At 37.5% G+C, this 57671-nt stretch carries 50 protein-coding genes (2 of these 50 only partly in view); 30 read left to right on the plus strand and 20 right to left on the minus strand.

Annotated elements, in window-relative coordinates:
• Positions 1-818, plus strand: partial view of a peptidylprolyl isomerase gene (locus tag LB076_RS06225; protein ID WP_070786692.1) — the 3' portion only. Its footprint begins 115 nt before the window's first position; the window shows 818 of its 933 coding nt (coding positions 116-933); the start codon falls outside the window, past its left edge; its stop codon occupies positions 816-818.
• A gap of 70 nt (positions 819-888) precedes the next feature.
• Here the strand turns inward: LB076_RS06225 and LB076_RS06230 are convergent, their stop codons facing one another.
• A complete protein-coding gene (locus LB076_RS06230) occupies positions 889-1446 on the minus strand; it encodes a thioredoxin family protein (RefSeq protein ID WP_070786693.1) in 558 nt (185 codons plus the stop codon).
• Between the two features lie 107 nt (positions 1447-1553).
• Here LB076_RS06230 and LB076_RS06235 point away from each other — a divergent pair, with 107 nt between their 5' ends.
• Positions 1554-1895 (plus strand): tRNA-binding protein, encoded by a 342-nt coding sequence (locus LB076_RS06235; protein ID WP_070786694.1) that lies wholly within the window; start codon positions 1554-1556, stop codon positions 1893-1895.
• A 26-nt stretch (positions 1896-1921) separates the two neighbouring features.
• Here the strand turns inward: LB076_RS06235 and LB076_RS06240 are convergent, their stop codons facing one another.
• The 5 genes from LB076_RS06240 to LB076_RS06260 form a co-directional block, all read right to left on the minus strand.
• Positions 1922-2743: a sulfurtransferase gene (locus LB076_RS06240; protein ID WP_070786695.1), complete on the minus strand. Its 822-nt coding sequence runs from the start codon at positions 2741-2743 to the stop codon at positions 1922-1924.
• Between the two features lie 12 nt (positions 2744-2755).
• Positions 2756-5269 (minus strand): cation-translocating P-type ATPase, encoded by a 2514-nt coding sequence (locus LB076_RS06245; protein ID WP_070786696.1) that lies wholly within the window; start codon positions 5267-5269, stop codon positions 2756-2758.
• A gap of 198 nt (positions 5270-5467) precedes the next feature.
• On the minus strand, positions 5468-6373 hold the full coding sequence (locus LB076_RS06250; protein WP_070786697.1) for a mechanosensitive ion channel family protein: 906 nt from the start codon (positions 6371-6373) through the stop codon (positions 5468-5470).
• Positions 6374-6477: 104 nt separating this feature from the next.
• A complete protein-coding gene (locus LB076_RS06255) occupies positions 6478-6861 on the minus strand; it encodes a PUR family DNA/RNA-binding protein (protein WP_070786698.1) in 384 nt (127 codons plus the stop codon).
• Between the two features lie 71 nt (positions 6862-6932).
• A complete protein-coding gene (locus LB076_RS06260) occupies positions 6933-8693 on the minus strand; it encodes an ABC transporter ATP-binding protein (RefSeq protein WP_070786699.1) in 1761 nt (586 codons plus the stop codon).
• A gap of 203 nt (positions 8694-8896) precedes the next feature.
• Here LB076_RS06260 and LB076_RS06265 point away from each other — a divergent pair, with 203 nt between their 5' ends.
• The 3 genes from LB076_RS06265 (at position 8897) to yajC (ending at position 11421) form a co-directional block, all read left to right on the plus strand.
• Positions 8897-10003 (plus strand): Glu/Leu/Phe/Val family dehydrogenase, encoded by a 1107-nt coding sequence (locus LB076_RS06265; RefSeq protein ID WP_070786700.1) that lies wholly within the window; start codon positions 8897-8899, stop codon positions 10001-10003.
• A 203-nt stretch (positions 10004-10206) separates the two neighbouring features.
• The gene (nusB, locus tag LB076_RS06270) at positions 10207-11118 is read left to right on the plus strand and encodes a transcription antitermination factor NusB (protein ID WP_070786809.1); all 912 of its coding nucleotides are present in this window, start codon (positions 10207-10209) and stop codon (positions 11116-11118) included.
• A gap of 30 nt (positions 11119-11148) precedes the next feature.
• On the plus strand, positions 11149-11421 hold the full coding sequence (gene yajC, locus LB076_RS06275; RefSeq protein ID WP_070786701.1) for a preprotein translocase subunit YajC: 273 nt from the start codon (positions 11149-11151) through the stop codon (positions 11419-11421).
• Positions 11422-11513: 92 nt separating this feature from the next.
• Here yajC and LB076_RS13835 read toward each other — a convergent pair whose 3' ends face one another.
• On the minus strand, positions 11514-11723 hold the full coding sequence (locus LB076_RS13835; RefSeq protein ID WP_157776670.1) for a hypothetical protein: 210 nt from the start codon (positions 11721-11723) through the stop codon (positions 11514-11516).
• A 19-nt stretch (positions 11724-11742) separates the two neighbouring features.
• Between LB076_RS13835 and LB076_RS13840 the strand changes: the two genes are divergently transcribed.
• Entirely contained in the window at positions 11743-12015 is a 273-nt protein-coding gene (locus LB076_RS13840) for a hypothetical protein (protein WP_157776671.1), read from the plus strand.
• A gap of 228 nt (positions 12016-12243) precedes the next feature.
• Here LB076_RS13840 and pepT read toward each other — a convergent pair whose 3' ends face one another.
• Positions 12244-13521 carry a peptidase T gene (pepT, locus tag LB076_RS06285; RefSeq protein ID WP_070786703.1) on the minus strand — a complete coding sequence of 426 codons (1278 nt, stop codon included), beginning with the start codon at positions 13519-13521 and terminating at the stop codon, positions 12244-12246.
• A gap of 242 nt (positions 13522-13763) precedes the next feature.
• Between pepT and LB076_RS06290 the strand changes: the two genes are divergently transcribed.
• From LB076_RS06290 to guaB, 3 genes are all read left to right on the plus strand, one after another.
• Positions 13764-14786, plus strand: coding sequence for a quinone-dependent dihydroorotate dehydrogenase (locus tag LB076_RS06290; protein WP_070786704.1), 1023 nt, complete (start codon positions 13764-13766; stop codon positions 14784-14786).
• Positions 14787-15000: 214 nt separating this feature from the next.
• Entirely contained in the window at positions 15001-15864 is an 864-nt protein-coding gene (locus LB076_RS06295) for a hydroxymethylglutaryl-CoA lyase (protein ID WP_070786705.1), read from the plus strand.
• A gap of 237 nt (positions 15865-16101) precedes the next feature.
• A complete protein-coding gene (gene guaB / locus LB076_RS06300; RefSeq protein ID WP_070786810.1) occupies positions 16102-17574 on the plus strand; it encodes an IMP dehydrogenase in 1473 nt (490 codons plus the stop codon).
• A 93-nt stretch (positions 17575-17667) separates the two neighbouring features.
• Here guaB and LB076_RS06305 read toward each other — a convergent pair whose 3' ends face one another.
• A complete protein-coding gene (locus tag LB076_RS06305; protein ID WP_070786811.1) occupies positions 17668-19908 on the minus strand; it encodes a cation:proton antiporter domain-containing protein in 2241 nt (746 codons plus the stop codon).
• Between the two features lie 312 nt (positions 19909-20220).
• On the minus strand, positions 20221-21567 hold the full coding sequence (gene purB / locus LB076_RS06310) for an adenylosuccinate lyase (RefSeq protein WP_070786706.1): 1347 nt from the start codon (positions 21565-21567) through the stop codon (positions 20221-20223).
• A 286-nt stretch (positions 21568-21853) separates the two neighbouring features.
• On the opposite strand from purB, the gene LB076_RS06315 reads away from it, so the two are divergent.
• Positions 21854-22516 (plus strand): TrmH family RNA methyltransferase, encoded by a 663-nt coding sequence (locus LB076_RS06315; protein ID WP_070786707.1) that lies wholly within the window; start codon positions 21854-21856, stop codon positions 22514-22516.
• 77 nt (positions 22517-22593) lie between these two features.
• Here LB076_RS06315 and LB076_RS14035 read toward each other — a convergent pair whose 3' ends face one another.
• The 8 genes from LB076_RS14035 to LB076_RS06355 all read right to left on the minus strand — a co-directional run bounded on the left by LB076_RS14035 (position 22594) and on the right by LB076_RS06355 (position 35887).
• The gene (locus tag LB076_RS14035; protein ID WP_070786708.1) at positions 22594-23943 is read right to left on the minus strand and encodes an endonuclease; all 1350 of its coding nucleotides are present in this window, start codon (positions 23941-23943) and stop codon (positions 22594-22596) included.
• 77 nt (positions 23944-24020) lie between these two features.
• A complete protein-coding gene (locus LB076_RS06325; RefSeq protein WP_070786709.1) occupies positions 24021-25139 on the minus strand; it encodes a hypothetical protein in 1119 nt (372 codons plus the stop codon).
• A gap of 11 nt (positions 25140-25150) precedes the next feature.
• A complete protein-coding gene (locus LB076_RS06330; RefSeq protein WP_070786710.1) occupies positions 25151-27694 on the minus strand; it encodes a TonB-dependent receptor in 2544 nt (847 codons plus the stop codon).
• A 555-nt stretch (positions 27695-28249) separates the two neighbouring features.
• Positions 28250-30499, minus strand: coding sequence for a catalase/peroxidase HPI (gene katG, locus LB076_RS06335; RefSeq protein WP_083319338.1), 2250 nt, complete (start codon positions 30497-30499; stop codon positions 28250-28252).
• A 300-nt stretch (positions 30500-30799) separates the two neighbouring features.
• Entirely contained in the window at positions 30800-34144 is a 3345-nt protein-coding gene (gene secA / locus LB076_RS06340; RefSeq protein ID WP_070786711.1) for a preprotein translocase subunit SecA, read from the minus strand.
• 86 nt (positions 34145-34230) lie between these two features.
• Entirely contained in the window at positions 34231-34452 is a 222-nt protein-coding gene (locus LB076_RS06345) for a DUF2795 domain-containing protein (protein ID WP_007138072.1), read from the minus strand.
• 163 nt (positions 34453-34615) lie between these two features.
• The gene (locus LB076_RS06350; RefSeq protein ID WP_070786712.1) at positions 34616-35185 is read right to left on the minus strand and encodes a cob(I)yrinic acid a,c-diamide adenosyltransferase; all 570 of its coding nucleotides are present in this window, start codon (positions 35183-35185) and stop codon (positions 34616-34618) included.
• A gap of 15 nt (positions 35186-35200) precedes the next feature.
• Complete coding sequence (locus tag LB076_RS06355; RefSeq protein ID WP_070786713.1) at positions 35201-35887, minus strand: ABC transporter ATP-binding protein; 687 nt, start codon at positions 35885-35887, stop codon at positions 35201-35203.
• A 314-nt stretch (positions 35888-36201) separates the two neighbouring features.
• Here LB076_RS06355 and LB076_RS06360 point away from each other — a divergent pair, with 314 nt between their 5' ends.
• The gene (locus LB076_RS06360; RefSeq protein ID WP_070786714.1) at positions 36202-36852 is read left to right on the plus strand and encodes a hypothetical protein; all 651 of its coding nucleotides are present in this window, start codon (positions 36202-36204) and stop codon (positions 36850-36852) included.
• 64 nt (positions 36853-36916) lie between these two features.
• Here LB076_RS06360 and LB076_RS06365 read toward each other — a convergent pair whose 3' ends face one another.
• Positions 36917-37693, minus strand: coding sequence for an O-methyltransferase (locus tag LB076_RS06365; RefSeq protein WP_070786715.1), 777 nt, complete (start codon positions 37691-37693; stop codon positions 36917-36919).
• 191 nt (positions 37694-37884) lie between these two features.
• Between LB076_RS06365 and LB076_RS06370 the strand changes: the two genes are divergently transcribed.
• Both LB076_RS06370 and LB076_RS06375 read left to right on the plus strand, forming a co-directional pair.
• Positions 37885-39432: an SDR family oxidoreductase gene (locus LB076_RS06370; RefSeq protein ID WP_070786716.1), complete on the plus strand. Its 1548-nt coding sequence runs from the start codon at positions 37885-37887 to the stop codon at positions 39430-39432.
• A gap of 157 nt (positions 39433-39589) precedes the next feature.
• Complete coding sequence (locus LB076_RS06375) at positions 39590-42193, plus strand: DUF6923 family protein (RefSeq protein ID WP_070786813.1); 2604 nt, start codon at positions 39590-39592, stop codon at positions 42191-42193.
• Positions 42194-42268: 75 nt separating this feature from the next.
• Here the strand turns inward: LB076_RS06375 and LB076_RS06380 are convergent, their stop codons facing one another.
• Positions 42269-44131 carry an ABC-F family ATP-binding cassette domain-containing protein gene (locus LB076_RS06380; protein WP_070786814.1) on the minus strand — a complete coding sequence of 621 codons (1863 nt, stop codon included), beginning with the start codon at positions 44129-44131 and terminating at the stop codon, positions 42269-42271.
• A 252-nt stretch (positions 44132-44383) separates the two neighbouring features.
• Between LB076_RS06380 and LB076_RS06385 the strand changes: the two genes are divergently transcribed.
• From LB076_RS06385 to LB076_RS06475, 17 genes are all read left to right on the plus strand, one after another.
• Positions 44384-45550 (plus strand): glycosyltransferase family 2 protein, encoded by a 1167-nt coding sequence (locus LB076_RS06385; protein ID WP_070786717.1) that lies wholly within the window; start codon positions 44384-44386, stop codon positions 45548-45550.
• A gap of 84 nt (positions 45551-45634) precedes the next feature.
• Positions 45635-46936 carry a dihydrolipoamide acetyltransferase family protein gene (locus LB076_RS06390; protein ID WP_070786718.1) on the plus strand — a complete coding sequence of 434 codons (1302 nt, stop codon included), beginning with the start codon at positions 45635-45637 and terminating at the stop codon, positions 46934-46936.
• 155 nt (positions 46937-47091) lie between these two features.
• On the plus strand, positions 47092-47862 hold the full coding sequence (locus LB076_RS06395; protein WP_070786719.1) for a 3'-5' exonuclease: 771 nt from the start codon (positions 47092-47094) through the stop codon (positions 47860-47862).
• Between the two features lie 46 nt (positions 47863-47908).
• Complete coding sequence (locus LB076_RS06400; RefSeq protein WP_070786720.1) at positions 47909-48520, plus strand: fumarylacetoacetate hydrolase family protein; 612 nt, start codon at positions 47909-47911, stop codon at positions 48518-48520.
• On the plus strand, positions 48520-48870 hold the full coding sequence (locus LB076_RS06405; protein WP_070786721.1) for an Hpt domain-containing protein: 351 nt from the start codon (positions 48520-48522) through the stop codon (positions 48868-48870). Before LB076_RS06400 ends, LB076_RS06405 begins: the two co-directional genes overlap by 1 nt.
• Positions 48871-48986: 116 nt before the next feature.
• Positions 48987-50240 (plus strand): CinA family nicotinamide mononucleotide deamidase-related protein, encoded by a 1254-nt coding sequence (locus tag LB076_RS06410; RefSeq protein ID WP_070786722.1) that lies wholly within the window; start codon positions 48987-48989, stop codon positions 50238-50240.
• 71 nt (positions 50241-50311) lie between these two features.
• On the plus strand, positions 50312-50548 hold the full coding sequence (gene rpmB / locus LB076_RS06415; protein WP_026708183.1) for a 50S ribosomal protein L28: 237 nt from the start codon (positions 50312-50314) through the stop codon (positions 50546-50548).
• Between the two features lie 28 nt (positions 50549-50576).
• Entirely contained in the window at positions 50577-50759 is a 183-nt protein-coding gene (rpmG, locus tag LB076_RS06420) for a 50S ribosomal protein L33 (RefSeq protein ID WP_026708184.1), read from the plus strand.
• A 73-nt stretch (positions 50760-50832) separates the two neighbouring features.
• Positions 50833-50985: a DUF4295 domain-containing protein gene (locus LB076_RS06425; protein WP_070786723.1), complete on the plus strand. Its 153-nt coding sequence runs from the start codon at positions 50833-50835 to the stop codon at positions 50983-50985.
• A 128-nt stretch (positions 50986-51113) separates the two neighbouring features.
• Positions 51114-52067: a signal recognition particle-docking protein FtsY gene (gene ftsY / locus LB076_RS06430; protein WP_070786724.1), complete on the plus strand. Its 954-nt coding sequence runs from the start codon at positions 51114-51116 to the stop codon at positions 52065-52067.
• Between the two features lie 214 nt (positions 52068-52281).
• Positions 52282-53382, plus strand: coding sequence for a sensor histidine kinase (locus tag LB076_RS06440; protein ID WP_070786726.1), 1101 nt, complete (start codon positions 52282-52284; stop codon positions 53380-53382).
• On the plus strand, positions 53382-54719 hold the full coding sequence (locus LB076_RS06445) for a sigma-54-dependent transcriptional regulator (protein WP_070786727.1): 1338 nt from the start codon (positions 53382-53384) through the stop codon (positions 54717-54719). Before LB076_RS06440 ends, LB076_RS06445 begins: the two co-directional genes overlap by 1 nt.
• Positions 54720-54923: 204 nt before the next feature.
• Positions 54924-55130 carry a hypothetical protein gene (locus LB076_RS06450; RefSeq protein WP_070786728.1) on the plus strand — a complete coding sequence of 69 codons (207 nt, stop codon included), beginning with the start codon at positions 54924-54926 and terminating at the stop codon, positions 55128-55130.
• Positions 55131-55136: 6 nt separating this feature from the next.
• Positions 55137-56417, plus strand: coding sequence for a Glu/Leu/Phe/Val family dehydrogenase (locus tag LB076_RS06455; protein ID WP_070786729.1), 1281 nt, complete (start codon positions 55137-55139; stop codon positions 56415-56417).
• A gap of 84 nt (positions 56418-56501) precedes the next feature.
• The gene (locus tag LB076_RS06460) at positions 56502-56918 is read left to right on the plus strand and encodes a GreA/GreB family elongation factor (RefSeq protein WP_070786730.1); all 417 of its coding nucleotides are present in this window, start codon (positions 56502-56504) and stop codon (positions 56916-56918) included.
• Positions 56915-57331: a hypothetical protein gene (locus LB076_RS06465; protein WP_070786731.1), complete on the plus strand. Its 417-nt coding sequence runs from the start codon at positions 56915-56917 to the stop codon at positions 57329-57331. The genes LB076_RS06460 and LB076_RS06465 overlap by 4 nt, the downstream gene beginning before the upstream one ends.
• A 333-nt stretch (positions 57332-57664) precedes the next feature.
• Positions 57665-57671: the 5' end (the start) of a lipocalin family protein gene (locus tag LB076_RS06475; protein ID WP_070786733.1), read on the plus strand. It continues 434 nt past the right edge of the window; the window shows 7 of its 441 coding nt (coding positions 1-7); it begins with the start codon at positions 57665-57667; its stop codon lies off the right edge, out of view.

Consider the following 57671-nt stretch of genomic DNA (forward strand, 5'->3'; position numbering starts at 1 on the left):
ACATGGAAAACAAAGTAAAACCACAAGGCACCAAATACTACGATGGATTAAAATTCCATAGAGTAATTCCAGATTTTATGATCCAAGGCGGTTGCCCACAAGGTACCGGAACAGGAGATGCAGGCTACAAATTTGACGACGAATTCCACCCAAGTCTAAAGCATGACAAACCAGGCGTACTAGCAATGGCAAACGCAGGACCAGGCACCAACGGCTCCCAATTTTACATCACACACGTTCCAACCTCTTGGTTAGACGGCAAACACACCGTTTTTGGACAAGTAGTAGAAGGACAAGACGTAGTAGACGCCGTAGCGCAAGGAGACAGTCTAGACACCCTAGAGATTCTTAGAGTAGGCGAAGAGGCACAAAACTGGAACGCAATAGAAGCCTTTATTACCTTCAAAGGAGCACGTAACAAAAGAGATGCCGCATTAAAGGCCGAAGCCGAAGCTGCCATGGAAAAACTAGCTGCAGGCTTTGAAAAAACAGAAAGCGGACTACGGTACCAATTTATCCAAAGAGGTGAAGGCAAACAAGCCGTTGCTGGAAAAACCGTTGCAGTTCATTATGAAGGATCTTTAGAAAACGGAAAAGTTTTTGATTCCTCATACCCAAGAAAAAAACCAATTGAATTCAAATTAGGGCAAGGACAAGTAATTGAAGGATGGGACGAAGGTATTGCTTTACTAAAAGTAGGAGACAAAGCCCGTTTTGTGATTCCTTCGGATTTAGGTTACGGATCCCGTGGAGCAGGTGGTGCCATACCACCAAACGCAACACTAATTTTTGACGTAGAACTAATGGACGTTAAATAAAACAACGCCCCTTTTTACATAGGCAGTTACCGCCTCCTAAAACCAAAGCGAAAGCTTTGGTTTTTTTGTTCTATTTCCATTTAATACCACAACCCATACTTGGTTTTTGATCCGGATTAATGGTTCGGTTATAAAATATTCCGTCAATAGCCCCGCGCAGATCACTACCACTCAAAGGAATGCCGTTGCCAGGACGACTCCCGTCCAATTGTCCACGGTATACCAGTTTATCTTGATTATCAAACAAATAAAAATCCGGAGTGCAAGCCGCTTGGTATGCACGAGCTACCTCTTGAGTTGGATCGTATAGATACGGAAACTCAAAATTATTCTCAAAAGCAAACTCCGTCATCCGTTGTGGAGCATCCTGCGGATATGCCTGCACATCGTTGCTAGAAATAGCCAAAATACCTAGCCCCTGAATGCGATAATCGTTGGCAATCATCACAATCTCGTCCACAACATGTATTACGTACGGACAATGATTGCAAATAAAAACCACTAAGGTTGCTTTTTCTCCTTTTAAATCTGCATACGAAAAGAAATCCGAGTCAGAGTTGGTATCCTTTAAGTAAAAGTCAGGCGCTTTTGTTCCAAGAGCAAGCATAGTAGAGTACGTTTTAGACATGGTAGGTTGCAGATTAAGTTAGCCTGAAAGTTACTAAAAAAAGAAGCGTTATTGGCCCGAAAAGATTATTTTTGATTTATAAAAACAGTATAACAAACCCATTAACAATGGAAAATAATTTAACTTGGCAAGAATTTCAAAAAATCCAAATGTGCGTTGGCACCATTCTAAGGGTTCAAGATTTTCCAGAAGCCAGAAAACCCGCCTACCAGCTGACCATTGATTTTGGACCCACAATCGGAATTCTAAAAACCTCGGCGCAAATCACCAAACGTTATAGCAAAGAAGATTTAGAAAAACGTCAAATTGTAGCTGTTGTAAATTTTCCTAAAAAGCAAATAGGAAAGTTTAGGAGCGAATGTTTGGTTCTAGGAGCTGTAGGCTCCCAAGGAGACGTGGTGTTATTAGCTCCCGATGTTAAAATTGAAAACGGTTTGCGTATTGGATAAATTCGTTTTTTATTTATCAATGTAGGCTAATTACTTTTGTGATTCTTTTTTTGTCCCCATTCTGTCCACGAGCCGTCGTAAATGGCTTTAGAATTGGTGTTTCCAATTATTTCATAAGCAAGATAATTAATACAGGCTGTTACTCCAGAGCCACAACTAAAGAGTAACGGTTTTTCTTGATCTGGCAGCACGGCAGCGAGTTTTTCTTTCGATAAAAAAATGCCGTTTTCTAATAACTCAGTGTATGGAATGTTTAATGCTCCCGGAATATGTCCGCTGCGCAATCCAGCTCTTGGCTCTTCTGTTTCGCCATAAAAACGATCACTAGAACGCGCATCAATTAATAGAGCTGTTTTTGAGTCAATGTTATTTAGTATTTGCTCCTTACTTTTTACCATTTCTGAGTTAAAATTGGATTCAAAATCACCAATTTCATAATCGTTTTTTACTATTTTCTCTACCGGAAGATTTTCTTTCGTCCAAGCGGGAAGTCCGCCATTAAGAACCCAGACGTTTTGATGGCCCATAATTTGAAAAAGCCACCACGCTCTGGGACTAGAATAAATGCCGAGCTTATCGTAGATTACAATTTTACTAGTGGAATTAATTCCTAGTTTTCGCGCTGCTTTTGCGAAAGCTTCTGGGCTAGGAAGTGTATTAGGAAGTGGATTTGTAATTTCGCTAAAATCATTTTTTATATCAAAAAAGCGAGCGCCTTTAATTTGAATGTCTAGAAGTTCAGTAATAACTTTTGTTTGGTTTACTTGTTGGCTTGCATCAAGTATAATTAGGTCTTTATCAAGATAGTTTTCTTTAAGCCAGTGTATTGATACGATAGTGTTTTTCATGATTTATTTGCTTTAAAGAATTGTTTTGCTGCGTTTGTATGCCTTCCAGATTTCAATCCAAAGTACGCAAACGCTACTCACGGCAACACAAATTAAAAGCTCTAAAACAGTCAAGGGCACTACCTCAAAAAAACGAGCAACAGGAGCAAGGTACACAATTATGCCTAGCATAACTAAGGTGATGCCGTTGACAAATACCATCATGTTGTTTTTGTTTTTTAACGAAGTAAATACCGAATAATAAAACGAACGATTAACTAAAGATAAAATAATATTAGAAAAAACTAAGGTAGTAAATACCATTGTTCTGGTAAGATTCTCAGATCCTCCATTTTGGACTGTCCATTGGTACACAAATAGAATTCCAACTGTGATGGTAATTCCTTGAACGATACTAAGGAGCATTTCTTTTAGGGATAAAAAAGTACTACCCAGCTGGCGTGGCATCTGAAGCATACTGTTCTTTTCGGCAGGTTCGTTTTCGTAAACAATAGAACACATGGGACCCATAACCAACTCTAAAAAGATTACATGTACTGGAGTAAAAATATCTGGATAAATCCAACCCAGAAATAATGGCAGCGATACCGTTAGAATAATAGGGATGTGTATCGAAACAATATATTGGATGGCTTTTTTAAGATTGGTATAAATCCTTCTACCGGCTGCAACTGCTACAATCATTTTGGATAAATCATCCGTTACTAATATTAAATCTGCAGCGGTTTTGGCAATTTCAGTTCCTTTTTTTCCCATAGCAATTCCAATGTGAGAGGCTTTAAGTGCTGGCCCATCATTTACGCCATCTCCTACCATGGCAACTATTTGATGGTCTTTTTTGAGCATGTTTACCACAGATAATTTTGCTTCAGGAAACATTCGGGTCATTAGGGTGCTGTTGTGTATGGCTTTTAATTTTTCGGTTTCGTTCATGGCCATAATTGTTTGGCCTTCTAGAATGGTATCGGATTTTTTAATACCAGCCATTGTAGCAATAGCTTTGGTGGTGGCGCTATTGTCTCCTGTGATTACTTTGACCTGAATTCCGGCATCGTAAAATTGCTGGATCACTTGGGTGATGTTTTCTTTTGGAGGGTCATAAAAAACGACTAAACCTATAAAATCAAAGGGCAATTGTTGTTGGTTATCCGGAAAATTATCTTTGGAGTATGCAGATTGTGCCACAGCAAGAATGCGGTATCCTTTGGCGGCTAAAGCATCCATAGTTTGGTTAATCTGGCTCTTTTGGAGTGCATTTAGACCGCATACTTTAAGGATAGTCTCGGCACTACCCTTGGCAGCAATAATCCGTTTTCCTGCCAAATTTTGGAAAACATGCGTCATCATGGGCGGTTTTCCTTCTAAGGGATATTCATGAAACATGCTAAAGTCTCTTCGGAGATCCTCTCTAGTTGTTTTTTGATATTCGTGGTGTAGGGTAATTTCCATAGGGTCAAAAGGCACTGGCTCACTCGCCCACATTGCGGTGGTAATCACAGCTTGTGCTTCGGGCTTGTTCCAGTTTTGTTTTTCGTACAATTCTCCGGTACTAAAAGCATAAACCGACTGCAAGCTCATTTTGTTTTGGGTCAGGGTGCCCGTTTTGTCGGTACAGATAACGGTTGCGCTTCCTAGTGTTTCTACGGTTCTTATTTTTTTGACAATAACTCCTTCTTTCATTAATCGCCAAGAGCCCAATGCCATAAAGGTGGTAAAAGCTACCGGAATTTCTTCTGGAAGAATAGACATGGCAAGAGTTAATCCTTTTAATAAACTGGTTAAAAGGTCTCTTGTTTTCCAGAAATAAACGCCCCAAACGAGTATAAAAATTACAATTCCGACAATAGCCATTGCTTTTACAAATTTTTCTATTTGTAGTTGCAATGGTGTAGGTTGTTCTTGGATATTTAATAACGATGTGCCTAATTTTCCTATCTCGGTGGCATTGCCAATTTTGGTTACTCGATATACTGCTAGTCCCGATGCAACTAAGGTACCGCTGTAAACAGTTTTTATTTCGGTTTTTTCGGATTTAAAAACCGAATAGGCTTCGCCGGTTAATGAAGATTCATTCACCGAAAAATCATTGCTATGTATAATTTCTCCATCGGCATTAATGGTATTGCCTTCTTCGGCAATTACAATATCGGTAACTACAATTTCTCGGGTAGGAATTGGTACTACAACCCCGTTTCTTAAAACAGTGCTTAAGGGTTCGTTGAGTTTTTCTAATGCTTCTAGTGCTTTACGGCTCCTATTGTCTTGGAAAAAAGAAATTCCAGATACTGCAACAATTGCCGCAAGCATAAAGTAGGCTTCGTTATTTTGACCCAAAACAAAATAGATTATTGCTACTGCAATCAATAAAAGTAGCATGGGTTCTTGGAGCATTTCTAAAAGGCTAACCCACCATTTGTACGTTTTCTTATGGGACTGTTCGTTGCTGCCATAACGTGCTCTTGAGGCCAAAACTTGGCTATCGGTTAGGCCTTGGATGTTCTGTGGGATATTAATTTCTTTGGGCATAATAGTAGGGTGATGGATTTGGAAGTTATAAAGATAAGCACGTAGCTACAAAAACTAGAGAGCACTAAGATAACTTATAGTTATTTTAAACGGAAGAAGGGTTGTTTTAAATGCAAAGCACAGAACGGATATAAAAGTAAAAATTAACCGCCAAAAATCCAGCTATTTTGCCGGTTTAAAAGTTGTTTTAAGTAATAATTAAATAGTGGATGGGTCTTTTTCAAGTTCTGTTGTATTTTCTCTTAGGTGATGGAGTACTATTTGTGGAAACGGAATTTCAATGCCTTCTTCATCAAAGGCAACTTTGAGTCTCTTGCGTAATTCTCCGGCTACTTCCCACTGTTTACTGGGTAGGGTTTCGCCTAATATTTTTAGCATGATGGCCGAATCGGCAAAGTCATTTACGCGTAAAAATTGGGGCGCAGCTATAATAGTTTCTTTCCACAAAGCATCCTCGGCCAGGGTGTTTCCTACCTGATTTATGACACGGATTACGTGTTCTAAATTGGTATTGTAGCTTACTCCCATATCGATATTTATACGAGAGAAATCTTTAGAGAGGTTGGATACTTTTTTAATCTCTCCGTGAGGGATGTGGTGTACTGTTCCGTCTAGATCCCGCAAAGTTGTTTTTCTTAGACTAATGTCTTGAACGGTTCCGCTGGCATTGTCAAAACTAACGATGTCTCCTATGCGGTATTGGTTTTCTAGAATGATAAACAAACCACTAATAATGTCTCGGATGAGGTACTGGCCTCCAAAACCAAATGCAAGCCCCACGATACCCGCAGCGGCTAATATAGGAGCAATTTCGATCCCAAATTCTTGCAGCACCATTAAGCTAGTAACTAGTAGTATAGCTATTTTGGAAGTAGTTGTAAATATTTGGATTAGGGTTTCTTCTCTTTTTTCTTCTGCCTCTGGAGAGGCGTTTTTGTCTGGTCTTACGGCAATTTTGACTGCTTTTTGGATAAACCCAATCCCTATTTTGTTGAGTATTAGTGCAGCTATTATAATAAAGATAACCTTAATTCCATTGGTTAAAAACCAATCGAGTAGTAGGGCGCCATATTTTTCGAGATATTTTTCAAAAAAGTTTTTCATGGAATAAAAATTTAGAATGCTATTATATGCAAAAAGCCCTAAAAATCAGGAGATTTTTGGGACTTTTGGCTTTAATAAAAATAGAAATTGAATTTAATTTATAATTAAATGTCGTCAAAGCTTATGTCTGTAAAACTAGAAAGGTTAGGTACTGGTTCTTCCAAAGCTACTTTTTCAGTATGGTATTCTTTTTTAAAATCTTTTTGATGTCTCTCAGAGATTACCTCTTCGCCTTTGTGGTTTAAAACATACGTGGTTAAATCCTGCAACATTTCAGAAAAAGCAGCAAAATCTTCTTTGTAGAGGTAAATTTTGTGTTTCTTGAAATGGAAAGAGCCGTCTTCTTCTGTAAATTTTTTGCTTTCCGTAATCGTAATGTAGTAGTCGTCCGCTTTTGTTGCTCTTACATCAAAGAAATAGGTTCTTCTTCCAGCACGTAAAACTTTAGAAAAAATTTCTTCTTTTTCTAACATGTCATTTTCTCTCATAATCCGTTCTCTCAATTAATGGTTGTTAAATAGTAATCAAAAATCCTAAAAAATTATCTATTAAACAACAATTAAAGCAATTCTTTTTCGGAAAGTTGTTTTAAATATAAGGAGGCATAATAGCCTTCTTGATTTAGTAATTGATTATGAGTTCCTTGTTGGATTATTTTGCCGTCTTCGAGAATGATTATTTTGTCGGCGTTTTTTGCCGAAGATATACGATGGCTTACAATTACGGTTGTTTTGTTTTTGCAAACCTCAAATAAGTGGTTTAAGATGCTTTCTTCTGTTTCGGTATCTACGGCAGAGAGGCAATCATCCAGAAGCAAAATAGGAGGGTTTTTGATTAGTGCTCTAGCTATAGAGACCCGTTGTTTTTGTCCTCCCGAAAGAGTAATACCTCTCTCGCCCAATATGGTGTCGTATTGTTTTTGAAACCCCATTATGTTATCGTGTACCACTGCATTTTTGGCAGCAGCCACCACCTCTTGGTCTGTTGCATTTTCTTTACCAAATTTGATGTTATTTTTTATAGAATCCGAAAAAAGAAAAGCGTCTTGTGGTACTATCCCGATACTGTTTCTTAAATCATACAAATTTAAGGTATTTATGGCTTTTTGGTCAATTAGGATCGTACCGCTACTCACGTCATACAAACGGGATATTAAGGACAGAATGGTTGATTTTCCAGAGCCGGTTTTTCCTAAAATAGCGAGTGTTTCGCCTTTGTTTACCGTAAAAGAAATGTTTTTTAGGGCTTGGATATTGGTATCTTTGTAGGTATAGCTTACGTTTTCAAAAGCAATGGCACCCGCAATAAGGGATTGGTTTGGGTTGTTGTTTTGTATCTCGGGTTCTATTTTTAAAAATTCATTCAGACGTTTTTGAGAAGCCTCAGCCTCTTGCACCATTGAAGAAACCCATCCCAAAGAAGCCACTGGCCAGGTGAGCATGTTGACATAAAGTATAAATTCGGCAATGGTACCAATGCTTTTGATGGTGCCATCCATATACATCAAACCACCAAAATAAATAACCACTAAATTACTAATCCCAATCAAAGCCAGCATCAATGGCCCAAAAAGAGATTGCATTTTGGCTAGATTTAAACTCTTGTTTTTGCTCTCAATAGCCAGATTAGCCATAGTGTCTTGGTGCTTTTTTTCTAACGAATAAGCTTTGATGACCCGAATCCCTGAAAAAATCTCCTGGGAGAAACTAGAAACTTTAGAGAGGTATTGTTGGAATATAGTGCTCCGTTTATTGATCTCGGTGCTTAGCTTAAAAATTCCAAAAGATAATAACGGCAAAGGCAGTAAGGTGTATGCCGTCAAACGGGGCGAAACATTGTACATATAAATAATAACAATTGCAAAACGAATGATCGTATTGATGCTGTACATAACCGCCGGACCTACATACATACGCACTTTAGAGACATCTTCGCTAATGCGATTCATTAGATCTCCAGTACGATTTTGTTTATAAAAATTTTGACTCAAATTTTCATACTGTCTAAAAACTTCGTTTTTTAAATCAAATTCAATATATCGGGACATTACTATTAGGGTTTGTCGCATCAAGAAAGTCAAAAAACCAGCAATAATTGTAGTGGCAATAATCAATAAAACATTGGATACCAGTGCATCTTTAATCCACCCTGAAGCCGCTGTTTTATCTTTAGAAAAAACCTCAATAGCCTTAAAGGATTGGCTAATTAATTTTGGGGTAAAAAGCATAAATATTTGCGCAATTACGGTAAATAGAATGCCTAACAAAAAACGGTATTTGTATTTTATAAAGTATTTGTTTAAATAACTTAATTCTTTCATTTTTTTATAATATTCTTTGTTAAAAAAGACTTGTTTTGGACAGAATGATTGTTAAAAATAAAATTATATTCTATAAAAGTGTTTTATTTTTTTTACGAAAAACATCAAATTACGCAAAATAAATACTAGATATGTAAATTTTGTGTAAATTTGACGTATCTTTTTGATAAATTCACAATTATATCACTATTAAAATTATTAGTATGGAAGCAGGTTTCACAACCGGAAAGGAACTTCAAAAAAGGGATCCTGTTTTTGGACAACTATCCTTTGATGATCACGAACAAATTGTATTTTGCAACGACAAAGATACAGGTTTAAAAGCAATTATTGGTATTCATAATTCAGTTATGGGCCCTGCCTTAGGAGGAACCCGCATGTTTGATTACGCCAATGAATGGGAAGCTTTAAACGATGTATTGCGTTTGTCACGAGGCATGACATACAAGGCTGCTATTACCGGATTAAATATTGGTGGCGGTAAAGCCGTAATTATGGGCGACGCCAAAACAAAAAAAACGCCCGAATTGATGCGTAAGTTTGGAGAATTTGTGCACGGATTAAGCGGTCGTTATATCACCGCCGAAGACGTAGGAATGGAAACCAAAGATATGGATCTAGTACGAGACGTAACGCCTTATGTTACCGGCATATCCGAAGAAAGAGGTGGATCCGGAAACCCTTCTCCCGTAACTGCTCTTGGGGTTTATATGGGTATGAAAGCAGCTGCAAAATACCAATTTGGATCCGACTCCCTTGCCGGAAAAAAAATACTAGTACAAGGAGTAGGGCATGTAGGCGAAACCTTAGTAGAGTATTTAACCAAAGAAGGTGCGGTGGTTTTTTTGGCAGATATCAACCACGAAAAACTAGCTCAAGTAAGTCAAAAATACCAAGCTAGTATATATACCGGAGAAGATCTCTACACCGCAGATGTAGATATTTATGCACCCTGTGCCATGGGAGCCACCATCAACGATGCTACAGTGCACAAAATACAAGCAAAAGTAATTGCAGGAGCTGCCAACAACCAATTGGCAAACGAAAACATTCATGGAGCCATTCTGCAAGAAAGAGGCATTCTATACGCTCCAGATTTTTTAATTAATGCCGGAGGAATAATTAATGTTTATGCAGAACTAGCCCATTATGGTAAAGCAGAAATTACTAGCAAAACCCAAAACATTTACGATACCACATTAGAGATCTTGAATTATGCCACTGCAAATGGTATCACACCCCATCATGCAGCCTTAAGAATTGCACAAAACCGTATTGACGAAAGAAAAATAGCCAACAGCAAAAAATAAATCGTTAGACCCAGCCTTGCCGTAACTCCGTGTTGCATTTTTTAGGACTAGCAAACCTACTTAAAAAAAAGCCACACGGATTACTTTTTTAAAATAAGCAAATATATATTTTATTATAAAAAAGGAAATACTTAGTTTTGCACCCTAATTTAATTAAAAGTTCTTACAAGGTGGTAAATAGAAGACACATTCGCGTTAAAGTAATGCAATCCATTTATGCGATGCATCAAAACGGTTCGGATAACTTAGAGAAAGAAGAAAAATTTCTTTTTTACAGTATCGATAATATTCAAGATTTATACCTTACCATGATTTCTTCCTTACTAGAAATCTGTAAAAAAGAGGCAGAGTTTTTACACAAATCAAGTCTAAAGCATCTTGCAACTCCCGAAGAACGCAAGCCTAACGAAAAATTTATCAAGAATAGTATTTTTCAAATTCTTGCCGAAAACAATTCGTTAAGCATTGCTCTAGAAACCAGAAAAATTGATGCCTGGACCCTTCATGAAGACTACATTTCGTTGTTGTTAAATGCAATAAAAGCCAGTTCTTTTTATACGCAATACATGGCCAAGTCAACTACTTCTTTTGAAGAAGACAGACAACTTATTGTGGATCTGTTTGCCGAAGTAATTGCTCCCAACGAAAAGCTGTATGAGTTTTTAGAAGACGATAAACTAACCTGGATTGATGATATTCCTTTAGTAAATACACAAATCCTAAAACAGTTAAAAGCCTTCCAGCCAATAATGGACGATGATTTTGCGGTTCCTAAGGTCTATAAAGACAGTGATGACAAAGCCTTTGTTAAAGATTTGTTCCGAAAAACAATTTTAAATGAATCCGAACTAGGCAAAGAGTTTGCGGACAAAACCCCTAATTGGGACAGTGATCGAATTGCAGAGATTGATACCATTATTTTAAAAATGGCTATTTGCGAATTTTTGAAATTTCCTTCCATTCCTGTAAAAGTAACTCTAAACGAATATTTAGAGCTGGCAAAGGAGTATTCTACCCCAAAAAGCAGTATTTTTATCAACGGAATTTTGGATAATTTAGTTAAAGAATTAGAATCCAATAAAAAAATGCTTAAAACCGGACGTGGTTTGATGTAATTAATACTAAATACTAAATAATTAAAAACTATGGAACAGTTAAGTCAATTTGCACCCTTTTTGTTAATGTTTGTAGTGATCTATTTCTTTATGATTAGACCACAACAAAAAAGAGCCAAACAAGAAAAAGAATTTGAAAGCGCTTTGAAAGTGGGAGACAAAATTATCACAAAAAGTGGTCTTCATGGCAAAATTGCAGAGCTTGCAGATACTAGTGTGGTTATAGAAACCATGGCTGGAAAATTAAAAATGGAACGTTCGGCAATTTCTATGGAAATGAGCGCAAGTTTAGCAAAAAAATAACAGCAAACTTCCTTTTTTAGGAGTACCCATAAAAAAGTCCCAAATCTGAAATCAAATCAGATTGGGACTTTTTTTATAATCAAGAAATAGGGTTATTTCTTTTTATTTTTTTTGTTTTTCTTGTTCTTTTTGGCTTTAGCATTTACTTTCTTAGCTTTGCTTTTGGCTTTTGCTTTCGCTTTTTTCGCTTTATCTTTTTTTGCCTTTTTTGCTTTTTTAGCTTTCGCTTTTGCTTTTTGTTTTGCCTTTTCTTTTGCGTCTGCTTTTTTTGCTTTGGCTTTTTTCTTGTCTTTTTCTTTCATTTTTAATTTGTTTTTTTGCTTGTTTTTTTCTTTTTTAATAGTTGTTTCTCTCTCTGGAGTTTCAATTTCTGTAACTGCTTCTAAAGCAGGGCTTTCTATTTTTATTTCCGTAACTACTTCTGGTGTAGGCTCCGTAATTTCTGGTTTTGGTTGTGTTGGTCTGCTGGCTCTTGGCTTAGGAGTTTCAGCTGGCTTGATTTGCTCTGTTTTTTCAGAGGGATCTATAGCCTCTTCTTTTTTATCTATCATTGCAGTTGCTTTGTGTGTTAATTTAAGGTTAAATAAAAGTTAAGCAAAGATAACTAATAAGTACATACGCCAATGTTAAGCTTTTTAGTGTTTTATTTTGGGCTTGATTTACAAACGGTACTCTATTCCAAAAAAAAACCAAAGCTATTTAGCTTTGGTTTTTTGTAAATACAATAATTATTTTTGTTCTTTTGGATTCTAACAAAGTGTTTGCTATGGTGTGTTTTGCTTTAGTAAATTGCAATAAAGCAGACGCCAAAATCCGTGCGGTCTATTTTTTCTTTTTAGACTTGGGCGCGTCTAGGCCAAAATTAGGCAAGGCGGTTAGTTCGGCAATTTTTGCAATTACCTCAACGGCTCTTTGCATGCTTTCTACCGGAACATATTCGTACTTACCATGAAAATTATGACCACCTGCAAAAATATTAGGACATGGCAACCCCATATAAGATAGTTGGGATCCATCAGTACCTCCACGAATAGGCTTAATGATGGGTTTGATGTTTAGTGCTATCATTGCTTTTTCGGCAATATCCACAATGTGTTTTACAGGAACCACTTTTTCTTTCATATTGAAATACTGGTCTTTGATTTGGGTGATTACAATATCTTCACCAAATTGTTTTGCAAACTTTTTGTTGATTTTGTGGGTTATTTTTTGAACTTTTTCTTTTCTCTTTTCAAACTTTTTCTTGTTGTGATCTCTAATGATTAGCTCTACAACTGTTTCTTCAATAGTACCTGTTATATGGTGTACATGAAAAAAACCTTCGTATCCCTTAGTTTCTTCTGGAGTTTCTCCTTTAGGTAAAGCATTTATAAAATCAGTAGCCAACAACATAGAGTTGATCAATTTGCCTTTGGCGTATCCTGGATGTACACTTTTTCCTTTGAAAGTAATTTTAGCTCCAGCGGCATTAAAATTTTCAAACTCTAATTCCCCAATTTGGCTTCCGTCCATGGTGTAGGCCCATTCTGCACCAAATTTAGCTACATCAAAATGATGCGCACCACGGCCTATTTCTTCATCAGGTGTAAAACAAATACGTATTTTGCCGTGTTTGATATCCGGGTTGTTGATTAAGTATTCCATGGCGGTAACAATTTCAGTAACTCCTGCTTTGTCATCGGCACCTAATAAGGTCGTTCCGTCTGTGGTAATTAGTGTTTGTCCTTTGTATTGTAGTAGATCCTTAAAATAACTAGGAGATAAAACGATGTTTTGATCGGCATTTAAGACAATATCTTTACCGTCATAATTGGAAATAATTTGCGGTTTTACGTTTGCGCCTGTAAAATCTGGAGTGGTATCAAAGTGGGCAACAAAACCTATCGTGGGCACTTCGTGAGATACATTGCTAGGTAGGGTTGCCATGATGTATGATTTTTCGTCAATGGTCACCTCTTCTAGTCCAATGGTTTTAAGTTCTTCAAAAAGTTGGTTTGCCAAATCCCATTGTTTTGCTGTACTAGGAGTGGTTGTTGAGTTTGGGTCTGATTCTGTGTCAACAGTTACATAACTGATGAAACGATCGATGATATGTTGCATAAATAATGTTTTTTATATATACCCCAAAGGTACTACTTATTTATAATTTAGCCATCAAAATCCTTTTTATGAAAGGCAATTATAAGTATGCGTTGGTCCTATAGCGAGTGGGTGCTCCAATGTGGCTTTTCTTTTTTGGGATTAATATAAAGAGTTTGCTAGACGGATTCTATTTTTTTTGGACAAAAATATTTAGATATCCATTAGATAATTCTACTTTTGTGGCATACAACTAGTTTATTATGTACAAATTACTTATTCGTCCTTTGTTTTTCTTTTTTGATCCAGAAAAAATACACCATTTTACTTTTTCGTTAATCCGTATAACTTCCAGAATTCCAGGTTTTTCTGCTTTATACCGTGGGTTGTATTTGGTGTCAGATAAAAGGCTAGAAACCCAAGTTTGTGGTTTGAAGTTTAAAAATCCCGTAGGACTTGCAGCAGGATTTGATAAAGATGCCAAGCTTTATAAAGAGCTTTCTAATTTTGGTTTTGGTTTTATAGAAATAGGAACTTTAACCCCAAAAGCCCAAGAAGGAAATCCCAAAAAGCGTTTGTTTAGATTACAACAAGATTCGGGAATTATTAACCGCATGGGATTTAATAATGGTGGAGTACAAGCTGCAGTAGAGAGATTAAAAACAAATCCGGGCGTGCTAATTGGTGGTAATATTGGTAAAAATAAAATAACCCCAAACGAAGCTGCTACGGCAGATTATGAACTGTGTTTTGATGCATTGTATCCTTATGTAGATTATTTTGTGGTTAATGTTAGTTCTCCCAATACCCCTAATTTAAGGGCTTTGCAAGACAAAGAACCCCTAACGCAACTATTGCAAACCCTGCAAGACAAAAACACGCTTAAGCCAAAGCAAAAGCCAATATTTTTAAAAATTGCACCCGATTTGACCAACGACCAATTGTTGGATATCATTGCCATTGTAGCCACCACCAAAATTGCGGGAGTTATTGCTACCAATACTACTATTGCAAGAGAAGGTTTGCAATCCGAAGCAAAACAAGAAACTGGAGGATTGTCTGGTAAACCGTTAACCAAAAGAGCGACAGAAGTTATTCGGTTTTTGTCTGAAAAAAGCAACAAATCCTTTCCAATAATTGGGGTAGGAGGAATTCATTCTGCCGAAGATGCCCTCGAAAAATTAGAAGCTGGAGCCAGTTTGGTGCAACTCTATACTGGTTTTATATACGAAGGCCCTGCACTAGTGAAAGCAATTAATAAAAAGATTTTAAAGCAAATGAAATAGATTTTTGTGATCTCTCTAAAAATCGTTTAGTATTTCAAGCAAGCATTCTTAGGAGGGATATTTAGAGGCTAAAATGGGCTTTTGGCGTTTAACCAAACATTTTGTGACGATCGGTTGGCAGCTTTATTATGGAGTATTATTTATAGGCTGCCAAGGGTCTAAAGTTTAAAGGATGTTTCCAAAACACGAATTGTTTATCTATCTTTGAAACACTATGAAGTCAGTAAAAATTATAGAATGTCCTCGGGATGCCATGCAAGGGATTAAACCCTTTATACCAACTCCTGAAAAAGTAGCCTACCTACAAGCATTGTTACGGGTAGGGTTTGATTCTATAGATTTTGGAAGTTTTGTATCTCCGAAGGCAATTCCGCAAATGGTAGATACTGCCGATGTGTTGTCTCAATTGGATTTATCTCAAACTACCAGCAAACTTTTGGCAATCATAGCCAATACCAGAGGTGCCGAAATAGCATCCAAACATCCAGAAATACGCTATCTAGGATTTCCGTTTTCTATTTCTGAGAATTTTCAAATGCGTAACACACACAAAACCATCTCCGAATCTTTAATTACCTTAACAGAAATTCTAGAAATAGCAGACCAGACCAATAAGGAAGTAGTTGCTTATTTATCCATGGGTTTTGGAAATCCATATGGCGATCCTTGGAATGTAGATATAGTTGGAGATTGGACAGAAAAAATGTCTATTATGGGAGTACGGATACTTTCGTTATCCGACACCGTAGGTAGCGCTACTCCAGAGGCTATTGCGTATTTATTTTCTAATTTGATTCCAAAATACCCTCACATAGAGTTTGGTGCACACTTGCATACTACCACAGATACATGGTTTGAAAAAGTAGATGCCGCTTACAAAGCTGGTTGTACTCGTTTTGACGGTGCCATTCAAGGATTTGGTGGTTGCCCAATGGCCAAAAACGATCTGACAGGCAATATGCCCACCGAAAAATTACTCTCTTATTTTACCGCCAACAAGGTTCCTACAAATTTAAATCCATTAAGCTTTGAGAGCGCCTACAATGCAGCATCAAAATTATTCAATGCGTATCCTTAATTTTCAGAGGTAAATAAAAGGCCTAAAACGAGAACTTTATTAAGGGTGCGTTGTCCTGATTTTGAAATTTTTAGGATAACCAAATACGGTTTTTTACGTCCAAAAAAGAATTATATTGGCATTATATTGGGTTTGAAAAAAAGAATTGGCAGGATAGTTGCAGTTAATGGTAGATTAGACAAGGTTTTAATCAAAAAATTTGCTATATTTGCTCGCAATTCAACTAGAAATTGCACCATGATAGCACACAACTCCAAAATTATCGGCGAAGGTTTAACCTACGATGATGTATTATTAGTTCCTAATTACTCTAATGTACTTCCTAGAGAAGTGAGTATCCAATCAAATTTTTCAAGAAACATAACCCTTAACGTACCAATAGTAGCCGCTGCTATGGATACCGTTACAGAGAGTGCTATGGCAATTGCTATGGCGCAAGAAGGCGGTATTGGTGTTTTGCACAAAAACATGACAATTGAGCAACAAGCTGCCAAAGTACGTAAAGTAAAACGAGCAGAATCAGGCATGATTTTGGATCCAGTTACCTTACCTCTAACAGCTACAGTAGCAGATGCAAAAAACGCTATGAAAGAATTTAGCATTGGCGGTATTCCAATTGTAGACCAAAATCAAGTATTAAAAGGAATCGTAACCAATAGAGACCTGCGTTTTGAAAAAAACAATGCAAGACCAATTGTAGAAGTCATGACTAAAGATAATTTAGTTACCGTTGCCGAAGGGACTTCATTAGAACAAGCAGAAGTAGTATTGCAAGGACACAAAATTGAAAAACTTCCGGTAGTAAATGCCAATAACAAATTAGTAGGCTTAATAACCTTTAGAGATATCACCAAATTAACCCAAAAACCCATAGCTAACAAAGATGTTTACGGACGTTTGCGTGTAGCAGCAGCAGTTGGAGTTACAGGAGATGCAGTACTAAGAGCAGAAGCTTTAGTAAATGCAGGAGTAGATGCCATAATCATTGATACCGCACACGGACACACCCAAGGTGTAGTTAATACCTTACGAGAGATAAAAACAAAATTTCCTCAAATTGACGTAATAGTAGGTAACATTGCCACACCAGAAGCCGCTAAATTTTTAGTAGAAAACGGAGCAGATGGCGTAAAAGTTGGAATTGGACCTGGATCAATTTGTACCACACGAGTAGTGGCAGGAGTAGGTTTTCCGCAATTTTCGGCAGTGCTAGAAGTAGCTGCTGCTCTAAAAGGAACCGGAGTTCCGGTAATTGCAGACGGAGGGATTCGTTACACTGGAGACATCCCTAAAGCTATTGCAGCAGGAGCGGATTCTGTAATGTTGGGATCGTTATTAGCAGGTACCAAAGAATCTCCAGGAGAAACAATCATTTTTGAAGGTAGAAAATTTAAGTCCTACCGAGGAATGGGATCCGTAGAAGCCATGGAAACAGGATCTAAAGACCGTTATTTTCAAGATGTCGAAGACGATGTCAAAAAACTAGTTCCCGAAGGAATTGTAGGTCGTGTACCCTACAAAGGAGAACTTAACGAGAGTATGCTACAATTTATAGGTGGTTTACGTGCCGGAATGGGATACTGCGGAGCCAAAGATATTCCGACGCTTCAAGCAACAGGACGCTTTGTACGTTTGACCTCTAGCGGTATTGCCGAAAGCCATCCACATAATGTTACCATAACCAAAGAAGCACCAAATTATTCAAGATAATACAGGCCACATCCCTCTTTAACAAAAAATAAGAAGGTGTAGTTTTAAATCCTCCAAAAAAGGCAAGAGTTGTTTTCTCTTGCCTTTTTTTTGTTACTCCGGAAACAACGCATTCATTAACCTATTATTTCCTACAATCCATAAAATATCGTCTTTTTGTAAAACCATATTGGATTCTGGATTTAAAATCCTCTCGCCATTGCGTTCAATACCTACCAACAAACCATTCGTTCGTTCCCTTAGCTTGGATTGTCCTACACTTTGACCAATAAATTCTTTGTTGCGGAGTTCAATTTGTTTAAGAACCAAGTTGTTATCCGTTTTTACAGGATCCATAATTTCACTCTGCTTCAAATAAACCGAAAATTGTTCCACTTGCGCATCGGTACCAATCACACAAATTTCATCCCCCGGAAACAAGCGTTCCAACTTATTGGGTATTTGCAAGGTTAATTCTCCCCGCTTAATAAAAGCAATATTGATACCCATGGCTTCTCTAATTTGCAATTCTTGCAAGGTTTTGCCCGCTAGTTGAGACTCTGGAGCAATTTCAAAAGTAGACATATGCCCATCCCAAGGCGTTAAATTAGCATGACGGCGATCCACTTTTTTGACCTCCTCTCGGGTGTTTAAATTTTTAAGAAAATGGTTTTCAATCTTATGGTATTGGTTGTGCAATTGTTTTGGAAAAAAGAAATACAAGGTGATGGCAGCAATTAAAGCAAAGAAAGCAATAATTGGAGAGAAAAAAATATTCAACAAAAAACCAATATAAAACAACGCCAATCCCATTCTAAAAAAAATCATCATCACTATAGGGCCTCTATATTTACGCTCTTTATACAAAGCATCCACTTGATCCACAGCCACGCGTCGCAGAGATAAAGCCCACAAAAAAGGCGAAATAGCCACCAAAGTAATACAAGCAGCTATGGCATTCCCAAATTTAGAATCTGCAACTAATGGCAACACAAAATTAGCAGAAAGTAAAATAATTGCCGTAATCACAATGGTATTAAGTACAATTTGTACCAAATACGCCCTTATGGCTATTTGCCACGTACTAATAGCGCGGATAGCCTGTGCATTGGTACTGTATCTAGCAATATTTTTGAGCCATTTTTTAGGGAGTTTACGTTCTAATAACTCCGAAAACGGTACCGCCATCTTTACCATAAACGGCGTAGTAAAGGTAGTAACAGCAGATACTGCCACCACAATAGGATACAAAAAAGCGCTAGTGACATGCATAGACATACCCAAAGTAGCAATAATAAACGAAAACTCCCCAATTTGAGACAAACTCATCCCCGTTTGTACTGCCTGTTTTAGTGGTTGTCCCGAGATCAAGGCACCCGCAGTAGAACTAATAGACTGTCCAAAAATAGTAACAAAGGTCAAGATCAAAACCGGAACAGCATGCTCATAAAGCATCACCGGATCAATCAACATCCCTACAGACACAAAAAAAATAGCCCCAAACAAATCTTTAACCGGTTGTACTAAATGTTCAATATGTTCGGCTTGGGTAGTCTCTGCAATAATAGATCCCATGATAAAAGCCCCCAAAGCAGGCGAAAACCCCACGTTAGACGCCAAAATAACCATCATCAAGCACAAAGCCAATGCCACAATAAGCAACATCTCGTCTGTGAGTAAATGCTTGGTTTTTTTTAATAAAGACGGCACAAAAAAGATTCCTCCCAAAAACCAAGCCGTCAAAAAGAAAACCAACTTTAAAACAGACAGCAACAACTCCGTCCCAGAAAACTGTTGGCTAACCGCTACCGTAGAGAGCAAAACCATCATTAAAATAGCAACAATATCCTGAACAATTAGAGACCCAATAACAATACCTGCAAACTTTTTGGTCTTGACCCCCAACTCATCAAAAGTTTTTAAAATAATCGTAGTAGACGAAATAGACAAAATAACCCCCAAAAAGATAGAATCCATTTGACCCCAGCCCAGCCATTTACCCACCAAAAAGCCTATCAAAACCATAGAAATGATCTGCGTAACAGCAGTAATAGAGGCCGTACCGCCCACCTTCATTAGTTTTTTAAAACTAAATTCTAGCCCCAGACTAAAGAGCAAAATAATCACCCCAATTTCGGCCCACACCTCCACGCTCTTTACATCCCGAACAGACGGAAAAAAATCAAAATGCGTCCCAGACAAAAAACCAGCAATCAAGTATCCCAAAACCAAGGGTTGCTTGAGTTTTTTAAATACCAAAACAGCAATTCCGGCAGTCATCAGGATCAATCCTAAATCACTAATTAAGGGTTCTAAATGGGTAGTTGTTTGGGCTACAGTAGTGGCAACACTCATAAATTTATAGTTATAGCTATTCCAGCTTTTCATTTCCAGCTTTTGGTCTCAAAACTTTTTTATTAAGCAAGCTGGCAGGAGTTTCCTTTGGTCACTCTGCCAGCTGCAATAAAAATAGTTTTCCTCCCGCAAGGCTTTCCATTACAATCTGGGCTAGGTAATTGGAAACATAATTTCAGTACATCTTAAAAAAACAAAACAGATACCAATCCGTTTTTATCCAAAAAAAAGCCACCAATAAAGATAGCTTTTTTTATTTTTTTAGAACCCAAAACCCTAAAATAGAGATACCTTAGGGTCTAATGAGTTTTTTTAAATTCCCAAAAAATTACTTGGGGTAATTTGCATCAATTCTTCTTTTATAACCTCCGAAACATCCAGCGTTGCAATAAAACCATGGATCGCCTTTTTGTCAATAGCCTCGTTGGTTCTAGTCAATCCTTTTAATGCTTCGTACGGATTTGGATAGCCTTCGCGACGCAAAATAGTCTGGATAGCCTCTGCCACTACAGCCCAGTTTTTTTCTAAATCTTCATGAAATTTAGGTTCGTTCAACAGCAATTTGTTCAATCCTTTCAGAGTCGCTTCAAATCCAATGATGGTATGGCCAATAGGCACGCCTACGTTTCTTAAAACCGTACTATCGGTTAGATCCCGTTGCAATCGTGACAGCGGTAATTTTGCCGAAAGGTGCTCAAAAATGGCATTTGCAATTCCTAAATTTCCTTCCGAGTTTTCAAAATCAATCGGGTTTACTTTATGTGGCATCGCCGAAGAGCCAATCTCTCCTGCTTTAATTTTTTGTTTAAAATATTCCATCGAAACATACGTCCAAATGTCTCTATCCAAGTCAATTATAATAGTGTTGATTCTTTTTAAAGCATCAAAAAACGCAGCAAAATGATCGTAATGTTCAATTTGAGTCGTTGGAAAAGAGTGGTGCAAACCTAAAATATCTTCTACAAACTTGCTACCAAAACGCTTCCAGTCAATTTGAGGATAAGCCACATGGTGTGCATTGTAATTTCCGGTAGCACCACCAAATTTAGCAGCAAACGGAATAGTAAACAACAAACGCATTTGCTCCTCTAGTCGTTCTACAAAAACCCCAATTTCTTTACCTAAACGAGTAGGAGAGGCAGGCTGCCCATGCGTGCGTGCCAGCATAGGTACGTCTTTCCACTCTAGGCTTAACTCTTTCAATTTAGAAATCAAAGCAATCAAAGAAGGCAGGTACACTTTCTCGAACGCCTCTTTGGTAGAAAGCGGAATGGCCGTATTGTTAATATCCTGCGAGGTCAAACCAAAATGGATAAACTCTCTGTGTGCAGACAAACCTAGTTTTTCAAAAGCCTCTTTAATAAAATATTCTACCGCCTTAACATCGTGGTTGGTTACTTTTTCGGTTTCTTTAATCCAAAGCGCATCTTCCGTAGAAAAGTTTTTATAAATATTGCGCAAACTCTCAAATACATCCGGACTTACGCCAGCAAGCTGTGGCAAAGGCACCTCGCACAAAGCAATAAAATATTCAATCTCAACTAATACACGGTATTTGATTAAAGCCTCCTCAGAAAAAAATGGAGCTAAAGAAACGGTTTTACTTCTATATCTTCCATCAATAGGAGAAATAGCATTTAATTGGTTTAAAGTATTCATTGTTGGGTTATTTATTGGAAAAGCACAAATATAAACCTTTAAGGGCAATTTATAAAAAGAATATATTTTTAAATAAACCCAAGGAGTATATTTTTTGATTACAGCACAGCCTCCGAGGCAATTTCCGGAATTACTAGCAAATGCACAATCCCTCTCTATCCCTCACGCAAACGCCACACCAATTGGCAATTTAGTATCCAGCAAAGCAAGATTCCTCCTAGACGGGATTATTTAGAATGCCTAAAGCGAGTCTTTTTTATTATTTTTGCAGAAAACAAAACAACTTATGATGGATCTAAAATATTTAGAATTTTTAGAAACTATTTTGACCGATAACCGCAAAGAGAAATTTCTAAAAGTATTACAAAACCGAACCAATCATTTCACCATAGCCGTCGAAGATATTTTTCAGATGCACAACACCAGTGCAGTGATGCGAAGTTGCGAAGTTTTTGGACTACAAGAGCTCCACGTCATTGAACAACGCTACGGCAAAAGTATCGATAAAGAAATAGCCATGGGCGCCCAAAAATGGGTCGATATTCACACCTATACCAAAATTACAGATTGCATAGACACACTAAAAAACAAAGGCTACCAAATCATTGCAACAACCCCACATGAGCACGATTGCCTGCTAGAAGATTTTGATATAACCAAGCCCAGCGCTTTGTTTTTTGGTACCGAACGAGATGGATTATCCGAAGAAATATTACAACGTGCAGATGGGTATCTAAAAATCCCGATGGTAGGATTCACCGAGAGTTTAAACATATCCGTTTCGGCGGCAATTATCATCCAAAACCTAACCAACAGACTACGCAACTCCACCCTCGAGTGGCAACTTTCAGAACAAGAGATTTTAGCAAAACGATTGGCATGGGCCAAAAACTCCATCAAAGACATCCAACGGATTGAAGCACGTTATTTTGAAGAAAACCCAAGATAGCCCTAAGTGCGCCGTCGGAAACATTTTTCACAAAAAAAATCGCCTCCATAACAAAGAGACGATTTGGTGCAATGTATTTATTCCCATCGGTTTTGAGCTGCTTGCCCATCCCAGAGCAAGGTAGCTAAATACGGATTATCAATAAACGGATTTCGGACTCCTTGTGCATTGGCAATAACGTTGTTACGCTGTATTTCAAAAGCCGAAACGGGATCTTCTTTATTCCATTTTAAAAACAAATCAATTGTCCCTACTTTTTCAACGCTTTCTCCATACCGAATAGCAAGATATAGCACCATTCGGGCAACATCACCTCGCCAATCATCCCCCGGATACCATTGGTTGTTTTTCAGTGCGTAGCTGCCAGTACCATCCGTGTAAGAATAATTACTCCTAAGTGAATTGACAGCATCATCACACGATCTTAAATGGTGCAAATCACTTACGGCTTCGGCCGCTGTTAATTTGGATTGCGGATAAATATGCTCCGTATTAAAGGTTTGTGGCATATACGAGTTGGTTCCGGAGGTGTATTCTTCCCAATACCTACTTTGGCCGGAGTACATCAATAGTACATTTTTGGTGTTATTAGGGTCTTGGTCTGCTTTATAAAGATATTGGTGTCTTTGGCCATAAGACAAATGGGTAGTATGCTTGGCTGTGGTTACTTTTTTAAGCTCTTGGAGCAAAATGGTTTTGTCTTTGCAAAAAAACACACTACTATAATACTCTTTTATAGAATTAGGTATGCTGAAAGAAATGTTTTCTACCACAGTAACGATAACCGTAGCTTCAGAACAAGAGGCAGTAGGCACATCATTATCACAAAGCGAATATTTAAAAGTATCTGTGCCCACAAAACCATTGCTTGGGGTATAGGTTACGGTACCATCCGCATGTAGTTTTACCGAGCCTTTGGTACCAGTGTTGTCTATGTTGCTTATTGTGGCATCATCTACTACCAGATCATTTGCTACTAGTGTGCTGATTGTTGTGGTGGTATTCATCCCCACTGTTACTAGATCTTTTTGGGCGGTTGGGTTGCCTTTGTCGGTTACTGTTATTGTTACTTTGGCAGTGGAGCAGGATGCAGCTTGGTCCAGATCACATAGAGTATACTCAAAACTATCTGTACCAGTAAAATTTTTGGCAGGGGTGTAGGTATAGGTTTTGTCGTTATTGTTTTGAATGGTTCCTCCCATACTGCTGGTAGCATCTATACTAGTAATGCTAGTGTTGTCTTTGAGGGTGTCATTTGCTAATAAATTTTGGAGAATAATAGCGGTATTTTCGGAAATGTTTATTTGATCGTTTACAGCAACAACAGACACTGTTTTTTTTGGAACCACTGGGGTTATTTCTTCGTTAGAAGTACTGCAATTAAGGCATAGAATTGCAGCCGAGAGTAGTAAGATTATTTTTTTCACGAGTAACTTTGTTAAAAAAACCTCTTGCCATTAAGGCAAGAGGTTGTATTTGATTATAGTATGTTCAGAATAGGTTTTTAAAGCACAATCCAGTTGTTTCCTTTTTTGACTACCGTCAAAGACTCTGTACCGGCAGCACCATTATAGATTGCAAAGGTAACATTGTATTTTTCGCCTTCTTGGGCCAATGGAGCCATTTTGTTGATTACAAATGTTAATCCTTCGGCAATCATGTCATTGGTCCAAAAATTTTGACTTCCATTTCTTCTTTCAAAGTTTTTGTATTTGCCTGCATTTGCAGCTGGATTAGGGTATTTTGTAGCTAAAGAAGCTTCAATTGAGGCATAATCTTGGGTGGCTAATGTATAAGAAACAGCACTGTTAAGTGTCCATGTTGTGGCGTTTTTTTTGCGAGTAAACGAAAGCGTCTGAGTAACAAAATTTTGATATTTTACAAATGCAGTTCCGTTAAATTCAAAATTGGCTACATAACTCGTAGTGCTTTTAGTAGAAGAGTCATAAAGCTCATACATGCTTTGCACTACATCTCCTGTTTTTTTGGAGTCAAATTTATAAAGATCTAACAAACCTATGGGTAGTTTTTGTTCCGCTTCGGTTTTGCTAGAAAAATTAGCGTAGCCTTCTCCCATGGCTTTGTATTGGTCTAATGTAAACCCAGGGATTTTTGTCCAGCTAGTTCCATTGTATAAAAACCCATCGGTTACAACAGACACACTACCAGAATAGTATTTGTAGTTTAAAGATACAAAATCGCCATTTGCAGCAGCAGGATATTTAGTATTTAAATAGGATATGAGCTGTTCTGGTTTGTCAAAGTTTTTATAATTGTTTCCTGTAATAGGGTTGTACTCTGCGTCTGCTATTTTATAAACGGGAGCACTAGGGGTGGTTTTAGGAGCGTCAATTTTAAAGGTAACCAATGCTTCTGCTTCTCCTGCGCCAGGATAGGTTTTGTTTAGTAAGGTAGGGATTAAGGCTTTTGCTTGATCAAAATTACTAAAATAGGGGTTTTTTAATTGAAGGTCCTTTTTGTAATTATCTTCGGACATTGTCAATTCTGCTTTGCCCTCAAAGTTGGTTTCTGTTTTAACTTCATTAGTAATATCTTCTAATGGGTCACAACTCACTAGGGTAGTGGTGGCAACAATGGCAAGTGTATAGAGTATTTTTTTCATGATCTTTTTTTTTAGTAATTAAGAGTTAATCCTATGCTATAGGTTCTTCCTGCGCCATAATATACAAAGGCAGAACTTGCTGTTCCGTCAATATCATTAGCATCAGAGATGTAGGTCGTATTTAGGGCGTTGTTTACTTTTCCGTTTAGGTTAGCCTCAAAAGAGCCAAATTTAAAATGGTGATTCATTCCTAAATCGATCAAACCATAAGCGGGTACTTTCCATAATGAAGGCATGTTTTCTTTGCTTCTGTTGGTAACATCATAAGAGGAGTATAAGTTTCCGGCATAGTTGTAATCTACATAAAATTGCGATTTAGGAGCGTATTTGTATTTTGCACCTAAGGCAAATGTGGTTTGTGCTGCATCTCCTACTTTTAGATCTTTAGCAAAAACGTTAATTTCTTTTCCTACAATTTCGCCACTTTCATCTCTAATAAAACCAGACACATTGCTTTTCCATTTCCAGTTTCCAAGAGAGGCCATTGCGGTGAACGAAAGGTTTTCTGTAGCTTTTATTTTAGCATCAATTTCTACCCCTTGGTGTAAAGCGTCCATCCCTTGTAAATTGGCATAAAAACGCTCTTGTGTACTTGCTATAACAGTAGTAGAAGTAATGGTTTTGTCTAACCAATAGGTGTTGTATACGTTTAGGTTTATGGATGCTCTTTCGCTTCTAAAACCGTAACCAACTTCGGCACTAAATACTTTTTCGTTTTGGGCATTTTTATTTAAATCTAAAGTATTATCATCTAAAAATACCGAATTTAAAAAAGGTGCTTTTGAAAAATAACCAACATTAACAAACACATTATTTTTGTTATCTAGGTTGTAGTTACCTCCTCCTTTAATACCATAGCCTACAAAATTGATGGCATCCGAAGTTCTTGCGTTATCCGCAATGGTGTTGCTCATAAATTCTTCTTTTTGGTAATTGGTGTTAGAAATGTCTGTGGCAATAAAAAGGTTTGCTTTGTCATTTACTTGGTATTCTCCTTGTAAAAACAGACCGCCTCTGGTTACAATTCCGTCATAATCTTTGTTATAACGGTCTCCTACTTTTAATGCTTTTCCGTATGTTTTTTTGGTTGTTTTAGGGTCTGTAAAGAATAGACCTCCCAATAAATCATCTACTTGGTACCAGTGCGAACCCACATAATAACGGGCATCTAATCCACCAGAGACTCTTAATTTTTCATTAATATCATTTTTGTAGGTAGACAACAAACCATACCATTGGTGTGAATTTCTTGAAGATGCAATGATATCTGTAGCACCAGCAATCCCATTAGCTCTATTTTCGTCTACTATTTGGTCTATGTCTATTGGTTGATCAACGCCACCTATTCGGTATTGGTCGTTACTGAATTTAGAACCACTTGTTCTGCGGCCGCCACCAGAACCAAACGATGCGTATGCAGAGGTTGATAGCACCGATTTGTTGTTTATTTCCCATAGATGATTTAAAGACATTTGTGGTTTGTGGTAAAAGTTGAAAGCAGTGCTGTATGCTTTACCGCTTTTGATTCCCCAATCTTTGTTAAATTGCTTAGGTCCGGATTGTGTGTTTTCTAGATCGGCAATTTTGCCACGGTTGTATCTTTGTCCGTGTTCTTGTTGTGCACCAAAAGCACTGAAAGATAATCGGTTGGATTGGTTTAATTGTTGGGATAAATTAAGAAAATAATTGAATCCCGAAAATGCAGTTCCGTCTACGTAACCATCTCCAGAGATTTTTGCGGCGCTCACTGTGGCTGCAAATCCTTTTTTGGACAAACCAGTAGAGTAGGTCATGCCATATTTTTGATAATTATTGTTGGCAATACTTGCTGCAATGTTTCCACCCTCTTCTACATCAGTAGTTTTGGTGATAACATTAATGGTTCCTCCAATAGAAGGTACAGCTACCTTTGAGGCGCCAAGACCTCGTTGTACTTGCATAGTAGAGGTTACATCTCCAAGACCCGCCCAGTTGGACCAATATACGGCACCGTTTTCCATATCGTTTACTGGAACACCATTGATCATTACGGCTACATTCTCAGAACTGAATCCTCGGATGTTTACTCTTCCGTCTCCATAACCTCCACCAGCTCTAGTGGCATATATACCTGGGGTTGCTTTTAAGATTTCTGGAAATTCTTGGGTACTTAATTTTAGGGCAATATCTTCGGCTTTTATGGTAGATACGGCTACGGGAGTTTTTCGGTCTACGGCCACGGAGGATATAATGCGTACTTCTTTTAGACCTACTTGGCTGGAGGATAAGAATATTTCGCCTAGATCTTCGCTTTTGGAGAAGGGGATGGTTTGTTTGGTATATCCGATGTAAGAAATACTAATTTCACCGGTATTGTTTTCAGTTGTTAGGCTGAATTTTCCGTCATAATCAGAAAGAACGCTTTTGGTAGTTCCTTTTTCTGTAATGGTTACTCCTGTTAGGGCAAAATTCATTTCGGGATCTGTAATTTTACCTGTAATAGTGCTTTGTCCAATACAATTTGCGGCAAAAAATAATGCTACAGTTAGTATTAATGAACTAACGATTTTTTTCATAACTTTTTTTGTAAATTTTGTTAATTAATTTTAGGCAAAGTTAGAAATATGCTATTGTTTGCTGTTAATTAAGGATTAATTAAGAGCTGTTAATAAGGTAGTTAGCTTTTGTTGTAAAACGAGCTGTGGGCTTGTTTGGGTGTTGTTTTTTTAAAATTTTAAGGGATTTAAAATAAAATTCGTTTTTATTTTGAAGGGAATTAAGAATTTGCGATTAATTTACTGTTTTACAGAATTGTTAATCTTTGGTAATTTTGGTGAATTTTGTTAACAGGGAGTTACTACTTTTGGAATTTTGTGCACTATACTATGCTTGGCTTCTAGCCTTGACAGTAACGGAAAGCCTATGCGGGTTGCTGGCTGCTTTTTAGGCTATTGGTAGAGCGACCGCAGGAAGCTCCTGCCAACAGCTTATAAAAAGGGCTTGCAACCAAATAGCTTGTAGTGTATGGCGAGAGTGGCTTTAAAAAATTGGAGCAAAAAAAATCCCCAACTACTGGATGTAATTGGGGATTTTGAAATATAGTTGCCTAAAAAGGGATAGACTTTAAGGAATTATTTTAGGTCAAATCGGTCTGCATTCATGACTTTGGACCATGCGGCAACAAAATCAGTAACAAATTTACCTTTGTTGTCATCTTGAGCATATACCTCGGCATAGGAGCGCAGGATAGAGTTGGAGCCAAACACTAAGTCCACGCGTGTTGCAGTCCATTTTAGAATTCCAGTTTTACGATCGCAAATGGCATACAAGCCAGGTGATGTAGGTTTCCAACTAGTGCTCATATCGGTTAGGTTTATAAAGAAATCCGTAGTCAAAGCGCCAATGGTATTTGTAAAAACACCATGTTTGGTGTTGCCATAGTTGGTCCCAAGAACTCTCATTCCGCCTACAAGTACGGTCATTTCGGGTGCTGTTAATCCCATGAGTTGGCTGCGGTCTAGCATTAATTCTTCTGGATTTATGGTGTTGTCTTTTTTGCAGTAGTTACGGTATCCATCTGCTAAAGGTTCTAGTGGTTCAAAAGATTCTACATCTGTCATTTGTGCAGAAGCGTCTCCACGACCAGCTATAAATGGAACCGTGGTCGGAAATCCAGCCGCTTTTGCAGCTTGTTCTATGGCTAGATTGCCAGCTAAAACAATTGTATCTGCAATACTAGCTCCAAATTCGATAGCAATTGGCTCAAGAACCGATACTACATATGCTAAACGCTGGGGTTCATTTGCTTGCCAGCTTTTTTGAGGTGCTAACCGAATTCGTGCTCCGTTTGCTCCGCCACGCATATCGGATCCACGGTAGGTACGGGCACTATCCCAAGCGGTGTTGATTCTGTCCTGCATGGATAGGCCAGAAGCCGTAATTTTGCTTTTTAGAGCTTCTACGTTATAGTTTTTATTTCCTGCGGGTATTGGGTCTTGCCAAATTAAATCTTCTTGTGGTGCATCAGTGCCAAAGTATCTGGTTTTTGGTCCCATGTCTCTATGGGTCAATTTAAACCAAGCACGTGCAAATACCTCTGAGAAATAGGCTTGATCGTTCATGAATTTCAAGGAGATTTCTTTGTAGATTGGATCTACTTTCAGGGCCATATCTGCATCGGTCATTATTGGGTTTAAACGGATACTTGGATCTTCTACGTCTACTGGTTTGTCTTCGGGATTAATGTTTACGGGTTCGTATTGCCAAGCTCCTGCTGGGCTTTTGACGAGTTGCCACTCGTGGTTGAATAACATCTCGAAATAACCACTATCCCATTTTGTTGGGTTGGTTGTCCAGGCTCCTTCTATTCCGCTGGTTACAGTATCAGCACCTTTTCCAGATTTGGTAGGGTTGTTCCATCCAAAACCTTGTTCTTCTATGGGAGCGCCTTCGGGTGATTCTCCTAAAATACTTGCATCTCCGTTACCGTGTGCTTTACCTACTGTATGGCCTCCGGCTGTTAAGGCAACTGTTTCTTCGTCGTTCATAGCCATTCGTTGAAAGGTTTCACGGATGTGAGATGCTGTTTTTAAAGGATTTGGTTGTCCGTTTACTCCTTCTGGGTTTACATAGATTAACCCCATGTGTACAGAGGCTAATGGTTTTTCCATTGTTGAGGGATCTTCTAAATCGCTATAACGTTGTTCGCTTGGAGCTAGCCATTGGTTTTCGGATCCCCAGTAAATATCTATTTCTGGACTCCAAATATCTGTACGTCCAAAAGAAAATCCAAAGGTTTTTAAACCCATATTTTCATAGGCGATTGTACCTGCAAGTACTATTAAATCTGCCCAACTTAATTTGTTTCCGTATTTTTTTTTGATAGGCCATAACAACCTTCTTGCTTTGTCTAGATTAGCATTATCTGGCCACGAATTTAATGGTGAAAATCGTTGGTTTCCGGTTCCAGCTCCACCACGACCATCGTAGGTACGATACGATCCAGCAGCGTGCCAAGTAAGCCGAATCATTAGCCCTCCGTAGTGACCCCAGTCTGCTGGCCACCAGTCTTGGCTATCTGTCATTAGGATGTGTAGGTCTTTTTTTAATGCTTCAATATCTAGTTTTTTTAGCTCTTCTAGATAATTAAAGTCTTTGCCTAGAGGGTTTAATTGGGTGTTTTTTTGGTGCAAAATATCTAGGTTGAGTGCATTAGGCCACCAACTTGTTACTGCGGCTTGGTTGGATGTGTTTGAACCATGCATTACGGGACATTTAGCTGCTGTGGTGGCATGATTGCCTTCAACAATTGTTGGGCTATCTGGTTTTTGTACATGGTTTACGGGACACTGACCTTGGTTTTTGGGTGTATTATTTTCCATATTTTTAAACGGTATTGATTGGTTGTCGATTTCTGGATACAAATTTAGAATAATAGCGCTTTGGGTTTTAAAGAACTGATTTTAATAGTTTATTAAATAATAATAAAATTCTATCGAAATGTTTTTTTTGGATAGATTATTCGGATAGGTTAAACTTGTAGTCTCTCAAAAATAACTAAAATTAATTACTTAAAGGGTAGTATAAGTGGTTGTTTTTTAGTGGCTTTAAAAAATTGGAGCAAAAAAAATCCCCAACTACTGGATGTAATTGGGGATTTTAAGTTTAGAGTGGGTTGTGGTTTATTGGTTGACGATAACCCATTCTCCAGAAATTAAAAGGCTTTCGGCTTTTTTAAATTTCATGGTTTCTGTTTTTCCGGTGGCTACTTGCTGGATGGTAACGTTGTCATTACGGTTGATTTTTGGCATATCTCTTACGATAGTCTCCGTAACTTGGCGTTGCTGTGTTTGTCCTGCTTCTGCATTAGCCGATTCGCTATTTGGAATTTCGTCTTTAGAAGTTTGGTAGTTTTCTTTGGTGGTTACTTCCTTGGCTTCTTGAATTTGCTGGTTTTGTTGTGCTGGCAAATCGCCTTTAAATAAGAACGAAATAACTTCTTTATTGATGCCGTTTAGCATGGCATTGAATAGGTTGAAGGCTTCAAACTTATAGATCAATAATGGGTCTTTTTGTTCGTGAACGGCCAGTTGTACGGATTGTTTTAGTTCGTCCATTTTGCGTAGGTGTTTTTTCCAGGCTTCGTCTACAATGGCTAGGGTGATGTTTTTTTCAAAATCTGCCACTAGTTGTTTTCCTTGTGTTTCGTATGCCTTTTTTAGATCGGTTACTACGTTTAAGGATTTTACGCCATCGGTAAATGGGACTACAATGCGCTCAAATTGGTTGTTGGGATCTTCAAATACATTTTGAATAATTGGGAAGGCTTCTCTAGCGCTACGCTGTGTTTTTTCGGTATAGTATTTTAGGGCTTCTTTGTATACTTTGCCTGTAAGTTCTATCTCGGTCATTTTGGCAAAATCACTTTCGGTTACTGGCGAGGTGATAGAGAAATATCGGATAACGTCAAACTCAAAGTTTTTGAAGTCATTGCTTGGTTTGGTGTCTTGAACAATTAGTTCGCAGGTGTCATAGAGCATGTTTGCGATGTCTAGTTTTAGACGTTCTCCAAATAGAGCATGACGACGGCGTTTGTAGACTACTTCTCTTTGGGCGTTCATAACATCATCATATTCTAATAAACGTTTACGAACACCGTAATTGTTTTCTTCTACTTTTTTCTGAGCGCGCTCAATAGACTTAGTCATCATAGAATGCTGGATCACTTCTCCTTCTTCTAATCCCATTTTATCCATTACTTTGGCTACTCTTTCGGAACCAAATAAACGCATTAAGTTGTCTTCAAGGGATACGTAAAATTGAGAGCTTCCGGGATCTCCTTGTCGGCCTGCACGTCCGCGTAATTGACGGTCTACTCTACGGGAGTCATGACGTTCGGTACCAATGATGGCTAATCCACCTGCTTTTTTTACGTCTGCAGATAGCTTGATGTCGGTTCCACGTCCTGCCATATTGGTGGCTATGGTTACTACTCCTGGTTTTCCGGCTTCTTCAACAATTTGCGCTTCTTGTTTGTGCATTTTTGCATTTAGCACATTATGGGCTACGCCTCTCATTTTTAGCATTCTGCTTAGTAGTTCCGAAATATCTACGGATGTGGTACCAATTAGAACGGGTCTTCCTGCTTTGGATAATTCGGTTACGTCTTCTATAACGGCGTTGAATTTTTCGCGAGTGGTTTTGTATATAAAGTCTTCTTTATCTTGTCTGGCCATTGGTCTGTTGGTAGGGATTTCTACTACATCCAATTTATAAATTTGCCATAACTCTCCTGCTTCGGTAACGGCGGTTCCGGTCATACCTGCAAGTTTGTTATACATTCTAAAGTAGTTTTGTAACGTTACTGTAGCAAAGGTTTGGGTTGCTGCTTCAATTTTTACATTTTCTTTGGCCTCAATTGCTTGGTGTAGTCCGTCAGAATAGCGACGTCCATCCATGATTCTACCGGTTTGCTCGTCTACAATCATGATCTTGTTGTCCATGATAACGTATTCGGTATCTTTTTCAAACAGGGCGTAGGCTTTTAAAAGTTGGGTTAGGGTATGGATGCGCTCGCTTTTGATTCCAAAATCTTGAAATAATTTTTCTTTCTCTTCGGCTTCGGCATCTTTGTCTAGCTTTTTCTTTTCAATGGCAGCAATTTCGGTTCCAATGTCTGGGAGTACAAAAAAGTCAGAATCGGTGTCTCCGGATAGAAACTGGATTCCGTTATCGGTTAGCTCTACTTGGTTGTTTTTTTCTTCTATCACAAAATACAATGCTTCATCAATCTTGTGCATTTCGCGATTGTTGTCTTGCATGTATTGGTTTTCGGTTTTTTGAAGCAATTGTCTAATTCCTTCTTCGCTCAAAAACTTGATTAATGCTTTGTTTTTAGGCAAACTTCTGTAGGCTCTTAATAACAAAACGCCTCCTTCTTTGGTGTTGCCTTCTTTGATTAGTTTTTTGGCTTCGGATAAAAAACCATTGGCTAGTTGGCGTTGGGTTGCTACTAGGGTTTCAATCTTTGGCTTCAATTCATTAAACTCATGACGGTCTCCTTGTGGTACTGGACCCGAGATAATCAACGGAGTTCGGGCATCATCAATCAATACCGAATCCACCTCATCTACAATGGCGTAGTTATGTTTTCGTTGCACTAAATCATTTGGTGAGTGGGTCATGTTGTCTCTTAGGTAGTCAAAACCAAATTCGTTATTGGTACCATAAGTGATGTCTGCATTGTAGGCCGCTTTTCTTCCTTCAGAGCTTGGTTGGTGGTTGTCTATACAGTCTACAGTCATACCGTGGAATTCAAACAAAGGTGCTTTCCAGGTACTATCTCGTTTTGCTAAATAGTCATTCACGGTTACTAAGTGCACTCCGTTGCCGGTTAGAGCATTTAAGTAAAGTGGCAGGGTTGCTACCAATGTTTTTCCTTCTCCGGTTTGCATTTCGGCAATTTTACCTTGGTGCAATACCATACCTCCGATTAGCTGTACGTCATAGTGAATCATGTCCCAAGTAATTTCTTTACCGGCTGCATTCCATTTGTTTTGCCAGATGGCTTGATCTCCATCTAAAGAAACATAGGGCTTGCTACCAGAGAAAATACGGTCTTGTTCTGTGGCAGTTACTTTTATTTCGGTATTGTCTTTAAAACGTCTGGCGGTTTCTTTTACAACGGCAAAGGCTTCTGGAAGAATCTCTAATAGGGTTTTTTCAGAAATCTCGTAGGCTTCTTTCTCTAGTGTGTCAATGGATAGATAGAGGTCTTCTTTTTTGTCAATATCTTCAACGCCTTCTACTTCTTTTTGAAGTGCTGCTATCTTTTGATCTATATTGGCTCTTGCTTCTTTTAATTGGTCTTTAAAAAAGAAGGTGCGCGCTCTTAAGGCATCATGCGATAGGGTGATTAAACCGCTCTCAAAAGTTTTTATTTTATTTAAATAAGGCTGTAGTGCCTTCACGTCTTTCTCAGATTTGTCTCCAACAAAGGCTTTGATAATGCTATTTATGAAACTCATAATATTGTTGTATTTCTAATTTATTTTATCCTGTAAATTTAACCAAAAAAAAAGCCTCTTTTGAGACTTTTTCCTTTGTTTATTCTTTAATATTCATCCTCGTTCCAAAGATAATCTTCGTCCGTAGGATAATCTGGCCAAATTTCTTCCATTGATTCATATATCTCGCCTTCGTCTTCAATAGACTGTAGGTTTTCTACTACTTCTAAAGGAGCACCAGCACGTATAGCGTAATCAATAAGTTCGTCTTTGTTAGCAGGCCACGGGGCATCACTCAAATAGGATGCTAATTCTAATGTCCAATACATCTTTTGTCAATTTAGTTTTGTGCAAAAATAATTTTTTTACTGAAAAAGGCAAGTAAAAATCTATTTATTTTATAAAAAAAGTTAAGAACGTATTTTTATAGTTTTAAATTTTTAGCTATAAAGCTTTAATTTTTTAGATTAAAACAATACGAAGCTTTGCTATTTATTTTCTAGGAATCCATTTTACTTCCTCAGTGTTCCAATCAGTAGACAACTTCCGTGCCAAGACAAATAAATAGTCAGAAAGTCTGTTTAAGTACTGTATGACTATGGGTGCAACGGGTTCTAAATGGTCTAAGTGCACCGCTAGGCGTTCTGCACGACGGCATACACAACGTGCAATATGACAATATGACACTGTGGTGTGGCCTCCAGGCAGTATAAAATGAGTCATTTGAGGTAGTGCGGCTTCCATGGTGTCAATTTGGGTTTCTAAGAGTTGGATGTCTTGGGAGTTTATGCCTAATTTTTGTAGGCGCAAGCTGCCGTTTTTCAGTACTTCTTTTTCTGGGGGTGTGGCTAGAATGGCGCCTATGGTAAACAAGCGGTCTTGTATTTCAAGAAGCACTTTTTTGTCATCTGGGGTTAGCTCTTGGTCCCGTATTAGGCCTATATGAGAGTTGAGTTCATCAATGGTTCCGTAACTTTCTATACGGATGTGGTCTTTAGGGACTCTGGTGCCTCCAAAGAGTGCGGTGGTTCCGGTATCTCCTGTTTTGGTATATATCTTCATGCGTGTTGTTGGGATTTATTTTCGGGTGTCACTCTCTACAATACCATCGCGTAGGCGGATGATGCGGTGGGCGTATTCGGCAATTTCTTCTTCGTGGGTAACTAAGATAACGGTGTTGCCGTTGGCGTGAATTTGGTTAAAAAGGGCCATTATCTCTACGGAGGTTTTGCTATCTAAATTTCCGGTGGGCTCATCTGCAAGGATGATTGAGGGTTTGTTTACTAAGGCTCGTGCTACTGCAACGCGTTGTCTTTGTCCTCCTGATAGTTGGTTTGGGTGGTGGTCCATACGGTCCGAGAGGCTTACTTGTTTTAAGACCTCTTCGGCTCGGATTTTTCTCTCGGATTTAGAATATCCTGCATAGATCATTGGCAGGGCAACGTTGTCTAAAGCAGTAGTTCTGGGTAGGAGGTTGAATGTCTGAAAAACAAAGCCTATTTCTTTGTTTCGGATCTCGGCTAGTTCGTCATCTTTCATTTTGCTGACATCTTTACCGTTTAAGATGTAGCTTCCGGAGGTTGGGGTGTCTAGGCAACCTAAAAGATTCATTAACGTAGATTTTCCGGAACCAGAAGGCCCCATTAGAGCAACGTATTCGCCTTTGTTTATTTCTAAATCAATCCCTTTTAGGACATAAACAATTTCGTCTCCAAGAACAAAGTTTCTTTTTATATTGGTAATTTTGATTAATGGTGCTGCCATTGTTTTTTAATTGATTTTGAAAATTAGTGTTTTTAGACTTTAAATGTACAAAAGACTTTTGAATTTAATTATAAGTTGCTATTATTTCGTTTTAGTTACAGTACATACAATAAAAGCTTTTAGAACAGTAATTGCATATAAAGCATGGTTTGTAGTAACTAAATACCGCTCCTTGGCAGGATTCAATAGATGGTTGAGGGTTGGTGTTTCGTAATTTTTGCAATTATTTACAAGATTAACATCTTTGTATGGAAGACGTTACAAAGCGTGCTACATTTGCTTTATAATATTTAATAAATCAAAAATCAAACAGTATGAAAATCAAACAATTATTTTTAGGTACCGCGATTATTGCAGTAGGATTTACCTCTTGCCAAGACGAGAAAACAAAACAAGCAGAAGATACTGTTGCCAATTATGAGGTATATGTTGATTCTTTAGAAAATGTTTCGGAAGAGCAAGCTAGAGCAAATTGGGAAACTATTGAGACTAATTACGAACAAAAAAGATCCGACGCCGAGATGGCTTTAGCAAATCTAAATGATCAAGCCAAGGCTAAGGAAAAAGTAGCAGCTTCTAAATCCAAATACGAAACTATAAAAACCAAAATTCAGCAAGGGCAAGCTCAAGACCGAAATCAGGTTATGAGAAACGCTCTCTTTGGAGAAGGTAAAGTAGGCGAAGACATGAGTTTTGCTTGGGTAAATGCATCAAACATTTTGGGGGTTTACCAACAATTTGTAGATACTGTTGAAGCCAATAAAGATAGGTATTCTAGAGAAGACTGGGATGAGGTTAAAATGATGTATGAAGCATTAGATAGCCGAAAAAACACGGTAGAAAAAGAAGGATTGTCTTCTGAAGATAACAGAAAAATTGCTGCCTTAAAACTGAAGTTTGCACCCATGTTTACGGTTAACCGAATAGGAGCAAAATCGGAAGAAATGGAACACGCAAAGAAATAAAAGCGGTTAATTATTAATTCAGAAAAAAAGGATAGTCTAGCTGGCTATCCTTTTTTTTGTGGGTTTATATTCGGATTACAAAATGTTCTTTGGGTTGTTCGCGTCTAAAAAATACCAAGCCCCACTGAAAACTGTCAATGGTTACTGTGACTTTTGGATGGGCTATAATGGTTTTCCAGGCTTCTTCCATCTGGGCAGACCAATGGATGTCATCTAATATCCAAACGCTATCGTTGGTAACTGTTGGGAGTAGTTTTTCAAAATACTCTAAAGTAGCCTCTTTGGAGTGGTTGCCATCGAGATAGATTAATCCAAAATGCGTGCCTAAAAGGTGGCTGTTGCAATAGCTGCTAAATTCTGTGACCACAGAAGTTATAGAAGGCAAACCAAATTCTTGAAATTGTTTTTGGGCTATTTGGGCAGTTTCAGGACAACCTTCTAAGGTTGTTATTTTACTTTTTGGATTACCCAAGGCTAGTGCAGCAGTGGCTAAACCCAAAGAAGTACCTAATTCTAATACAGATTCGGCCTGGAAATAGTTAGAAACACGCCATAGCAATTTGGCACGTTTGCGGCTAATTCCTGCAGTTTTTGCAATTTGCGCTATCTTTCGGGAGTTGGATTTAAAAACCCTAGAGCCTGCACCAAAGTCTGTTACTTGAATGGTTTTGGGGTTTTCTAAAAGAGATTTTCGATACAAATTCAAAATACCATACTCGGACTTAGGCTTTTGGTCATAAAAGCATTTGGTAACCAAAGTAAATACAAAAGGTGAATGTACGGCATGCTCGTTCTTGGAGTGCCACAGAAATTTTAAGTACGATTTTATTTGAAATAGCATGATTTGTTTTGACTTCTAGGGCACAAAGGTACATCTTTTGGGGTTAATGCTGCCTTGATGACGCATTATGGTTTATGGTTGGCCAATTGCTTGTAGTTGCTATTTCTTTGCAAAACAACTTTGTCTGTTTCGTTAATTTTAAAACTATATTTGCGCACTTAAAAGCGATAGATACTTAATTTTAGAAGAGAATGAATCAAGAATTAGAAGCCCTAGGAGCCATCCCGCCCGAAGAGATTAGCCGTTGTATTGCCATTCTCTCTCAGCTAAACACCCATACGGACCAAATATTTGCCATTCCAAAAGAGCAAAGAACAGCCTTGATTAAAGCTGCAGGGCAATTTTCGAGACCAGATCGAGAGGAGTTTTCTCGTCGTAAAAAAGATGCAAAAGCCATAGCAAAACGCAAAAAAGAAAAACAAGACCGAACAGCTCGTAAAGAAACCGGAATTCGCTATGCCCGAGAATCCGCTGTTTTTGTTGCGCCAATATGTATAGCTGCCACAGATATTGACCAAAAGGAGCAATTAGAGTTAAAAATTTCCAGAAATTGTTATGTATGCAAAACCCCTTTTACACAAATGCATCATTTTTATGACAGTATGTGTGCCAATTGCGGAGACTTTAATTATGCCAAACGCTTTCAAACCGCCAATGTAGCAGGGCAGGTGGCTGTGGTTACGGGTTCTAGATTAAAGATTGGCTACCACATCACCTTAATGCTCTTGCGTGCAGGGGCAACGGTTATTGCTACTACTCGTTTTCCGGTAGATTCGGCCTTGCGTTTTGGAAAAGAACCCGATTTTGTAGATTGGGGACATCGTTTAAAAATTCATGGCTTGGATTTGAGACACATTCCTTCGGTGGAGATTTTTTGTAATTTTATAGAACAAAAATATGACCGTCTGGATATATTGATTAATAATGCAGCCCAAACAGTGCGTCGTCCTGCGGGGTTTTATACCCATATGATACAAAACGAAGAACGAGCTGTGACAGATTTGCCCAAACAAGCACAAGAGTTGTTGGTGGATCACAGTAATTGTTTAGAAGAATTGAAAGTGTTGACCTTGGGAGCTTCTTCAAATCAAAATATGCCGGTCAGCTGGCATGGTCCAGAACCAGGAATAGGTTTAAGGGCTTCGGCCAAATTGTCTCAGATTCCGTACTCGTTTGATAATGCACTTGTAGCTGCCGAAGTTTTTCCAGAAGGAGAACTTGATGCCGATTTGCAACAGCTAGATTTACGAAAAACCAACAGCTGGCGTCTAAAGTTAGGACAAATAGAAACCACAGAGATGATTGAAGTCCAATTAGTAAATTCCGTAGCGCCTTTTGTATTGTGTAACCGCCTTTCGGAAGTAATGAAGAAAGACAATACAGGTCAAAAACACATCATTAATGTATCTGCCATGGAAGGCAAGTTCCATCGGTTTTTTAAAGAAGCACGCCATCCACATACCAATATGGCCAAGGCTGCTCTAAATATGCTTACGCACACGGCTGCTGGGGATCTGGCAAAATCAGGAATATTTATGAATGCTGTAGATACGGGTTGGGTAACGGATGAAGATCCCGCAGAACTAGCCAAGAAAAAACAAGAGCTCGAAGATTTTCAGCCTCCACTAGATATTGTCGATGGCGCAGCACGGGTTATGGATCCCTTATTTGATGGTATCAATACGGGCCAACACTGGTGTGGAAAGTTTTTAAAAGACTATAAAACAATACCTTGGTAAATATAAGGATTTGGTTACTTTTTTTAAAATAGTAATGCAGTTGGTCTGTATAAATGGTGTTTTCATCGCTAATTTTGATTATATAGGGCTAATTTTTGTTAAAAGACAGATAATAAGTGGTAACTTTATTTAGTTGTTAACTCTAAAACTAGCTGCCATGAAAAGAATTTTACCTATAATTAAGCAAGCGGTATTACTGGTTACTATTGTTTTTTGCAGTAATACTACAATTGCACAAGAAATCCCATTCAATTGTGATTTTAGTGCATACCTTTTTCAAAATAACGATGTTTATGCCATAGATTTGGCTTCTGGGAATTCTATTTTGGTAGCGTCAGACGTTACCTCAGGGAATATTAACGGTACGGGTTACAATCCTAAAGACGGTTATATTTGGGGGTATTTGTCTTCTCCTTCTAAATCTATAGTCCGAATAGGCAAGAATTTTACCGCCAATGTATTTACCATTCCAGAATTGCCAGACGGCAATAAGTATGTTGGAGATGTTAGTGCTGCCGGAATCTATTATTTTAAAGCAGGGGGGAGCACCTTTTATAAAGTAGATTTAGATCCTAACTCCGTAACCTATACCCAATATTTAGGCTCTTTTGAATTATCCCAAAGCATCAACGTGCATGATTGGGCTTTTAATGCCCTAGATGGTAATTTATACACCGTAGAACAAAATACAAATATCTTGTACCGCATTAACCCAGATACAGGGTTGGTAGTTAACCTTGGAGTGGTGCCAATCCTTAACGGAAAAGCCTACACTTATGGAGCTGTTTATTTTGATTTATCCGGAAGTTTTTATGTTTCGGCCAACCAAACCGGTACTGTTTATATTATTCGTGAGGTAAAAGATTTAGACGGCACCATTGCCATGAACTCTAATTTGTTTGCCTACGGCCCATCGAGTTCTAGTAACGATGGAGCCCGTTGTCCGACTGCACCAGTACCTCAAGAAATATGCGATAATGGAGTGGATGATGATGGAGATGGATTAATTGATTGCGAAGACCCATCTTGTTCTGGCTATGCCTCTTGTCCGGATTTAGAGCCCGTTATATCTGGCGGAAATGATGGCGGATTAGAAAGCAATAATAGACTTTCCGAAAAAATCAACAAACGTAATTTTGAGCGTGTTAAAACCGCATATAAATTTCAGACCGCAAAGGCAAAAAGAGTAACCAAATCGGTAAAATATGCCAGAAAAACAGTTGCTTCTAGTCTAAAAGAATATATTCCGTTTGGAGTTATCCATGAAGATGCCGTGATAGAATCTACCCCTACAGATTTGTTGGCAATAACCAATGCCTCTGAGGTTTATGCTGTAGATTACCTAAAAAATGACAAAACAATAGCTTCTATTTTAGCATTAAAAACCGATAATGGTGTCTACGAACACACCAAGTTTATTTGTGATCGTCTATTGGGGGCTCAAATAATTTCGGTGTCTACTCTTAATATTGAAGAGCAACAATTTATAAAAACAATTATAAAAAATGCCGATAACTCTATAGAATATGTTTTGAGCTTGTCTGCCAAAACGAGTAATTCTGGAGCAAATTTTGCAATAGAAAGCCATTGGAATTTAGATAAATACGAAAAAAATGTAGGGTTTTTAAATTTTCAAATTTGGACCAATTCTATAGATGATTTGTTCCGTTTAGGGCAACAAGTAGTGCAATTAATAAATACCCAAAAACAAATAACGAGTTATACGCTCTCTAATCCACCGACGGTTTTTGTCCGCAAAGGAAAATATACCAACGGAAAATTAGACCTACAAGTAGTAAATACTAACGCTACTAGCAAAGTGGTTTTTGATGCAGGATTACGAAAAACAGAAACTAGCGAAGAGATTAAAATTAATTCTGAAATTGATTTAGAAAAAAAATACATAAGCGATATAGTTATTCCAACAGGCAACCTATTTGATATTGGATTTCGGATTGGAGACGGTATTGCCACTCCAGATGATTTGTTTATGTCCGACGGACCTTGGGGCGTAGACGCTGCTGCCTCAGGCACAGTGGTTAGTGCTTATACTGTTAGCCCTAACAACATTCCGTTTGGAGAAGCTAATTTGCCGGTAGAAAGAAACCTAAGTTTGAGCGCCACAACAAGTACCTACATAGCAGCATACAGAGCGATGACACCGAGGTTTAAGGCAGTGGATTTATCTGCTTACAAAAGCATACAGCTCAAAGCAAAAGGAACCGGAAAATTAGAAATTATTTTAGTAAAAAACAGTATTGAAAATTGGGAAGAGCAATATAAAACCACAATTGAGCTAACGGCTGATTTGCAAGACTTTTTTATCCCTTTTTCTACTTTTATTGGCGCCAAAGGAGTTCCATTTGTATTGGACGATATCAAAACAGTAGTTTTTAAAATGCCAGTTTTAGACAGCAAACTTACCAACAAAGAAATGGACCTACAAGCGGTACAGTTCTCCAAAGAAGCCACATTATCGGTTACAGATTATCAGACAAACAACCCAGTTTCTGATTTCTATGTTACGCCAAATCCGGTAACCTCCAAGTCGGTGTTGTATTTTACCGTCAAAGAGCCTGAAAAACTCAGCCTTACCATTTATGATACGACAGGTAAAACAGTAAGCAAAATTAATGTAGATGCGCAAGCAGGGCAAAACCAAGTAGTGCTTTCTAAAACAAATTTAAACTCAGGACTGTATTTTTGCAAATTAAATAGCAAACAAGTTAGCTATAAAGCCTTGAAAATACTTATTGAGTAATTTTAGTTAATTTACTTGTAAAAAGGCTGTACTTTAGGAATAAGTACAGCCTTTTTTGTGTGTAAACAATTACAATTATCCTTCCATTTTGGCACTCAATTCAAACCAGCGTTCTTCTTTGGTTTCCATTTTATGGATGAGGTTTTGTAGCTCGTTAGCTTTTTTTTCAATATCGGCATCTGCAACTTTTCCTTCGGAGAATAAAAGCTCAATTTTGGCTTTTTGTTCTTCTAGGTCTTTGATCTCGCGTTCAATTTTCTGAAATTCTTTTTGCTCATTAAAAGTTAAGTTTCCGGTGGGATTGTTTTGTTTCCAGTCTTTCTTTTCGGCTTTGTTTTCTTCTTTTTGAGCTACATCCGCACTATCTTCATAGGCTCTAAAATCCGAGTAGTTGCCCGGAAAATCCTCTACCACACCATTGCCTCTAAAGATAAATAAATGGTCTACAATTTTATCCATAAAATACCTATCGTGCGAAACTACTAATAAACAGCCAGGATAATCTAAAAGGAAACTTTCCAAAACGTTGAGTGTCACAATATCTAAATCATTGGTAGGCTCATCTAGAATCAAAAAATTGGGGTTCTGAATCAAAACCGTACAGAGGTACAAACGTTTTAACTCCCCACCGCTCAAACGGTCCACAAAATCATATTGTTTTTTGGCATCAAACAAAAAGCGTTCTAGTAATTGCGAGGCCGAAATTAATTTTCCTTTCATCAACGGAATAAACTCTCCGTATTCTTTAATAACATCAATAACACGCTGCCCAGGTTTAGGATTAATCCCACTTTGGGTATAATAGCCAATTTTGATAGTTTCGCCCACCACTACTTTTCCAGAATCTAGCGGTAAGCTGCCAGTGAGTAAGTTTAAAAAAGTAGATTTTCCGGTTCCGTTTTTGCCAATAATTCCAATACGTTCGCCTCGTTGAAAATCAAAACTAAAATTATCCATAAGCACATGATCCTTGAATTTTTTGGATATTTTATGAAGCTCAATAATCTTGCTCCCCATGCGTTCCATATTAATTTCAAGTTCTACTTTATTTTCGCGACGACGGCTTTGTGCTTTTTCTTTGATGTCATAAAAATCATCTTGACGCGACTTGGATTTGGTTGTTCGTGCTTTTGGTTGGCGACGCATCCATTCTAACTCCTTCACAAAAAGATTTTGTGCTTTGTCCACACTAGAATTTTCGGAGGCAATGCGCTCTTCTTTTTTTTCTAAATAATACGAGTAATTACCCTTATATTGGTATAGTTTTCCGTTGTCTAATTCAATGATTTCGTTACACACCCGTTCCAGAAAAAAACGGTCGTGCGTTACCATAAACAAAGTAATGTTTTCTTTGGTAAAATAACTCTCCAGCCATTCAATCATTTCTAAATCCAAATGATTGGTTGGCTCATCCAGAATTAGTAAATCCGGACGATTGATCAAAATGATGGCCAGAGACAAACGTTTTTTTTGTCCACCAGATAGATTTTTTACTTTTAGCTTAAAATCTTCTAGCTTTAATTTAAATAAAATTTGTTTGTATTGTGTTTCAAAATCCCAAGCATTGTGTTGGTCCATTCCGTCAAATGCTTTTTGATAGGCCTCGGCATCTTCTGGATTTTCTAACGCTTTTTCATAGGCTTCAATGATTTTTAAAGTCTCGTTGTCTGAAGCAAAAATACTCTCTTCAATGGTTAGTTCTTCTTGCAGGTTGTTATTTTGAGATAAAAAAGCCATCCGGATGCCTTTGCGCAACACCACTTGCCCAGTATCTGGTTCTTCAAGGCCATTAATAATACTCATAATGGTTGTTTTGCCCGAGCCGTTTTTGGCTATAAAAGCAATTTTTTGGTCTTTATTAATTCCAAAAGAAAGGTCTTTAAAAAGAGTGCGTTCTCCAAATGACTTGGATATATTTTCTACAGAAAGGTAATTCACAGTACTTGTTTTTTTGCAAAAGTAAGGTTTTAATATTAAGTTGTTGCCATACTGCAATTTTGTGCCCAAAATAGAATGCTAATTAGCGAAAATAAGAAGCCCTTTTGGAGGGTTTTTTACTGGCTTTTGGGGGCTTAAAACAACCCTGTAGAACACACGAAAAAGCCTTTGGTTAAAAGATTTTGGTACTATTTTTATGGTTGGCATTTTATAAGTATTGTATTTTTAAATCCTAAGGTATATCTTTGAAAAATGCAACTCTCGGTAATTATTCTCAATTATAACGTTCGGTACTTTTTAGAACTTTGTGTTTTAAGTGTGCAACAAGCACTTGTAGGCATAGATAGTCAAATTATTGTGGTAGATAATAATTCTACCGATGCAAGTTCGCAGATGATGCAACGCCGTTTTCCGGAGGTACAATTTATTCAAAATAAAGAAAATGTTGGGTTTCCAAAAGGCAATAATATAGCCGTTGCTCAAGCAAAAGGAAAGTATGTTTGTATTCTGAATCCCGATACGGTAGTAGCCGAAGATACCTTTAGATCTGTTTTGGCTTTCGCCGAAAGGCAAAAAAACCTAGGGATTGTAGGAGTAAAATTAATTGATGGCTCCGGAAAATTTTTGCCAGAGAGCAAACGAGGCATTCCAACGCCTTGGGTGGCTTTTACCAAAATTGTAGGGCTGTATAAACTCTTTCCCAAAAACACGCTTTTTAATCAATATTACGCACAACAGCTGCCAGAGAACCAAACCGGAAAAACCCCAATTTTGGTTGGTGCTTTTATGGTGCTCCACAAAGAATTGTATCAGGATTTGGGCGGATTTGATGAAGATTGTTTTATGTATGCAGACGATATTGATTTGTCTTACAGGGCTTTGCAGTCTGGAAAAGACAATTATTATTATGCAGGAACTACCGTTATTCATTACAAAGGCGAAAGCACCATTAAAGACGGCGTGTACCGCAAGCGTTTTCAAGAAGCCATGCGCTATTTTTATCAAAAACATTTTAAAACCCCTGTTTTGTTTTTGCTATTTATGCGTATTGGAGCATTTTTGTTTTTGTTTGCAAAAATTTTTCAAGGCAAAGCAACCAAAATCAGCAGTGCCACCCAAGAGTATGTAGTGTACTCTTCGAGTTTAGAATTGTGTCATAAATTGCAACGAAAATTTCAAAAAAAAGTGCTACTTAAGACCTTAGACACAGAAAAATTGGTAATTTCGTCCAAGAATACGTATTTGGAACCAACAGAATTGTTGTTTGATAATCATTTTATTTCCTTCAAAGAGATTATAGATAGTTTTATGGCGCTAAGAAACAAAGAGATACGTTTTAAAATTTTGCCAAAAGGCAGCACCTATTTTATAGGCAGCGACCATTCTACGGATAGGGGAACGGTTATTGAAATAGAATGAAAAATTATGATAAATGCAATTTATGTTCAAAATATTTAGTAATTTCGCAAACTGAAAACTAAAATCACCTTTTAGGTTAACAATATGGCAAGATTTGAATTAAAACTTCCTAAAATGGGAGAAAGTGTTGCAGAAGCAACCATCACCAACTGGTTGAAAGAAGTAGGAGACAGGATTGAGGCAGATGAGGCAGTGCTTGAAATAGCTACAGACAAAGTAGATAGCGAGGTGCCAAGTGAGGTTTCGGGCGTGTTGGTTGCGCAGTTATTTGATAAAGATGCCTTAGTACAAGTAGGGCAAACCATAGCAATTATTGAAACCCAAAGCGATGCAGTACCAACACTAGATCCGTCGGAAGCTACTCCAGAGGTTTTAGAAACCCCTACCAAAACAAGTGCGGTGGTTGCTGCTCCGGAGAATACTGTCATGGGATCGGACTTTTCTGATTCGGATAAATTTTTCTCTCCATTGGTAAAAAATATTGCAAAACAAGAAGGCATATCTGTGGCTTCTTTAGAAAAAATTGTAGGCACCGGAAAAGAAGGCCGTGTTACCAAAAATGATATTTTGGAATACGTCCAGAATAGAGCCAACCAACCAAAGGATACTGTGGCAAGTGCAAAACCTGCTGCTGCAATAACGACAACTCCAAAGGCAGTTCCGGTATCTGTCAATGGTGGCGATGAGGTAGTGGAGATGGATAGAATGCGTAAGCTGATATCGGGTTACATGACGGCCTCTTTGCAGACTTCGGCACACGTACAATCTTTTATTGAGGTTGATGTGACTAATATTGTAGTATGGCGAGAAAAAAATAAAAATATCTTTGAAAAAAGAGAAGGCGAAAAACTGACCTATACGCCCATATTTATGGAAGCGGTTGCTAAGGCAATTAAAGATTTTCCGGGTATAAATATAGCGGTAGATGGAGCATATATAATCAAAAAGAAAAACATAAATTTAGGTATGGCAGCTGCTTTGCCTAACGGAAATTTAATTGTTCCGGTAATTAAAAATGCAGACCAATTAAACCTTGTGGGTATGGCCAAAGCGGTCAATGATTTAGGCAATAGAGCCAAGGCAGGTAAGCTAAAACCAGACGATACCCAAGGTGGGACGTATACGGTCACTAATATAGGTAGCTTTGGGAGTATTTTTGGCACGCCAATTATCAACCAGCCTCAAGTAGGTATTTTGGCCTTAGGCGCTATCCGAAAAGTGCCTGCAGTTATTGAAACTGCCGATGGCGATTTTATAGGCATCCGACAAAAAATGTTTTTGTCTCACAGTTACGACCATCGTGTGGTAGATGGAGCCCTAGGAGGTATGTTTGTAAAGCGAGTAGCAGAGTATCTAGAGGCTTTTGATGTAAATAGAACCGTATAATTTTTTAGAATATAAAAAAATAAAACCCCGATGGTATTTCTGCTATTGGGGTTTTTGGCTTTTAAGCCAAAAGTAATTTTAGGCAAGATAATCTAGGTTTACGCAATTAAATTCCATTGCAATCCTTTATATTTGTATTCAATCAAAAATAAAAAATGGAACTCAAACTCAATAAACCAATTTGCTTTTTCGATCTTGAAACAACAGGAATAGACATAGGAAAAGATAGAATTGTAGAAATAGCTGTATTTAAAGTTTATCCTAACGGAAATAAAGAAAGCAAGACTTGGTTGGTTAATCCTACCATTCCGATTCCGGCTCAGACTACCGCTATACACGGAATAACCAACGAAAAAGTAGCAAACGAACCCACTTTTAAAGAACTAGCACCACAGGTTTATGCCATGATCAAAGATAGTGATTTGGCTGGGTTTAACTCTGATAGGTTTGATATTCCGTTACTTGCCGAAGAGTTGCTCCGTGCAGGTGTAGATTTTGACATGAAAAACAAAGTGTCGGTAGATGTGCAAACTATTTTTCATAAAAAAGAAGAGCGCACGCTAGCTGCTGCATTTAAATTTTATTGCGATCAAAATTTAGAAAATGCCCATTCGGCAGAAGCAGACACCATGGCTACTTACGAAATACTCAAAGCACAATTAGAACGCTATCCAGATTTAGAAAATGATATGAAAACATTGTCTGAATTTTCTACCAGAAAGAAAAATGCCGATTTTGCAGGCATGATTTCATTTGACAAAGAAGACAATGAGATTTTTTCGTTTGGAAAACACAAAGGCAAAAAAGTGGTAGAGGTGCTAGATACAGAGCCAGGATATTTTAGTTGGATTCAAAATGCAGATTTTCCGTTGTATACCAAAAAAGTACTCACGGCCATTAAACTCAGAAAACTCAATACAAAATAGCCTACAATCCTTTTTTGGAAGCATAATTTAATACATTTATACAAGTATGAAGATAATTTGCATTGGCAGAAATTATACCGAACACGTGCACGAGTTGCAAAATGAAACACCAACCGCTCCGGTTGTTTTCATGAAGCCAGATTCGGCTATTTTATTAAAACAGCATCCGTTTGTAATTCCAGAATTTTCAGAAGACATTCATCATGAGCTAGAAATTATTGTAAAAATAAGCAAAGTAGGAAAGTATATTGAGCCTAAATTTGCACATAAATATTTTGAAGAAATAAGTGTAGGGATTGATTTTACAGCCAGAGATTTGCAGGCGCAATTAAAAGCAAAAGGGTTGCCTTGGGAAAAAGCCAAAGCTTTTGACGGATCTGCAGTAATTGGAGATTTTGTATCAAAAACACAATTTGACTCTCTAGATGCACTGACTTTTGAGTTAAAAAAGAACAACCAAACCGTTCAAAAAGGCAACACTAGCCAGATGCTCTGGAATATAGAAGCATTAATCAGCTATGTGTCTACCTATTTTACCTTAAAGATAGGAGATATTATTTTTACCGGAACCCCAGCTGGAGTAGCGGCAGTACAACCAGAGGATGTGTTAGAAGGCTTTTTAGAAGAACAGAAACTATTTAGAATACAAGTAAAGTAATGGCGTTAAACTATAATCTTTCAAAAGTATATGCACTATCGGACAACGATCCTGAATTTGTAAAAGAAATTTTAATTTTATTTATAAACGAAGTGCCAAATGATCTCAAAAAAATTAAAGAAGGAATACATAATAAAGACTACAAAATGGTGCATGCCTATGCCCATAAAATAAAACCAACATTAGATTTGTTAGGGTTGCACGTGGCTTTTGAAGAAATTCTTCAGATAGAAGCCTGGACCAAAACAGAAGGTCAAAAGAAAGATGTAGCCCATACGTTTGAAAGCGTCAAGCACCAGCTAAAAGAAGCTGTTAAGGAGATTAGAAAAGATTTTAATCTAAAAGAATAATGCAGCCATAAACTGGTTGTACAAATAGTATTGCCTGCTGTTTTAGATCAAAAAAGGATCGAGATTTTATCTAAAAAAACTACTTAACAAAGCACTAATAAAAGAACCAAACAAGGATGAAAGCAGTAATAATTACCATAGGAGACGAAATATTAATAGGTCAAATTGTGGATACAAACTCTGCATTTATAGCCAAGTCTTTAGATAAAATTGGCATTGAAATTAGTGAAATGGTATCCATAAGCGATACTAAAGAAGTTATTTTAGAAACTTTTGCAAAATACCAAAACAAAGCCGATGTAGTTATTGTAACTGGTGGTTTAGGGCCAACAAAAGATGATGTTACCAAAAAAACATTCTGTGATTACTTTGAAGATCAATTAGTTATTGATAATGGTGTTTTGGCTCATGTAACCACCCTGATAGAAGCATTTTATAAAATGCCGATCACCCAAATGAATAAAGACCAAGCTTTGGTGCCTTCTAAAAGCACCCTACTTGTCAATGCTCTAGGGACTGCTCCAGGAATGTGGATGAAAAAAGAAACTACCGTTTTTATATCCTTGCCCGGAGTGCCTTATGAGATGCGACACATAATGGAACAACAGGTAATTCCTAAACTAGTTCAAGAGTATTCTAGGCCATACATACTTCATAAAACAATTGTAACCTATGGTCAAGGCGAAAGTATTCTTGCCGAACGCATAGCCACTTGGGAAGACCATTTGCCGTCTTTTTTAAAATTAGCCTACTTGCCAAGCCCCGGCAAAGTATTGTTGCGTATTTCGGCAAGAGGAACCAATAAAGAAGCTTTAGAACAAGCCATTGCAGAACAAGTAGCCTCTCTAAATACGCTTATTGGAGATGTTGTGGTGGGTTATGAAGAAGACCAAACCATAGAAGTAGTGGTAGGGCAATTATTGCAACAACAACACAAAACATTGGCAACGGCAGAGAGTTGTACAGGAGGCAGTATTGCATCCTTGTTGGCCAGTGTTCCAGGAGCTTCAGCTTACTTCAAAGGGAGTGTAGTTTGTTATGCTACAGCAGTCAAAACAAAGGTATTGGGAATTCCGGAAGAGTTGCTACAGAAATTTTCAGTGGTAAGTTCCGAAGTTGCCTCTGCTATGGCTTTGAGCGTAAAAGAGTTGCTCCAGACAGACTATGCCCTAGCAACCACCGGAAATGCTGGCCCCTCAAAAGGAGAATCAGCGGCAGCAATAGGTACCGTATTTATAGCTTTAGCTACTCCAAAAGGCGTAATTGTAGAAGAATTTAATTTTGGACAACCTCGTGAAAAAGTGGTAGATAGAGCGGTGTATAAGGGATTAGAAATGCTAATGAAAGAAATTTCAAAAAATGTGCTTTAAATATTTTGCGCATAGGTTTATTTTTCTTTTCTTTGCACCCTGATTTTGAATAACGATAAAAGATAAGTATAATGTCAAGAGTTTGTGACCTTACAGGTAAAAGAGCGATGGTAGGAAATAACGTTTCTCACGCTATGAATAAAACTAAGAGAAAATTTTCTGTTAACTTAGTGAAAAAGCGTTTTTATCTTCCAGAAGAAGATAGATGGATTACTCTTAGAGTAGCAGCATCTACGATAAAAACAATTAACAAAAATGGAATTGCAGCTGTTTTGAAAAAAGCACAAACGCAAGGGTTTATTAAATAATCTTTTTCCAAAATAAACAAATAGCACGATGGCAAAGAAAGGTAATAGAATCCAAGTAATTTTAGAATGTACGGAGCATAAAACAACAGGTGTTGCGGGAACTTCAAGATACATTACAACAAAGAACAAGAAAAACACTCCAGATAGATTAGAGATTAAAAAATTTAATCCAGTTTTGAAGCGTGTAACTCTTCACAAAGAAATTAAGTAATAATTAGAGATTCTAAATCAATAGCACCAATGTATATTGGCTATAGTATTAGAATTTTAATAACATTTCAATCATGGCAAAGAAAACAGTAGCAACGTTACAAACATCTTCTAAGAGATTATCAAAAGCCATCAAAATGGTAAAATCTCCAAAAACTGGCGCTTATACTTTCGTAGAAACTATTATAGCTCCTGAGTTAGTAGATGAATTCTTGAAAAAGAATTAATTTTAAAAAAAAAGCATTATATAGAAAAGCTACTTTCGTTCGGAAGTAGCTTTTTTATTTTATATCTTTACCCTTACAAAACGTATTAGTCCCACGGATTTAATGCTCCATTTTAACCCTGTTATACCATGAGTTTTTTTAAAAGAATATTTTCATCCGATAAAAAAGAATCTTTAGATAAAGGTCTTGAGAAATCAAAAACAACTTTTTTTACAAAGTTAAGTAAGGCAATAGCTGGAAAGTCAAAAGTAGATGAAGATGTTTTAGATAATTTAGAAGAGATACTAGTTTCTTCGGATGTTGGAGTCCATACCACTTTGAAAATTATCACAAGGATTGAAGCCCGTGTTGCCGAAGATAAATACTTAGGCACAGAGGAGCTCAACAGGATTTTGCAAGAAGAAATTGCTAGTTTGTTATCCGAAACCAATACAGGAGAAGCTACAGAATTTGTAATACCAATCCAGTCCAAACCCTATGTTTTAATGGTTGTAGGAGTAAATGGCGTTGGCAAAACCACTACCATAGGAAAACTAGCCTATCAATTCAAAAAGCAAGGATACAAAGTAGTTCTAGGCGCAGCCGATACATTCCGAGCTGCCGCAATTGATCAATTGCAAATTTGGGCAGATAGAGTAGGAGTACCTATTGTGAGACAAAATATGGGTAGTGATCCAGCATCCGTAGCTTTTGATACCTTGCAATCTGCAGTGGCTCAAAATGCCGATGTGGTGATTATAGACACCGCAGGGCGCTTGCACAACAAAATTAATTTAATGAATGAATTGACCAAAGTCAAAAGAGTGATGCAAAAAGTTGTTACCGATGCGCCTCATGATGTATTATTGGTTCTAGATGGTTCTACGGGACAAAATGCTTTTGAACAAGCAAAACACTTTACAGCAGCTACAGAGGTAAGCTCCTTAGCGGTTACAAAACTTGACGGCACGGCCAAGGGTGGAGTGGTTATAGGTATTTCGGATCAGTTTAAAATACCTGTAAAATATATTGGAGTAGGAGAAGGAATAGAAGATTTACAGGTGTTCAATAAATACGAATTTGTAGATAGCTTTTTTAAATAGACCATTATTTATGAAAAATAGCAGCCCAATTTATTTCTATTTTATAAGTATTGTGTGCTTTATTATGGCTAATTTGGTTCGAGACAGCTATCCACTAGTTTACTATCTTTTGCTTTTTGCGGGGGTTGGTTTTTTTGTTTTTGGATGGATCCGAAGGATAAAACACCGATGAGTTACATAAAAACGGAATAATTTACTTTAAAATTAGAGCGTTATGGATTTTACAATATCTACTGAAGAAATTCTTCAAGAACGAATCAAAGAGCTATCGTGTTTATACGCAGTCTCTTCGGTGATTGTAAAACAAGAAAGAGAAGTAGAAAAAACCCTCAAGGAAATTTGCTTCATTTTAAAAAATGCCTGGCGATTTTCTGAATTTGCCATCATAGAACTACAATTAGATAAACATTATTATGCCACAACGGCAATACCCCAAGATACTGTTTTTCAGGAAACATCAATTTTAATTTTTAATACTATAAAAGGTTTCTTGAGGGTACATTATTCTTCAAAATCCTTTAGGCAACAACATTTTTTAGACGAAGAGCAAAAATTACTTAATAAAGTAGCCTTGGATATTAGTGCTTTTTATGAAAGGCATTTGAATAAAGACAAGGAAGAACTTTTAAAAAGAAGTGTAGAGCGCGTAGACCGACTCTCTATATTGGGCGAGATTACTGCCGGAATAGCCCATGAGTTGAATACACCCCTAGGTAATATTTTAGGGTTTGCAGAGTTTATCCAAGAACGATCCAAGGAAAAACAATCCCAAATGGATAGTGCCAAAATTATAAAAGCGGCAATATATTCTAGAGAAGTAGTAAAGAAATTGATGTTTTTTTCTTGCGAAATGCCACAAAATATGCGTTTTGTAAAAATAATACCTATAGTCTCTGAAGCCTTGAGCCTCTTGGGGCCTAACTTTAAAAAAGCCAATCTTAGTTATGAGGTAGACTTTAAAAACTTGGAATTAGAGGCCCAATTAGATCCCATACAACTCACCCAAGTATTGTTTAATATTTTGATTAATTCTATATACGTAGCGCCTCCAAATACGTGTATCCAAATAACAGTGTATACCTCAAAGGATAGTTTTTTTATAGAAATTGCAGACCAAGGGCCAGGAATACCAGAAAAAATAAAAACAAAAATTTTTGAGCCATTTTTTACCACAAAACCTATCGGTGAAGGATCTGGACTAGGATTAAGTGTTGTTCATGGTATTGTAAAAAGTCATAAGGGAGACATTGGCACCTTTAACAATACCCCAAAAGGAACTGTTTTTCAAGTTCGATTACCTCTAAAAGTATCCTGATGAAATTTAAAAAAGAAAACATTTTAATTGTGGACGATAATTATGATATGCTAGAATTGCTACATCGTAACTTAAAAGCACAGCATTTTCATACTTATAAGGCTTCTTCGGTAGTTGAAGCAATTGAAATTTTAAAATTCAGTAGCATTGATTTGTTAATTACAGATTTGCAAATGCCAGGTAGTAACGGCATCGAATTAATAAAATATGCCCAAGAGCATTTTCCGTTAATTCCGAAACTAGTTATAACCGGTTTTCCGTCTGTGGATAGTGCTGTTGAGGCAGTAAAATCAGGAGCTTTGGATTATTTAGCCAAACCATTTACTAATGAAGAGCTAAAAAAGGCAGTGCAAAATTTAATAGATTTAAAGCAAAATACTGCGCCAAATTATCTTGAAGATACAGATTTAAAGCAAAAGAAGCGTACTTCTTACTCTGGTATTGTAGGCCAGTCCCAACAAATTATCCAGTTAATAGATTTAATAGAACGAGTGAAAGATAATAGAGCCACTATACTGATACAAGGTGAAAGTGGTACCGGAAAAGAATTGGTTGCAAGAGCAATTCATTATAACGGAATATTTGCCTCAAAGCCTTTTATAGCGGTCAATTGTGGCGGTATTCCGGATAATTTAATGGAGTCAGAACTTTTCGGGTACGTAAAAGGAGCTTTTACGGGTGCTAACGAAACCAGAGGTGGTTTTTTTCAGGCTGCAGATGGTGGAACTATTTTTTTAGACGAAATTGGCACTGCTCCATTAACGGTACAAACCAGATTATTACGGGTATTACAAGAAAAAGAAGTAAGCATGATTGGTTCTCAGAAAACGCAAAAAATAGCGTTGCGAGTTGTAGCTGCCACCAATAATGATTTGTACGAAATGACCAAAAATGGCACCTTTAGAGAAGATCTCTATTATAGACTCAATGTAGTGAATATTGAAACGCCGCCTTTAAGACAACGAAAAAGCGATATTAAACTACTTATAGCTACGTTTCTTGCAAAATATGGTCAAGAATACAACAAACCCAATAGTACCATAACAGACAAAGCCATTGCGTTGCTTATGCGCCATTCGTGGCCCGGAAACGTTAGAGAGTTAGAAAACGTGATCCAAAGGATGCTTATTATGAGTAAAGACCAAATAGAAGTTAAAGATATTCCAGAATATTTGAAATATTCTATTCCGTCCCAAGAACAGCAACTAAAATCCTTAAAGGATATTGAAAAAGCACATATTTTAAAAGTATTATCAGCCGTGGATAACAACAAAACACGTGCTGCCGAAATTCTTCAAATTGATAGAAAAACGCTTCGACTCAAGTTAGATAAGTAGTTTTAAATAATTGGGTATAACCTCCTCATTCGGGGTATTTTTACCCAGTGGTATTTTGATGTTTGTTTTTCGGATTAATTAAAAACCCTCTGTAAATGAGGGTTTTGTTGTTTTATAGAATAGCTTATTTCTAACTGGCACAGCCTTTGCCTATAAGGAACCAAAGACACTAGTTTTTTATAAAATATATTAATCTCCAATAAAATGAATCAATTAAGTAAATCCGTAATGAACTATAGTTCTAAAGTCAGGCGAAAAAAAAGCCCTACTGATTTTAACCTTGCTGTAGCCTTTAAACAAAAAGAAGTTAAGATACCCGAAGCAAATGCAAGTATTTGTACCAATTGTGACCATTATACCCACTGTATGTGGCAAAGTAACAACAAAATTTTTTGTGAACATTATCAATAAAATAAGATGACAGTTATAAAAGAAGTAGCCAAAAAAAGCATGTTTGATAACGTAATGCAGCAGTTTAATAAAACGGCAGATGCGATCCATTTAAACCCAAACATTCGAAAAATTTTATCCATTACCAATAACGAAATTATTCTGCATTTTCCTGTAAAAATGGATACAGGAGAAGTAAAAATTTTTACAGGATATCGTGTGCAACACAACAACGCTTTAGGGCCATACAAAGGAGGTTTGCGTTACCACCCTACTGTTGATGTAGAGGATGCTAAGGCATTAGCTATGTGGATGACTTGGAAAACCTCTCTAGCTGGGTTGCCTTATGGAGGTGCCAAGGGAGGAATTCAGATTGACCCTAGAGAATATTCGATAGGAGAGTTGGAGCGAATTACCAGACGTTTTACGTATGCTCTAGGCGAAAATATTGGGCCAGAACACGATATTCCTGCCCCTGATGTTAACACCAATGAGCAAACCATGGCTTGGATGGTAGATACCTTTATGTCTACTAAATCTTCCTCAGAGCGTTCTCGTAACCAGCATGTAGTTACCGGAAAACCCGTAGGATCAGGCGGTTTAGAAGGCAGAAATAGGTCTACAGGATATGGCGTTTACTTAACCATCAAATTGTGGTACAAGAGTAAAGGCGAAACCCTAGAGGGCAAAAAGTTTATTGTGCAAGGTTTTGGAAATGTAGGGTACTGGACCTCTCATTTTTTGACTAACGACGGCGCAATTTTGTTAGCTGTTCAAGATGCACATGCTACGATTATTAATCACAACGGAATAGCCGTTGAAGATTTGTTTGAACATTCTAAACCAAGAAAAGGGTCTATACAAGGTTTTGAGGGTGCGCAAGAAATAGATCCAAAATTGTTTTTTGGATTAGAATGTGATATTTTGATTCCGGCTGCTTTGGGCAACCAAATAACCCAAGAAAATGCTTATTTAGTCAAAGCAGATCTTGTAGCAGAAGGAGCAAATGGCCCTATAGATACCGAAGGAGAAGCGATACTCCTACAAAACGGCATTACCATTATACCGGATATTTTATGCAATTCTGGAGGAGTTATCGGAAGTTATTTTGAGTGGTTGCAAAACCGAAACGGCGAGCTATGGCAATTAGAAGAAGTGATGCAAAAAATGGATAAAAAATTAACCGAAGTATTCTATAAGGTAGAAGGAGTGGTATTAGAAGGAAAAATGGATTGGAGAACCGCTGCGTATATCTTAGCAATTACAAGAATTGAAACAGCCTACATTCAGAGAGGTATTTTTCCATAGTTGTTTTTATTGTTTTGTTTAATTTAAGTAAACCTTTATAGTAGCTACCCATTACTATAAAGGTTTATAATTACTGCCTAAGTTATGAAATACGGTCAATTAATAGTAGATGAGAAAGAGTACAGCTTGTTGATGCAAACCATAGCGAGTACTCGTAGTCAAGAGGACAAAATTTATAGAGATTCTTTAAAAAAGCTAAAATTAGAGTTGCTCACTGCCAAACAAATTTCGTATGATGCAATGCCTCAGGATGTTATACGTTTTAACTCTGTGGTGCGCATTAGTACCCCTTTTAATGTGGAGAGAAGCTACCAAATAGTTACTCCAGAGAAAAGCAATATTCAGCAAAATAAAATTTCTATTTTGTCTCCGATGGCGCTAGCGCTTTTTGGTTATGCCAAAGGCGATAAAATTACATGGCAATTTCCTTCAGGGACCAATGTTATTGAAATCATGGAAGTTACGCAGCAAAGTAACTTGTTAAAAAAAGAAAGCGTATGAAAGATTTAATTTACCAACACGAAACCATTGACGATATCCAAATGAAATTCATGGATCGAGACATTGCACTTTGGAAAGAAGAAGTAGCCATCATTAGAATCGAAATTTTATTTTTTAAGAGAATGCTAACTGCGTCGGTTTTTAAAAGCCTCCATACCGACTTACAAAAAAAAGAGAGTCTGATACAGGATTTAAATAACGTCAAAGAAATAAACGAAACCTACTACAACAATCTCACCGAGTTTGTCAACAAATTAGAAAACATCAAGGAGTGTGATGACGTACAATGCGAAACGTTTTATTTAAACAACCATACTAAGTTTAGAGCAGATATTGAAGAACATTTTGCGGCTTATCGGTTTTATAAAATGAATGTGATTTTGTTTTTTGACACTTGTTTAGAATCCCAATAACGGTTTTATTGCAAAACCACTAAAAAAACCTCTTAGATCCTGTTTTAAGAGGTTTTTTTGTGTAAAAGACACTTGGTTTGTCCAAATACAATACAATAAAGTAGCGCTTTTAAAGAGGGTATTAAAATACCAAAATCCATTAGTTTTTTGTTTTTTTTGCCTTTTATAAAGAGTAACTTTGCTTGGTAGATTGGGCATGCTTTAAAACAGCATTCTATAGCCCTGATTGCAATGAAAATCCTTTTTTAGCGCCTTTTTTGGCGATCAAAAAGATTGTAATGTAAAGCAGGAAATAGCTCCAAAAAAAATAGGTACAGGAAGAAAAATAGGTATATGAAAA

The sequence above is a fragment of the Flavobacterium crassostreae genome (assembly GCF_001831475.1).
Lineage (GTDB): Bacteria > Bacteroidota > Bacteroidia > Flavobacteriales > Flavobacteriaceae > Flavobacterium > Flavobacterium crassostreae.

Excerpts from the sequence above, each read along its gene's own strand:
- LB076_RS06260 (WP_070786699.1), bottom strand. The coding sequence starts at position 8,693 with ATGAAAGAATTAAGTTATTTAAACAAATACTTTATAAAATACAAATAC.
- guaB (WP_070786810.1), top strand. The coding sequence starts at position 16,102 with ATGATAGCACACAACTCCAAAATTATCGGCGAAGGTTTAACCTACGAT.
- LB076_RS06375 (WP_070786813.1), top strand. The coding sequence starts at position 39,590 with ATGAAAAGAATTTTACCTATAATTAAGCAAGCGGTATTACTGGTTACT.
- rpmB (WP_026708183.1), top strand. The coding sequence starts at position 50,312 with ATGTCAAGAGTTTGTGACCTTACAGGTAAAAGAGCGATGGTAGGAAAT.
- LB076_RS06230 (WP_070786693.1), bottom strand. The coding sequence starts at position 1,446 with ATGTCTAAAACGTACTCTACTATGCTTGCTCTTGGAACAAAAGCGCCT.
- LB076_RS06460 (WP_070786730.1), top strand. The coding sequence starts at position 56,502 with ATGAAATACGGTCAATTAATAGTAGATGAGAAAGAGTACAGCTTGTTG.
- LB076_RS06370 (WP_070786716.1), top strand. The coding sequence starts at position 37,885 with ATGAATCAAGAATTAGAAGCCCTAGGAGCCATCCCGCCCGAAGAGATT.
- LB076_RS06345 (WP_007138072.1), bottom strand. The coding sequence starts at position 34,452 with ATGTATTGGACATTAGAATTAGCATCCTATTTGAGTGATGCCCCGTGG.
- LB076_RS06405 (WP_070786721.1), top strand. The coding sequence starts at position 48,520 with ATGGCGTTAAACTATAATCTTTCAAAAGTATATGCACTATCGGACAAC.
- LB076_RS06410 (WP_070786722.1), top strand. The coding sequence starts at position 48,987 with ATGAAAGCAGTAATAATTACCATAGGAGACGAAATATTAATAGGTCAA.
- LB076_RS06445 (WP_070786727.1), top strand. The coding sequence starts at position 53,382 with ATGAAATTTAAAAAAGAAAACATTTTAATTGTGGACGATAATTATGAT.
- LB076_RS06365 (WP_070786715.1), bottom strand. The coding sequence starts at position 37,693 with ATGCTATTTCAAATAAAATCGTACTTAAAATTTCTGTGGCACTCCAAG.
- LB076_RS06395 (WP_070786719.1), top strand. The coding sequence starts at position 47,092 with ATGGAACTCAAACTCAATAAACCAATTTGCTTTTTCGATCTTGAAACA.
- LB076_RS06330 (WP_070786710.1), bottom strand. The coding sequence starts at position 27,694 with ATGAAAAAAATCGTTAGTTCATTAATACTAACTGTAGCATTATTTTTT.
- LB076_RS06390 (WP_070786718.1), top strand. The coding sequence starts at position 45,635 with ATGGCAAGATTTGAATTAAAACTTCCTAAAATGGGAGAAAGTGTTGCA.
- LB076_RS06400 (WP_070786720.1), top strand. The coding sequence starts at position 47,909 with ATGAAGATAATTTGCATTGGCAGAAATTATACCGAACACGTGCACGAG.
- LB076_RS06450 (WP_070786728.1), top strand. The coding sequence starts at position 54,924 with ATGAATCAATTAAGTAAATCCGTAATGAACTATAGTTCTAAAGTCAGG.
- LB076_RS06240 (WP_070786695.1), bottom strand. The coding sequence starts at position 2,743 with ATGAAAAACACTATCGTATCAATACACTGGCTTAAAGAAAACTATCTT.
- LB076_RS06360 (WP_070786714.1), top strand. The coding sequence starts at position 36,202 with ATGAAAATCAAACAATTATTTTTAGGTACCGCGATTATTGCAGTAGGA.
- LB076_RS06440 (WP_070786726.1), top strand. The coding sequence starts at position 52,282 with ATGGATTTTACAATATCTACTGAAGAAATTCTTCAAGAACGAATCAAA.
- katG (WP_083319338.1), bottom strand. The coding sequence starts at position 30,499 with ATGGAAAATAATACACCCAAAAACCAAGGTCAGTGTCCCGTAAACCAT.
- purB (WP_070786706.1), bottom strand. The coding sequence starts at position 21,567 with ATGAATACTTTAAACCAATTAAATGCTATTTCTCCTATTGATGGAAGA.
- LB076_RS06265 (WP_070786700.1), top strand. The coding sequence starts at position 8,897 with ATGGAAGCAGGTTTCACAACCGGAAAGGAACTTCAAAAAAGGGATCCT.
- LB076_RS06305 (WP_070786811.1), bottom strand. The coding sequence starts at position 19,908 with ATGAGTGTTGCCACTACTGTAGCCCAAACAACTACCCATTTAGAACCC.
- LB076_RS06385 (WP_070786717.1), top strand. The coding sequence starts at position 44,384 with ATGCAACTCTCGGTAATTATTCTCAATTATAACGTTCGGTACTTTTTA.
- LB076_RS13835 (WP_157776670.1), bottom strand. The coding sequence starts at position 11,723 with ATGAAAGAAAAAGACAAGAAAAAAGCCAAAGCAAAAAAAGCAGACGCA.
- nusB (WP_070786809.1), top strand. The coding sequence starts at position 10,207 with ATGCAATCCATTTATGCGATGCATCAAAACGGTTCGGATAACTTAGAG.
- pepT (WP_070786703.1), bottom strand. The coding sequence starts at position 13,521 with ATGCAACATATCATCGATCGTTTCATCAGTTATGTAACTGTTGACACA.
- LB076_RS06350 (WP_070786712.1), bottom strand. The coding sequence starts at position 35,185 with ATGAAGATATATACCAAAACAGGAGATACCGGAACCACCGCACTCTTT.
- LB076_RS06465 (WP_070786731.1), top strand. The coding sequence starts at position 56,915 with ATGAAAGATTTAATTTACCAACACGAAACCATTGACGATATCCAAATG.
- LB076_RS06455 (WP_070786729.1), top strand. The coding sequence starts at position 55,137 with ATGACAGTTATAAAAGAAGTAGCCAAAAAAAGCATGTTTGATAACGTA.
- LB076_RS06250 (WP_070786697.1), bottom strand. The coding sequence starts at position 6,373 with ATGAAAAACTTTTTTGAAAAATATCTCGAAAAATATGGCGCCCTACTA.
- yajC (WP_070786701.1), top strand. The coding sequence starts at position 11,149 with ATGGAACAGTTAAGTCAATTTGCACCCTTTTTGTTAATGTTTGTAGTG.
- ftsY (WP_070786724.1), top strand. The coding sequence starts at position 51,114 with ATGAGTTTTTTTAAAAGAATATTTTCATCCGATAAAAAAGAATCTTTA.
- LB076_RS06355 (WP_070786713.1), bottom strand. The coding sequence starts at position 35,887 with ATGGCAGCACCATTAATCAAAATTACCAATATAAAAAGAAACTTTGTT.
- LB076_RS06425 (WP_070786723.1), top strand. The coding sequence starts at position 50,833 with ATGGCAAAGAAAACAGTAGCAACGTTACAAACATCTTCTAAGAGATTA.
- LB076_RS06315 (WP_070786707.1), top strand. The coding sequence starts at position 21,854 with ATGATGGATCTAAAATATTTAGAATTTTTAGAAACTATTTTGACCGAT.
- LB076_RS06295 (WP_070786705.1), top strand. The coding sequence starts at position 15,001 with ATGAAGTCAGTAAAAATTATAGAATGTCCTCGGGATGCCATGCAAGGG.
- rpmG (WP_026708184.1), top strand. The coding sequence starts at position 50,577 with ATGGCAAAGAAAGGTAATAGAATCCAAGTAATTTTAGAATGTACGGAG.
- LB076_RS06325 (WP_070786709.1), bottom strand. The coding sequence starts at position 25,139 with ATGAAAAAAATACTCTATACACTTGCCATTGTTGCCACCACTACCCTA.
- secA (WP_070786711.1), bottom strand. The coding sequence starts at position 34,144 with ATGAGTTTCATAAATAGCATTATCAAAGCCTTTGTTGGAGACAAATCT.
- LB076_RS06235 (WP_070786694.1), top strand. The coding sequence starts at position 1,554 with ATGGAAAATAATTTAACTTGGCAAGAATTTCAAAAAATCCAAATGTGC.
- LB076_RS06255 (WP_070786698.1), bottom strand. The coding sequence starts at position 6,861 with ATGAGAGAAAATGACATGTTAGAAAAAGAAGAAATTTTTTCTAAAGTT.
- LB076_RS06245 (WP_070786696.1), bottom strand. The coding sequence starts at position 5,269 with ATGCCCAAAGAAATTAATATCCCACAGAACATCCAAGGCCTAACCGAT.
- LB076_RS06290 (WP_070786704.1), top strand. The coding sequence starts at position 13,764 with ATGTACAAATTACTTATTCGTCCTTTGTTTTTCTTTTTTGATCCAGAA.